The sequence below is a fragment of the Nocardia sp. NPDC055002 genome, assembly GCF_053608825.1.
This window is the reverse complement of the sequence record NZ_JBSGWE010000002.1, coordinates 196,873-254,543: the sequence shown is the minus strand read 5'-3', so window position 1 is coordinate 254,543 and position 57,671 is coordinate 196,873. Positions and strand designations below refer to the sequence as shown.

Genomic DNA, 57,671 nt, shown 5'->3' with positions numbered 1-57,671 from the left:
GAAGGGATGGTCGCCGGAGTCGAGGTGACATCGGACGATGTCTCCGCACAGCTCGCCCGCCGCCGGCTCGGTTACGGGCGCGGCGCCCGGATGAAATTCGAGGCCGACAAGGTCACCCTGGTCGGTGGCGTTCGCCACGGCCGCACCATGGGTGGACCGATCGCGATCGAGATCGCCAACTCCGAGTGGCCCAAGTGGACCGAAGTGATGTCGGCCGATCCGATCGACGAGACCGAACTCGCGGGAATGGCGCGTAACGCGCCGCTCACCCGCCCGCGCCCCGGTCACGCCGATTACTCCGGGATGCTCAAGTACGGCTTCGACGATGCCCGTCCGGTGCTCGAGCGGGCCAGCGCCCGGGAGACCGCGGCTCGGGTCGCAGCCGGCACACTCGCGCGCAACTTCCTGCGTCAGGCCTTCGGTGTCGAGGTCATCTCGCATGTGGTGTCGATCGGCACCGCTGCCAACACCACCGGTGTCACGCCGGGCCCGGCCGATCTCGACGCGATCGACGCCAGCCCCGTGCGGGCGTTCGACGCCGACGCCGAGGCGGCCATGATCGCCGAGATCGAAGCGGCCAAGAAGGACGGCGACACCCTCGGCGGCGTCGTCGAGGTGATCGTGGACGGCCTGCCCATCGGGCTCGGCTCGTTCGTCAGCGGTGAGCAGCGTCTGGATTCGCGCCTGGCCGCCGCCCTCATGGGTATCCAGGCGATCAAGGGTGTCGAGGTGGGCGACGGGTTCGAGACCGCGCGCCGACGCGGCAGCCAGGCCCACGACGAGATGCGTCCCGGCCCCGACGGCGTCCTGCGCTCGACCAACCGCGCGGGTGGCCTCGAAGGCGGCATGACCAACGGCGAGGCACTGCGGGTGCGCGCCGCCATGAAACCGATCTCGACCGTGCCGCGCGCGCTGTCGACGGTCGACATGTCCAGCGGTGAGGAAGCCGTCGCCATCCACCAGCGCTCGGACGTGTGCGCGGTGCCCGCGGCGGCCGTGGTCGCGGAGTCGATGGTGGCCCTGGTGCTGGCGCAGGCCGCGCTGGAGAAGTTCGGCGGCGACTCGCTGGCCGAGACCGTCGACAACATCACCAGTTACGTCAAGCGGATCGGTAGCCGCCCACACGTGCCCGCGGACAGCCGTATCCCGTGACCGAGCAGGGGCAGGAGGGGACCGCGCCGGAGAGCGACGCGGGCCCCTCACCGGCGATCGTCGAGCCCGGAGCTCCTGACACCGGCGGTGACGACCGGACCGCGCCGGCGGCACGCGTGGTACTGGTCGGGTTGCCCGGCTCGGGGAAGTCGACCATCGGGCGCAAGCTGGCCAGGGAACTCGGGGTGGAGCTCTACGACACCGACGCGGGCATCGAGGCCGATACCGGCCGCACGATTCCCGATATCTTCGCCACCGACGGTGAGACGGAGTTCCGCCGGATCGAGGAACAGGTGGTGCGCCGCGCCGTGCTCGAGCACGACGGCGTGGTTTCCCTCGGCGGCGGTTCGGTGCTGTCCGAACGGACCAGGGACCTGCTGCGGGACGCTCTCGTGGTCTACCTGGAAATCAGTGTGTCCGAAGGGGTTCGGCGCACCGGCGCCAGCAGTACCCGTCCACTGCTCAACGGAGTCGACCCCGCAGCCAAGTATCGGGATCTGATGCGCGAGCGTCGCCCGCTCTACCGCGAGATCGCCTCCGTGCGTGTGCGGACCGACGGGCGGAGTCCTGGTCGGGTGGTGCGGATGATCCTGACCAAGCTCGGTCTCGAATCGGTGCGCACCGATCTGCCGTCTCCCCGTGTGAACGCCGGAAACACCTCGCCCGCTTCGGGTTCGGTCACCGGCAGGCCCGGAACGGGCAGCAATCGGTCCAAGAACCGGCGACGTGCCAGGGCGCGCGCCGCCGCCGCGCGCCGAAGCGGTGCCGACCAGACGGGTGTGGCGGCCGTCGAACGCCGCGACGCCCCGGATGATCGGAACCGTTCGGGGGCAACACAATCCGCGACCGATCGGATGGCAGTCGACGACACCACCGGCGCCACCCGCACAGCGGGTGCGGCGCAGAGTGAGTCACGCACGACCGCCGGTCGACGGTCCCGGCGTAGCAGGTCGCGCCGGGGCGGTGCGCGGATCCGGCCGGCAACCACCGTTGCCACCCGGGAAACCGGCGGCACGGTGGCCGAGGGCCCGGAGAGCCGCGCGAGCTCGAAATCAGAGGGCCGCGCGGGTACAGCCGAAAATCCGCCGGGCAACCGCACTACCGACGCAAGCCAGCCAGGCAACCGCGCTGCCGGCGCCGGGGGTCGGGCGGGCAACCGCAGCACGCCGGGTAGTCGAGTAGGCGGCCGCAGCCCGGTCGCGGGAAGCCAGGCGGCCGGTCGCAATGCCGGTCGCGGCAGGCGGGCGGCGAGCCGCGAGGCAGGTGCCCCGACGCGGGCCGGCCAGCGCGGTGGCGAGTCGGCCGGACCGTCGAGTACGACCACCGCAGATCCTTCGGCGGAAAGCCGGACCGGGGCACCACAACAGGTGCAGCGGGCCGGACCATCCGGTGACGCGGATCGTGGGACCGCCGCCAACGAACGTCGACGACGCGGGCAACCGCGACGACGCGGCGGGCGACGCAATAACAATGACCAGAAAGAATCGGAGCAGCGCACGTGACAGAGCCGAACATCATCCAGGTTCGCACCGCCGACCCGTACCCGGTGATCATCGGCCGCGGGCTGCTCGGCGATCTCGTCGAAGCGGTCAACGCGGGCAACGCGGTGCGGACCGTGGCGATCTTCCATCAGCCGCCGCTGGCCGAAACCGCCGAGGCGGTGCGTAAAGCACTGGCCGACACCGGGATCGACGCGCATCGCATCGAGATCCCCGACGCCGAGGACGGCAAGGAACTGGCCGTGGCCGGGTTCTGCTGGGAGGTGCTCGGCCGGATCGGCCTGACCCGTAACGACGCCATCGTGAGTCTCGGTGGCGGCGCCGCCACCGACCTGGCAGGCTTCGTCGCCGCCACCTGGATGCGCGGAGTGCGCATCGTGCACGTGCCGACCACGCTGCTGGCGATGGTCGACGCCGCGGTCGGCGGCAAGACCGGCATCAACACCGAGGCGGGCAAGAACCTCGTGGGCAGCTTCCACGAGCCCAGCGCCGTGCTGGTCGACCTCGCGACCCTGGAAACGGTGCCGCGCAACGAGATCGTGGCGGGCATGGCCGAGATCATCAAGGCCGGTTTCATCGCCGACCCGGTGATCCTCGATCTCATCGAGGCCGATCCCGAGGCTGCCCTCGACCCCACCGGCGATGTGCTGCCCGAACTGATCCGCCGCGCCATCCAGGTCAAGGCCGACGTGGTCGCCGCCGACCTCAAGGAATCGAGCCTGCGCGAGATCCTGAACTACGGCCACACCCTCGGCCACGCTGTGGAGCGCCGCGAGCGCTACCGCTGGCGTCACGGCGCCGCGGTGTCCGTCGGCTTGGTCTTCGCCGCCGAGCTCGGCCGACTGGCCGGCCGTCTCGACGACGCCACCGCCGATCGGCACCGCACCATCCTGGAAAGCGTCGGCCTGCCCGTCTCCTACGACGGCGATGCGCTCCCCCACCTGATGGACGCGATGCAAACCGACAAGAAGACCCGATCCGGTGTGCTGCGTTTCGTGATCCTGGACGGTCTGGCCAAGCCCGGCCGACTCGAGGGCCCTGATCCGTCGCTGCTGGCCGCCGCCTACTCGGCCATCGCCCGCGACACCACCCCGGGCACGTCGCCGATCATGCTCTGAGATCCGAACTCTGGCCCCTGTTCGCGCCCCGACACCATGGTGGGGCGCGAACAGGGGCGGAGGGTCTGCCTCCCGGCCGGTGCCGTTCCGGAGAGAACGACTCCGATCAGTTCGCGGTGGCGAATTCGGGTTCCGCGGCGCCGGTGGCGGATTCGCTCGAACGGCGCGACCGTGCGTAGCCGAAGGCGATACCCGCCAGCGCGGGCAGGAAGATCAGCAGCAGGATGAACGAGGCCGCGGAGGTCAGTTCGTAGAGGATCCCGGCGTCGCCGAGTTCGATTCCGGGCACCTGATCGAGGACCCAGCACACGGCCGAGCTGGCCAGGCCCGCGCCGAACCCGGCAGCCAACCAGCGGACGGTGAGGCCGTCGGCGCGCGTGCGGCCGTCGCGCACGCCCCAGACGACAACCACGGCGACGATGGCGAGCAGGCAGGCCGCGCGCCAGAAGGTCCCGTACGTGGGCCAGGAGGCCATGGCGAGGCCGAGCAAAACGCGCAGGGCGACGACCAGCGCGCCGAGGACGGTGGCTCGTAACACCCAAGCGGTCATGAAGAACACCTTAGCGGGCCAAAACTAGAACCGGTGTCAATTCGACGGATCGGTCGGTGACGTCGAGGATCCAGCACGCACTCGGCGCCAGCCACCGGAGTCGTCGCCTACTGCTGGGGAAGGGACGCTTCCAGCGCCGCGGCCATCGCCGCGCGCGGCGCAGGCTGACCGGTGAACAGTTCGACCTGTCCATATGCCTGATTCAGCAACATCTGCAGGCCGCTGACCACCGTGTGCCCGGCGGCCTCGACCGCCGTTGCGAGGGGGGTCGGCCACGGGTTGTAGATCGCGTCGAGCACGACCGGTGCCACGGCTACATCTGATGCGATCACTGCGGCCGCCTCGGCGGGCACCGTGCTCACCACCGCTCCGGCCGCCGCGCACGCCGCGCGCACCTGCTCCCCGTCCAGCGGCACGACCGTGGCCCGCAGGCCGAGACGGTCCGCCAATTCCAGTGCGCTGCGCGCCCGTCCGGCATCACGGGCGATCACCGTGACCTTCTTCGCCCCGAGTTCGGACAGGGCAAGCAACGCGGGCCTGGCCGTTCCGCCGGCACCGAGCACGACAGCCTCGTCGATCGTCGAGACACCACCACCGCGCAGCGCACCGAGTACGCCGTCGACATCGGTGCAGTCCGCCGACCACCCGGCATCGACGCGCACGAGGGTATTGGCCGAGCCGACCAGCACCGCGCGCTCGGTGCGCTCGGCGGCCACCGCCAGCGCCGCTTCCTTGCCCGGCATCGTCACCGACAGCCCGACCCATTCCGGGCCCAGCTCACCGACGAGCCCGGGCAGCCGCGCGGCGTCGCATTCGATCCGCTCGTAACTCCAGTCGAGGCCCAGCGCGCGGTAAGCGGCCAGGTGCAGCTGGGGCGAGCGCGAATGCGCGATCGGCTGACCGAGGACAGCGGCCTTGCGACCCATCTCAGCGCCCACTGTCGAGAATGCCGCTCTGCTCGGCCTTCACGATATTGCGCAGGTGCTCGGAGTAGCTCTCGGTGAACAGGGTGGTGCCCTTCTTGTCGATCGTGACGAAGTACAGCCACTTCCCCGGCTCCGGATTCTCCATCGCCTGCAGGGCTTTGAGCGAGGGTGCGGAGATCGGATTGGCGGGCAGGCCCGACATCGCGTAGGTGTTCCACGGCGTGACGGTGTTGCGGTCGGAGTCGGTGGTGGCGACCTCGGTCTCCTCCAGCGAATAGTTCACCGTCGAGTCGAACTGCAACGGCTGGTCGATCCGCAACCGGTTGACGATGACCCGCGCGACCTTCGGCATGTCCGGCGCCAGCGCTTCGCGTTCGACCAACGACGCCGCGATCAACGTCTGATAAGGATTGAGCTGGGTTTCGGCGCCCGAACGCAACAACCCGGTGGATTCGTAGAGCGCCGCGCTCGCGGTGATCAGCTGACGCAGGATCTGCACCGCCCCGCCGCTGGGATCGAAATCGAGGGTGCCCGCGGAGATCAGCCCGTCGAGCTGCCTGCGCCGATCGGGGGCCGCCGCGACCGACGCCTTGGCCCAGTCGGGCACGCCGAGAGCGGCCAGGTCGGCACTGGCGCCGGCGGCATCGAGTTGCTCGTAGGTGACGCACTTGGCGGCGGAACCGGCGCCGAGGCAACTGGCGGCGGCGATCTTGGTGTAGATGCCTTCCGTGGGGGCGCCGGTGTGGACGTCGCGCCGGTTGTGCAGCTGACGCCCCTCCGAGATCACGACGTTGCCGACGCGCGAGCCCTTCGACACCAGCGAGGTCACCGCGTGTGCGGCGGGGCTGTTCTTCTGGACCGCGTAATACCCGGGCTGCACGCTGTTCATGTTCGAATTGCGCACGGCCGCTTCGTAGAACGCTTCCGAACTGGCGACGACACCCTTTTCCTTCATGGTGTCGGCGATCTGAGTGGCGGTGTCACCGGAATGCACCTGGACCACCACGAGTTCGCCGGGCGGGCCCGCGAAATCCTCGGCGGGCGCGAGACTGCCCATCAGTTTGTACCCGGCGAAACCGGCGGCGGAGACGACCAGCACGACGAACACGGCCGCGATCACCCACATATTGCGGCGGCGCTTCTTGCGCTCGGCCGCCTTCCGCGAGGCGATCCGTGATTTGGCGCGTCCCGACGGCTTGTTCCGGCCGGGCGGCTTGTTCCGGCCGGACCCCGCGCGAGGACGGCCACGCTCGGCCGTCGGGGCGCGCTGCCCGACGCGACGCGGCGCAACGACCGGCTCCGGCTCGGGTTCCGGTTCGAGAACGTCGTCCAGGATCTGGTCGTCGTAGACCTCGTCCTCGTAGCGCGGGATGACGTCGGTGCCGTCCTCGTCCCACTCGCCGCGATCCGGCGCCGGGTCCTCGCGCACGGTGCGGGGATCGAGCCCCCAGTCGTCGCGGCGGGGGTAGCGCCGATCAGCTTCCCGTGCCCGGTAGCGTTCCTCGGCTCTGGTCCATCGGTCGGTCATGCATCGTCTCCGACCCTCGCCGTATCTGCTGCGTCCTTCAACACCGAACTCCGCTCGTCCAACCATCCTTGCAGAATCGACACGGCTGCCGCCTGATCGATCATCTGCCGCTGGCCACGTGCGCGAACTCCACTGTCGCGCAGCGCACGTGCAGCAGACACCGTAGTCAAACGTTCGTCGGAAAGGCGTATCGGAATCGGGTCGATCACCCGGCGCAACTGCTTGGCAAACTTACGCGCGATGGCGGCGGCGGTGCCGTTTTCGCCGCGCAACGTGCGTGGCAGACCGATGATCACCTCGACCGCTTCGTATTCCCGCACAATGTCGGCAATTCTTGCGATATCGGCGGGTGGGCCCGCTCGCCCACCGGATTTGGCGCGCGCGACGGTCTCGACGGGGGTGGCGAGGATGCCGTCCGGGTCGCTCGAGGCGACGCCGATGCGCACGCTACCGACGTCGATCGCGATCCGGCGGCCCCGGCCCGGGTCGGTCTCCGGGTCGGGGCGGTCGGCGGATTCCTCGCTGGACGAACCAGGGGTGGTCATCAGCCGGCGAGTTCGGCCACCCGGGCACGGACCGCGGTCAAACCGGCCGGGATGCCCGACGGATCCGAGCCCGCGCCCTGCGCCATCTCCGGCTTGCCGCCACCACGCCCGGCGATACTCGGCCCGAAGGCCGCGACCAGATCGCCGGACTTGAAGCCGAGATCCTGGGCGGCCTTGTTCACGGTCACCACGAACGGCGCCTTGCCCTCGACGTTGCCGAGCAGCACGACCACGGCGGCCTCGCTGCCGAGACGGCCACGGATATCGGTTGCCAGCGTCCGCAGGTCACCGGCCGACACGCCCTCGGGCGCCGCGGCGGCCACCAGACGCACCGACCCGACCCGCTCGGCCTGCTCGGCGAATGTGCCCGCCGACGACAGCACCGCGGCGATCTTGGTGCGCTCCAGTTCCTTCTCGGCCACCTTGAGCCGCTCCACGAGCTGCTCCACGCGCCCTGGCACCTCGTCGGAGGGCACCTTCAGCGACGACGCGACACCGGCCAGCAGCGCCCGCTCCTTGGCCAGGTACCTGTAGGAGTCGAGGCCGACGAAGGCCTCGATGCGACGCACCCCGGAACCGACCGAGGCCTCACCCAGCAGGGTGATCGGGCCGATCTGCGAGGAGTGCTCCACGTGGGTGCCGCCGCACAGCTCCATCGAGAACGGCCCGCCGATCTCCACGACGCGCACCTCGTCGCCGTAGTTCTCGCCGAACAGCGCCATCGCGCCCATCTTCTTGGCGTTGGGCAGATCGGTGACGAAGGTGTTCACCGGGAAGTTCGCGCCGACAGCGTCATTGGAGACGGCCTCGATATCGGCCTTCTGCTGCTCCGACAGCGCGCCCTGCCAGTTGAAGTCGAACCGCAGGTAGCCCGGCTTGTTCAGCGAACCCGCCTGCACGGCGTTGGGGCCGAGGATCTGGCGCAGCGCGGCGTGCACCATGTGCGTGCCGGAGTGGCCCTGGGTGGCGCCGCGACGCCAGGCCGGATCCGCTTGCGCGAGCACGACATCGCCCTCGGTGAGCTGGCCCGACTCGACGGTGGCCTTGTGCACCCAGACCTTCTTGGCGATCTTCTGCACGTCGTTGACCTGCAGCTTCACACCCGAAGCGGTGATGGTGCCGCGGTCGGCGATCTGACCGCCGGACTCGGCGTACATCGGGCTGCGATCGAGGATGACCTCGATGTCCTGGCCTGCCGTGGCCACCGGGACGCGCACGCCGTCGGCGATCAGGGCCAGCACAGTGGCCTCGGAGGTCAGCTCGTCGAACCCGGTGAACTCGGTGGCGCCACGGTCGACCAGTTCCTTGTAGACGGTGAGGTCGGCGTGGGCGTGCTTGCGAGCCTGGGCGTCGTCCTTGGCGCGCTTGCGCTGCTCGGCCATGAGCGAGCGGAAACCGTCCTCGTCCACGGACAGGCCCGCCTCGGCGGCCATTTCGAGAGTGAGGTCGATCGGGAAGCCGTAGGTGTCGTGCAGGGCGAACGCGTCGGAGCCGGTGATCTGCTTGCCGCCCTTGGACTTCACCGCGGTGGCGGCGTTGTCGAACAGGGTCTCGCCGGTGTTGAGGGTCTTGAGGAACGCCATCTCCTCGCCGACCGACACGGTCTCGATGCGCGAGAAGTCGGTGGCCAGCTCGGGGTAGGACGGCGCCATCAGGTCGGTGACGACCTTGATCAGCTCGGCCATCACCGGCTTCTCGGCGCCGAGCAGGCGTGCCGAACGCACGATGCGGCGCAGCAGGCGGCGCAGCACATACCCGCGGCCGTCGTTGCCGGGGTTCACGCCGTCGGCGATGAGCATCGCGGCGGTACGGGCGTGGTCGGCGATCACACGGAAGCGCACGTCGTCGGTGTGGTCGACGCCGTAGGAGCGGCCGGTGAGTTCCTCGGCCTTGTCGATGATCGGGCGCATCAGGTCGGTCTCGTAGACGTTGTCCACGCCCTGGAGCAGGAACGCGACCCGCTCGACGCCCATGCCGGTGTCGATGTTCTGCTTGGGCAGCGGGCCGAGGATCTCGAAGTTGTCCTTGGAGATGCCGGCGCCGCGCTCGTTCTGCATGAACACGAGATTCCAGATCTCGATGTAGCGGTCCTCGTCGGCCTCGGGGCCGCCCTCGACGCCGTATTCGGGGCCGCGGTCGTAGTAGATCTCCGAACACGGGCCACACGGGCCGGGGATGCCCATCGACCAGTAGTTGTCGGCCATGCCGCGACGCTGGATGCGGTCGGCGGGCACGCCCATCTCGAGCCACATCCGCTCGGCCTCGTCGTCGTCGAGGTAGACGGTGACCCATAGACGCTCGGGATCGAAACCGTAGCCGCCGTCCTCGACGCTGTCGGTGAGCAACGTCCAGGCCAGCGTGATGGCTTCACGCTTGAAGTAGTCGCCGAAGCTGAAGTTGCCCGCCATCTGGAAGAACGTGTTGTGGCGGGTGGTGATGCCGACGTTCTCGATGTCGAGGGTGCGCACGCACTTCTGCACGCTGGTCGCGGTGGCGTACGGCGGGGTCTGCTGACCGAGGAAATACGGAACGAACTGGACCATGCCTGCGTTGACGAACAACAGGTTGGGGTCGGCCAGGATCAGCGAAGCACTGGGGACCTCGGTGTGTCCGGCACGGACGAAATGGTCCAGGAACCGTCGTCGAATCTCGTGGGTCTGCACAAATACCCAGCCTACCGGGCCGGTGCGCGTTGTTTTGAATCGACCGGGGTGGTCCACGCCACGCCGCTGAGACGGCGGATCGACGACAATCGCGCCGTGACGAAAACCGAGCGGCTCTACGCACTCGCCGAGGAACTGCGGGCCTACAGCCCGCGGCCGCGGACCGCCCGGCAACTCGCGGCCCGCTTCGAGGTGTCGACCCGCACGATCGAACGCGATCTTGCCGCATTGGCCCAGGCCGGGGTGCCGATCATGACCGTGCCCGGGCGCGCGGGCGGGTACGCGCTCGATCGGCATCGGACGCTCGCTCCGGTGAGTCTGACGACGGCCGAGGCCACTGCCCTCGCGGTGGCGTTACCACGGTTGGCCGGTACGCCGTTCGCCGCGGCGGCGGCTTCGGCGGTACACAAGATCGTGGCGGTGCTGCCCGAACAGGACCGGGTGCGCGCTACCGCACTGGTGGAGCGGATCCGGTTGCTGCCGGTGGATCCGGCGAGAGCGGTCTCGCCCGCGATTCTCGACGCGGTGCTCCGGCGGCGGGTGCTGCGCTTGGACTACGCCGACCGCGAGGGCGTGACCACTTCGCGGGAAGTGGAACCGCTGGCCTTCCTGGCGGGCGACGAGTGGTTTCTGTACGCCTGGTGCCGGATGCGGACGGGACTGCGGGGATTTCGACTCGATCGGGTGCTCGCCGCGCACGTACTGGACGAGGCGAGTCCCGAACGCGAGGTGGACCTGTCGACGATCCCGACGGGCTTCGGCACGCTCATCGATGTGACCGCGATCACCGACACACCGTTGTCGCGCAACGACTGAATTCTGGATGGCGCAGGCCGCCGCACCCGCCGCGGCCCGACTCGAAGGAGCAGTCCATGACAACCACGACCGTCACCGCCGATCAGCTCGCCGCGACCTGGACCGAGCTGTGGAACGGCAGCACCGAACTCGCGACGGCGTTGCTCACCGACGACTTCGGCATCCGGTTCGCCTCGCCGACCCGCGACATCACCGACGCGCTGCGCGGGCCCGCGACGTTCGCCTCGTTCGTCACCGAATATCGGGCACAGCGACCGGACGTCGGGTTCGTCGTCGATTCCGACGCGGTCGGCGGTCTCGATGCCACCGGCACCGGAACATTCGCTGTCCGTTGGCATTCAGCGCACGACGACATTCCCGCGCACGGCGGGATCGACATCTTCGAAGCGGTCGGCGGGCGACTGCGCAGGGTGTGGTCGGTCGGTGGCGCCGCTCCGTTCACGCTCGACTGACCGCACCCCGCCTCACTTGCCGCGGATGATGCGGCGCAGCTTTTCCAGACGCGGGGCGATCGTGCGTTCGTTGCCGTGGTCGGTGGGCAGGTAGTAGTCGGTGCCGACCAGTTCGTCGGGTGGGTACTGCTGGGCAACGACGCCCTCGCGGTACTTGTGCGGGAACTTGTAGCCCTGGGCGTTGCCCAGCAGGGCGGCGCCCGCGTAGTGACCGTCGCGCAGGTACGGCGGCACGGCACCGGCCTTGCCGCGCGAGACATCGGCCATCGCCGTGCCGATCGCGGTGGTCACCGCACCGGATTTCGGGGCGGTCGCGAGATGGATGGTGGCCTGCGCCAGGGCGAGTTTGCATTCGGGGAGGCCGACCTGCTGGACGACCTGGGCTGCCGCGGTCGCGGTCTGCAGGGCCATCGGGTCGGCCATGCCGATGTCCTCGCTCGCGTGGATCATCAAGCGGCGCGCGATGAAGCGGGGGTCCTCGCCCGCGGCGAGCATGCGCGCCAGATAGTGCACGGCGGCGTCGACATCGGAGCCGCGAATGGACTTGATGAACGCGCTGATCACGTCGTAGTGCTGGTCGCCCGCGCGGTCGTAGCGGACGGCGGCCTTGTCGACGGTCGCCTCGACCGTTTCCAGGTCGACGGCGCCCTCGGTCGCCGACTCGGCCGACGCCTCCAAGGCGGTGAGCGCGCGGCGAGCATCGCCGCCCGCGATCCGCACGATGTGCTCGATCGCCTCGTCGCTGACGGTGTAGGCGTTGGCGAGACCCCGCGGGTCGCTGATCGCGCGGGCGAGGACCGCGCGGATGTCGTCGGGAGTGAGCGGTTGCAGTTGCAGGACGAGCGAGCGCGACAGCAACGGGGACACGACGGAGAACGAGGGGTTCTCGGTGGTCGCGCCGACCAGCAACACGACCCGGTTCTCGACGGCGGCCAGCAGCGCGTCCTGCTGGGTCTTGGAGAAGCGATGGATCTCGTCGATGAACAGCACGGTCTGCTCGCCCGCGGCGAGCCTGCGCCGGGCGAGGTCGATCACCGCCCGCACCTCCTTCACGCCGGCTGACAGCGCCGACAGCGCTTCGAACCGACGGCCGGTGGCTTGCGAGAGCAACGAGGCCAGCGTGGTCTTTCCGGTGCCGGGCGGCCCGTAGAGCAGCACCGATGCCGCACCGGACCCTTCGACGAGCCGGCGCAGCGGAGACCCGGGACCGAGCAGATGCGTCTGGCCGATCACCTCGTCCAGGTTCGCCGGGCGCATGCGAACGGCGAGCGGCGCGCCGGAGTCGCGCCGGAACGCCGCGTCGGCGCCGGAGTCGGCGGACGCGTGTTCGCCACCGGGCACGTCGAAAAGGCTGTCGCTCACGTTGTGCAGGGTACCGAGGCCCTCGGACATGTACTGCGAAGCGCACCAACCGACCCCCGCAGATCGACCAGGACCTTCCACGCAGATGGACAGTTGACCAACAATCCTCGGGTCGACTTGCGCCGGAGCGTTTCGTGGGCTGTGATCGCTGATCGTGGTCGAAAACAACAGCGCCGTAACCTCCCAGCCGGTCGGGTTCGCCCGCCGCACCCTGTTCGCCGGTTCCACGGCGGTCGCGGCGGTCGCGGTGCTGGGCACCGCGGCGCCCGCGCACGCCGCGGGTGCTGTCTTCCGGCACGGCGTCGCGTCCGGCGATCCGCTACCGAGCGCGGTCATCCTGTGGACCCGGGTCACGGTCGCCGAGGACGCCGCTCCCGGTTCCGGCCTCGGCGACGCGGCAGCGGTGCGCTGGGAGATCGCCACCGACGCCGGCTTCGGCACGCTCGCCGCATCCGGCACCGTCACCGCCTCGGCCGGCACCGACCACACCGTCAAGGTCGACGCGACCGGCCTCACCCCCGGTCAGGACTACTTCTACCGTTTCACCGCGCTCGGCGAGACCTCACCCGTCGGCCGCACCAGAACAGCGCCCGCACCGGACAGCGAGGTCGACCGCCTCCGCCTCGGCCTGGTCTCCTGCGCCAACTGGGAAGCAGGCTGGTTCGGCTCCTACCGGCACCTGGCCGCGCGCACCGATCTCGACGCGATCGTGCACCTCGGCGACTACATCTACGAGTACGGCCGTGGCAAGTACACCGGCCGCAACGGCGCGGTCCGCGCACACGACCCGGCGAACGAGATCGTCACCCTCACCGACTACCGCACCCGCCACGGCCAGTACAAGACCGATCCCGACCTGATGGCCCTGCACGCGGGAGCGCCGTTCATCTGCACCTGGGACGACCACGAGTCGGCCGACAACTCCTGGCGCGAGGGCGCGGAGAACCACGACCCCGCCACCGAAGGCCCCTGGGCCGACCGTAAGGCCGCGTCCACCCGCGCCTACCTGGAGTGGATGCCGGTGCGCGCCACGCGCGCCGACGGCCAGGTGCAGATCTACCGCCGCCTGCGATTCGGCACGCTGGCGGAACTGTCGATGCTGGATCTGCGCACCTACCGTGACGAGGAGGCGGGGCCGGGCGGGGGCTGGCGGCATGCCGACGACCCGTCGCGCACCATCACCGGCCGCGCCCAGATGGAGTGGCTCACCGCGGGGCTCACCTCCTCCCCCACCCGCTGGAAGCTGGTCGGCAATTCGGTGATGGTCGCGCCGCTGGTGTTCCCGCCACTGGAAGCGGCCACGACCCAGGCGATCACCGAGGCACTCGGCATTCCGCAGGGCGGCATCACCGTCAACGGCGACCAGTGGGACGGCTACACCGCCGACCGCACCACGCTGTTCCGGGCGATCGCCGACAACGAAGTGGGCGACGTCGTGTTCCTCACCGGCGACATCCACACCTCCTGGGCCGCCGACCTGCCGGTGAACGCCGCGAACTACCCGGGCGGACCGACTGTCGGCGCGGAGTTCGTGATCCCGTCGGTCACCTCCTCGAGTGTCGGCGACCTGCTGAAGATGCCCGCCCGCACCACGTCGGTACCGGCGGAAGAGGCCATCAAGGCGGCCAACCACCACCTGCGTTACGTCGAGCTCGACTCACACGGTTTCGGCGTGCTCGAGGTGACCGCGACGCAGACGCAGATGGACTGGTTCCACGTCGCCGATGTCACCGATCCCGCGACGGGCGTGCGCCACGGCGCGTCGTTCGCCGTTCCGGCGGGCGGTCGGCTCGAACCGCGGCCGGCTCCGATGCCCTGACCGGGGTTCGCCGCGACGCCGCGGAAATCGGCGCAGAATTCTTCGGACAGGGTTGTCGATTACACCCGTGGCCGCTCGTCGAGTGAGTACGGCACCCGACGAGCGGGCAGCCCACACCCGAAGGAGCACATCATGAGCCAGTACCTGGTCCTGATCTACGGCGACGAAGCCGCCTACGCCGCGTACTCCCCCGCCGAGTTCGACGACATGCTCGCCGCGCATCGCACCTTCCAGCAGATCGCCGGTGACGCCAATCTCGGTGGGCAGGCGTTGCAGCCCACCGCGACCGCCACCACGATCCGCCACGACGCCAACGGCGAAGTCGTCATCACCGACGGGCCGTTCGCCGAGGCGAAGGAAGCGCTCGGCGGCTACTACTTGCTGGAGGCGCCCGACCTGGATGCCGCGATCGCGATCGCCGCGCAGGTGCCCGCCCCCACCGGTGGCGTCGAGGTTCGCCCGATCCAGGTCTACTCACAGTCGTGACCACGGTGGCGGCCGCGGCCGTCGAGCAGGCGCACCGTCGTGAATGGGCCTTCGTGCTCGCCGCGACGGTGCGGCTGGTCCGCGATTTCGACCTCGCCGAAGAATGCGTCCAGGATGCCTACGCGACGGCCCTCACCGTGTGGGCGAGCGACGGTGTCCCGGCCAAGCCCGGCGCCTGGCTGACGACGGTGGCGCGACGCCGGGGCCTCGACCTGCTACGCCGCGACAGCACGTTCCGGCGGGCGCTGCCCCAGCTCGTCGTCGACGAGCCGGTCGCCGACACCGCCGATCTGGCGCTGGCCGACCTGGACGACCCGGCGATCCCCGACGACCGGTTGCGGCTGATCAGCACCTGCTGTCACCCCGCACTCGCACCACAGGCCCAGGTCGCGCTGACCCTGCGGCTGGTCTGCGGTGTCACCACCGCCGAGGTGGCTCGCGCGTTCCTGGTGAGCGAGTCGACGATGGCCGCGCGCATCACCCGAGCCAAGAAGAAGATCGCGGTCGCGGCCATCCCGTATCGGGTGCCTTCGGTGCGGGAACTGCCGCAGCGCCTCGATTCCATCTGCGCGGTGATCCATCTGCTGTTCACCACCGGCCATACCGCGCCGGCGGGTGAGGTGCTGGTCCGTGCCGATCTCGTCGACCGGTCGCTGCAGCTGGCCAGGATGATGCACGCGCTGGTCCCCGACGACCCGTCCGTGACCGGGCTGCTGGCGCTGATCCTGCTGACCGACGCCCGCCGGGCAGCGCGCGTCGACGACGACGGCAATCTGTGCACGCTCGAATACCAGGACCGCGAGCGCTGGGACCGCGCGGCCATCGTCGAGGGCATCGCGCTGGTGAAACACGCTCTGCCACATACCGACCGGTATACCTTGCAGGCCGCGATCGCCGCCGTCCACGACGAGGCGCCCACGTGGGCCGACACCGACTGGCGAGAGATCATCGGCCTGTATCGGCTGTTGCTGCGCGATTCGGCGTCGCCGGTCGCGCTGCTCAATCACGCCATCGCGGTCGGCCTCGCCGGCGATCCGGCACAGGCGCTGGCCCTACTGGATCCGCTCGGCGCGGAACCGGCGCTGGCGACCTACGGCTATCTCGACGCCGCCCGCGCCGCTTTCCTCACCGATCTCGGGCGCACCGAGGAGGCGATCGCCGCCTACGAGTCGGCGTTGCTGCTCACCGACAACGCGGTCGAACGCGCCCATCTGCGTGGCAAACTCGTCGCGCTGACGAGCTGACCGGCACAGGGCAACTCCGGGTCAGGCGCCTTCGGCCGCCAGCTCCCGCTTCCACTCGCGGAAGCCCTCCTCGGTGCGGCCGCGCCGCCAATACCCCGAGATCGAGAGCCATTTCGGCGCGACGTCACGTTCCTTGCGCAGGTAGGGGCGCAGCTGACGCATCACGGCCTCGGCCTCCCCGTGCACGAACGCCTGAACCTGACCCGGCAGCCACTCGGCCGCGCGCACCGCGGCCACCAGTGGCGAGTGCGCCCCGGCGAGGTCGTCGGTGATCCGGTCCGAGGACACCCCGCGATGCACCCAGTGCAGGCGCAGGTCGGCGGGCGAGTCGAGGGCGATCTCGTCTTCGGTGCCGCCCACCTCGACGAACACCAGGGCGGGCACACCGGCGGGTAGTGCCTCGACCGCGGCCGCGATGGCGGGCAGCGCCGACTCGTCGCCGGCGAACAGGTACCAGTCGGCCGCCGGGTCGGGCGCGAACGCACCGCCGGGTCCGTTCAACCAGAACCGCGCGCCCGGCTCCACCGAGCGCGCCCAAGGCCCGGCGATGCCTTCGTCGCCGTGCACCACGAAGTCGATGCTGATCTCGCGCCGTTGCGGATCGAAGGACCGCACGGTGTAGGTGCGCAGCACGGGCTGGCTCTCCGGGCCCAGCGTCGCGCGCACGGTGTCGAGATCGAACGGCTCGGGGTAGTCGACGCCCGGCGCCGGAAAGATCAACTTCACGTAGGCATCGGTGAACCCGTTAGGGCTGAATCCGTCCGAGACCGTGCCGACCACCCGCACCAGGTGCGGGGTCAACCACTGCTTGCGGACGACTGTGACGGTGACCGGTATCGGCACGGCTGCTCCCAACTCCTCAGATCCCTGCCGACGGTACCCGTGTCGCGCCGGGAAATGGGGAGCCCGCTCGGCGGCGCTACTCCGACCAGCGCTCTTCGAGCATCGCCGAGACCTGTTCGGCGAAGTCGCCGACCGCGTCGTCGCCGGTCATCCTCGCGTCCTCGGCCAGCGCCGACCACCGGTTGATCAGTGCCTCCGAGCGCGGCACCGACAGCCCGTGCTCACGCGCGGTGGCGATGCGGGCGTGGTCGGCGGGCAGGAACCAGTACGTCGACAGCCAGACCCAGATCAGCCGGGCCTCGAGGATTCGTTCGGCCAGAACGGTGTCGTCGGCCAGCGACGGCCACACACCGACCACGGCCGAACGCCAGGCCTCGACCATCTCCTTGGCACGGCTGCGCGAGAGTTCGAAGTCGCACAGGCAGCCGGGGAAGGAGACCAGCGCGTAGGCGATGTCGAGGGTGGCGTCGCGGAAACCGCCCCATTCGTAGTCGAGGAACCGCGCGCCTTCCTCGTTCATGATCACGTTGTCGGGGCACAGGTCCGACGGGCTGAACGCGCGATAGCGGCCGCCGGTGAACAGGCGGTTGCCGTGCACGATGCGTTCGGCGATCTCCCCGGGCACCTCGATGCCGAACTCGGCTTCGAGCAGACCCGGGACCTCGGCGATGGCGGCCTGCGCCTGCTGGGCGATCCCGTCGACACGATGCGCCGAGTCGACCCGGCGCATCAGGGCGACGAAGTCGGGTTCGCGGCCGACGGTCGCGGCGTGCATCCGGCCGAGCGCCTGCGCGAACGCCATCAGCGAGTTGCGGGTGCCCGGCTCGACACGTGCCTGCAGCACCGAGGTGAGCAAGGCGTTCTCGCCGAGGTCCGACAGCACGAGGAGCCGGTCGGGAACGCTGTGGGCGATCAGGAAGGCTCCGGGGCGCTGTTCGCGACTCAGCGCGGTGGTGAACTGGTAGGACACCGCCTCGCGCAGGAACGCGGCGTCGATGCTGGCGACGCCGGGCGCCAGACCACCGGTGCGGCGGTCAGGACTGGAACCGCGCACCTGCTTCACGATCAGGGTGCGCGGCAACGAAAATGCGTTTTCCGCAACACGCACGCGTAGGACTGTCGTCCTACCACTGCCGCTGAGCTCCATCGGATCACTCAGCTTTACCGGAGCACCCATTCGCTTTGTGAGCAACTGTTGTGCTGCGGACACGACGTCGGCGGCGCGTTCGGCCAATAGTGCGGTCATCGCCTCTCAAGCTACTCGTACCCGGTCACTTCTAGCGAGCGGTTGGACAACCTTTCCGCGTCGCTCGGCGTGTTGGCGCCGAGGTTGCGCGTGTGTGCCTGTTCGCTTGACACATCAGCCGGTCTTCGGGTTTTCTCATCGTGAACTGCTGTGCGCCACACCGCAAACCGGTTGAGTCGAAAGGTCTATCACAGTGACCGACACTCCGTACGCCGCATCGAGCGATTCGCCGGGCGGGTCGCCTGTTCCGGGCGGTGGCGGACAGTTCGCCGGCCCGACGGGCCGACATGAGGGCACCGGGCAGCCACCGGCTCCCGGTCCGGGGCCGAGCAGGCACGGAATGGCCGGTGGCGCAGGCTATCCGCAATTCGAGGGGCCCGGCGCCGCCCAGTACGGGCAGGAGCCGGTCGAGCCGCCGCCACCGATTGCCGGACGCGGCGGGCCCACACCGCAGTACGGGCCCGCGGGCACGGGCTCCGGTTACGCGGTCCCCCAGGCGAAACCGGAGAATCCGGTATACCCCGCATCCGGCGTGTCGCAGGGCGGTGGCGGGCAGACGCCCGGTTACTACCATTCGGGAGCACAAGCCCTCGATATCGGCCGTTCGCTGAGCTACGGCTGGGAACGATTCCGGGCCAATCCGGGTCCGTGGCTCGGCGTCACCGCGGTGGGCGTGCTGATCTATCTCGGCTTCGTCGCCGTGGTCCAGATCGTCGAACCGACATCGCCGTTCAGCGTGCTGTTGCTGTTCCTGATGGTGATCGTCGCACTGTGGCTGCTGCAGGCGGCGATGGTGCGCGGCGCGCTCTACGAAACCGACGGATACCCACCGGCTTTCGGATCGTACTTCCGGTTCGTGAACGCGGGCAATGTCCTGCTCACCTCGCTGCTCGCTTTCACCGTCACGCTGCTCGCGTCGACGCTGTGTCTGCTGCCCGGCATCGTCGCCGGGTTCCTGTGCATGTTCTCGATGCACTTCGTGATCGATCAGGACTACGGACCGGTGGAAGCGATCAAGGCGAGCGCGCAACTGGTGCTGGCGAACCTGTGGGCGGCGCTGCTGCTGGCGCTCACCATCACGCTGGTCACCCTCGTCGGCGCGATACTGTGCGGGCTCGGCCTGTTCGTCGCGGGACCGGTGTGCGTCATCGCGGTCACCTACTCCTACCGGATGCTGACGGCGGGACCGGTCGCCCGCGTCTGAGGTCAGCGGTCGAGCGCGGACCGCATGCCGATGGCCCGCTTGAATCGCCCGACCGGACCGTCGGTGTCCCCCGCCCGGGGTCGCAACTCGAGGACGATCACCCCGGCCACGACGATGCCGAGCAGGTTCACCGCGAGCTGACCGACCGATTCGAACGCGCGATGCCACTGACCGATCGTCGCCGCCACCACCGCGTAGCCCGCGGCAGGCACGGTGGTGACCGAGATGAACACCCCGATCAGGGCCGCCGACTTCGCGGTGACCAGCGACAGCATGCCTGCCGCACCGGCGAGCAGCGCCACGACCAGCGAGAACGGCCCCACCTCGTAGATGAAGTCGACATTGTGCGCGTCGATGACACCCTTGGTGGTGATCCAGCCCAGCTGCTGCCACACCACGGTCGCGCCGAGCGTGATCACCATCGCCACCGGGAAGGCCACGGCGAGCGCGAGTACCGAACGCCGGGCCAGCCGCCAGTTACGGCGTACCAGCGCGACCGACAGCGCTGCCAGCGGCCCGAACTCCGGACCCACCACCATCGCGCCGACAATGGTGACCGGCGAGTTGGTCGCCACACCGATCGAGGCCAGCAGACAGGCGATCGTCAGAAACGCGACAAAGGTGGCGTTGAGCGAGGACTCCTCGTGCGTCTCCTTGAGCAGCTGCTCCCAGACGACCGCGTCGCTCGGGTCGCCCGGCGCGGCGTGGACCGCGCGATCGGCGGCGTCGGACAGCACCGCCGTGATCGGTTCCAGCGTGATCCCGCCGGTGTGAACGATGCCGAGCGCCTTCACATCGGCGAGGACCTTGTTGCCCGCCTCGCGCGCCACATCGGCCTGGACCAGATCGCCCGGCGGGTCGAGGGCGATCCCGCGCGCCACCGTCAGATGAGTGACACCGGCGTCCTGTTCGAGCACCCGCACCAGGGCGTCGGTCTGCTCGGGCGGGCTGATCACTCGCAGATGTAGCACCCGGTGTCCTCCTGATCGGTCCCGCCGTCGCGATCGGGAACTGACCAGAAGGTACCGGGCTACCTCCGATGGCCGCTATTTCTCGGCCGCAACAACTTTCGGCGCGTCGGCGGCGTCGCCCTTGCCCTTGGCCTCGGGCTTGGCGTCGATGCCCGCTTCCTTGCGCTGCTGCGCGGTGATCTGCGCGGGTGCGTCGGTGAGCGGGTCGACGCCGCCACCGGTCTTCGGGAACGCGATCACCTCGCGGATCGAGTCCTCGCCCGCCAGCAGCGCGGTGATGCGGTCCCAGCCGAAGGCGATGCCGCCCATGGGCGGGGCGCCGAAGGAGAAGGCATCGAGCAGGAAGCCGAACTTCTCCTGGGCCTCGTCGTGGTCGATGCCCATCACCTTGAACACGCGTTCCTGCACGTCGCGGCGGTGGATACGGATGGAACCGCCGCCGATCTCGTTGCCGTTGCAGACGATGTCGTAGGCGTAGGCCAGCGCCGCACCGGGGTCGGTGTCGAAGGTGTCGATCGACTCCGGCTTCGGCGAGGTGAAGGCGTGGTGCACCGCGGTCCAGGCCGAGTAGCCGAGGGCCACGTCGCCGCTGGCGGTGGCGTCGGCGGTGGGCTCGAACATCGGGGCGTCGACGATCCAGACGAAGGCCCAGGCGTTCGGGTCGATGAGGTCGCACTTGCGGGCGATCTCGCCGCGGGCGGCACCGAGCAAGGCACGGCTCGACTTCACCGCACCGGCCGCGAAGAACACGCAGTCACCCGGCTCGGCGCCGACCTGCTTGGCCAAGCCGTCGCGCTCGGCGTCGGTCAGGTTCTTGGCGACCGGGCCACCCAGGGTGCCGTCTTCGTTGATCAGGATGTAGGCCAGGCCCTTGGCGCCGCGCTGCTTGGCCCAGTCCTGCCAGGCGTCGAGCTGACGTCGCGGCTGGCTCGCGCCACCGGGCATCACGACCGCGCCGACGTACTCCGACTGGAACACGCGGAATGTGGTGTCCTTGAAGTAGTCGGTGAGCTCGGTGATCTCCACGCCGAAGCGCAGGTCGGGCTTGTCGGAGCCGTAGCGCCGCATCGCCTCGGCGTAGGTCATGTGCGGGATCGGGGTGACGATCTCGTGGCCGACCAGCTTCCACAGCGAGGTCAGGATGTCCTCGGCCAGCAGGATCACGTCTTCCTGGCGCACGAAGCTCATCTCGATGTCGAGCTGGGTGAACTCGGGCTGACGGTCGGCGCGGAAGTCCTCGTCGCGGTAGCAGCGCGCGATCTGGTAGTACCGCTCGATGCCGCCGACCATCAGCAGCTGCTTGAACAGCTGCGGGCTCTGCGGCAGGGCGTAGAAGCTACCCGGCTGCAAGCGCGCGGGAACCAGGAAGTCGCGGGCGCCCTCGGGAGTCGAGCGGGTGAGCGTCGGGGTCTCGACCTCGACGAAGTCATGGTTGGCCAGCACGTCGCGAGCCGCGGCGTTGACCTTGGAGCGCAGGCGGATGGCGTGGCCGGGGCCTTCGCGGCGCAGGTCCAGGTAGCGGTACTTGAGGCGGGCCTCGTCGCCGGGGGTCTCGTCGAGCTGGAACGGCAGCGGCGCGCTCTCGTTGAGCACGACCAGTTCCTTGGCGTCGACCTCGATCTGCCCGGTCGGCAGCTCCGGGTTTTCGTTGCCGTCGGGACGCCGTTCCACCACACCGGTGACCTGCACACAGTATTCCGCGCGCAGCTTGTGGGCCTGCTCGGCCGCCTCGCCCTCGCGGAAGACCACCTGCGAGACGCCCGAGGCGTCGCGCAGATCGATGAAGGTCACACCACCGTGGTCACGACGCCTCGCCACCCAGCCGGTGAGGGTGACGGTCTGACCGGCGTGCTCGCCTCGCAGCGAACCAGCCAAGTGGGTGCGCAGCACGGTATTCCTTTCGACAGACTTTCACGGACTTGTCGCACCGGCGCAGATGACCGCGTGCACTGCCATCGTAGTGAGACACGGTGCCCGGATGAAAACCGATATCTTCCTCACCGTGTCAAGCTTGTGACACCTGTCCGCCGTCGCCGCTCCCGCCGACGGTGAATCGCGCTGTGAGACAGCTGGACAACCGAGCGAAGGCGAGTACCGCGATGACCTTCAACGAAGGTATGCAGATCGATCCCGGCCGGGCTTCGTCGGGCGGCGGACCCGGCATGGGCGGCAAACTCGCCCTCGGCGGCGGCGCGGGCGGTCTGATCCTGCTGGTGATCACGTTGCTCCTCGGCGGCGATCCGGGGACGGTGCTCGGCAACTTCACCGGCGCGCAGAGCGGGCAGCAGGCACAGCCGGGGACCGCGGGAACGCCGACCCACTGCAAGACCGGCGCCGATGCGAACAAGTACGTCGACTGCCGGGTGGTGGCCACCGCGCAGAGCCTGGACGCGGTGTGGTCGGTGCAGCTGCCCAAGCAGACCGGCAAGCAGTACGTGGAGCCCGAGCTGGTGCTGTTCACCGGCGGCGTGAGCACCGGCTGCGGCAACGCCACCAGTGATGTCGGCCCGTTCTACTGCCCCGCCGACCAGACCGCCTATTTCGACACCGCCTTCTTCCAGGAACTCACCGACCGCTTCGGCGCGAGCGCGGGACCGCTGGCGCAGGAGTACGTGGTCGCGCACGAGGTCGGCCACCACATCCAGAACCAGCTCGGCGATATCGGCAAGGCTCAGCGCGATCCGCAGGGTGCGACCTCGGGCGCGGTCCGCACCGAGCTGCAGGCCGACTGCTACGCCGGTATCTGGGCCAACTTCGCCGACAAGCAGCCCTCGCCGGGCGGCGGACAGCCCTTCCTGAAGCCCCTGTCCGACAACGACATTCGCGACGCGCTGTCGGCGGCCAATGCCGTGGGTGACGACCGTATCCAGCGCTCGGCCGGTCGCGGCGTCAATCCCGAGTCGTGGACCCACGGATCCTCCGAACAGCGGCAGAAGTGGTTCCTCGTCGGCTACCGGACCGGGTCGGTGCAGGCGTGCGACACCTATTCCGCGCGTGACCTCGACAACCCGCCCGGGATACGCTGACGCCTCGAACGCGATACCAGGCACTGTCTTTCGATCGAGGGGAACCCATGCGCCCGACCATGACCGGACTGCTCGTCTGCGCTCTCGCCCTGAGCGGCGCGAGCGCACTCGCCCATGCCGATCCGGCGCCACTACCGTTGGTGAGCCTGACCACGATCCCCGACGGCTGGTCACAGCGCACCGACCTGCGTCCGGTCCTGCAGGTGTTCGCCGACGGCAAGGCCGTGCACATGCCTGACGCGGTGAGCAAGGACCGTAAACCCGAGACCGCGCCCAAGCAGGTGACCGGAAAGGTTGCCGCCGACGTGATCTCGGCCGCGCGCGAGGAGATCAACGCGCTGAAGGACACCGACTTCGGGATGCCGGCGGGCGACAACCGCGGCACCCAGATCATCGACCTGATGCCCGACGATCCGACCGATGAGGCCCACCTGGTGATCTACTCCCCCGAGGCGTCCGATGGCCTCAACCCGGAGCAGAAGGCCGCGCGCAAGCGCTTCACCGACCTCTACAAGAAGCTGGTCGACGCCTTCAAGAGCTGATCGTTCGACACCGAACCGACAGGGGCTCGCCGGTTTTCACCGGCGAGCCCCTTCTCGGTCAGAACCGATCCGCGGTCGCGTCCGCTTCGCGTTCGTCCTCGTGGACGGCACCGATCACGTCGGGCGTGGATTCGCCCAGCGGACCGGTGAGATCGTCGTTGCCGGTGCGGCTCTGGTAGGGCTGCACGGTACGACCGTGTTCTTCCTCGTTGTTGCCACGGCCGGCACCGGCACCCGCGCCACCGCCGCCCATCATGCCGGAGGTACCGCCGGTACTCGCGGCCGTGGTGGTGCCGGAGCCCATCACCGTGCTGATCGGTCGGCCCGACGCCGGAACCGCCGCACCCGGCACGGCCGCGGTGGACTTCGGGGTGCCCGAGCTCGGGGTGCCGCCGGTACTGCCGGCCGCGCCACCGGCGCTGCCGCGCGCGGTACCGAGCGCACCGAGCGAGGAGCCGGAACCACCGCCACTGCCACCGGTGCCGACACTCGACGGTGAAGTAGAGCCGGGAGTGGTGGTACCCGCGGTGGTGCTCGCGGCGGTGGTGGACGAATCGCCGCCGCCGGTCAGAGCCTCCTCCGCCTGGGTGAGCAGCGGTTCGCCGATGTTCTCCGAGGCCGCGGAGAGAACTTCCTCGGGCGAGGGCAGGCCGCTCTGGCTGGCCAGCTGCCCGACGACGCCGCTGAGCTCGCCGGTGTACCCCATCAACTGCCCACGGGTGACGTTGACGACCGACACCGCCTCACCGAGATGCGAAGTGGCCAAGCCGATCAGTGTGGCCTGGGTCGGGGGCAGCATGATCGTCGGCGCGAGCGCGGTGGCCTGGGCCGCGAAGGTGGTGGCGATCGTGGTGAGCTGGGCGTTGCCGGTCTGGACGACAGCAGCGGCCTGCTGAGTGAGCGCGGAGATATCGATGCCGCGCTGGCTGGTGTCCTGCCCCTGCGTCTGCGCCTGCTGGCTGGCGGTGGTCGCCGCGTCGGCGGACTGCCCCTCCCACACCTGCTGAACGGTCTTCACGCCGCCTTGGGCGAGAGTCATCGCCTGCTCGATGACCGCCGAGGAATTGCTCAGGATCGAGGTCGGGTCCAGCGAGCCGAAAACGCCGGTACCGAAGCTGCTGAGCAGGTCGAGGAACGGCTGGAACAGGGTGTCGATGCCGGGCAGCGCGGGCAGCGACAGGCCGCTCATCAGTGCGGCGACCGGATCTTCGGTCAGTGTCGTCGCGGCGGCTGACGTGCTCGCGCCGGAGGTGCTCGACGCGCCCGCACCGGAAGTGCCGGTGAGTGCGGACTTGGCCTGGTCGAACGCGGTCAGCGCGGCGGCCGACGCGGGTGCGGCGACCTGAGCCACCGTCCCCTGCAGGCCACTCAGCGCGGACGACGCGTCGTCCGCGACGCCGGACAGGATGTCCTGGGGCTCCACGCCGGTGCCGAGGCCGCCGAGCCCACCCAACCCGGCGGGCGACGTGCTGACGTTCTGAGCTTCGTCGGTGATCTTCTGCGCGAGTGTGAAGACCGCTTCCTCGTCGGTCGCCAAATCCTCGGGCACCTGCATCAGCGGGACGTCCAGGATCGCTTGCGCCTCGACGGGCACCGCACCCATCACCGACGCCGTCGCGGCATCGGCGGCGGCCATCGCGGCATCGGGAGCGATGACGCCCGCGTCCGAGCTCAGCGGCTTCACAGGCCGGCGGCCTGACGGGCGAGTTGGGCGGCATTGTCGATATCGGTCGTCTCGAAGGTCACCGACGACTTGAAGGCCGCGTCGGAGAGCGAGCTGAACTTCGCCGACAGGTCGTTGATGTCCTTGGCCTGCAACGCTTGTGCGGCCGCGAACATCGCCAGATAGTCGGCGCCGATGAGGCCGAACACCGGCGTCGCCGCCGACACGCTGGCAACCAAGTCGAAATTGCCCGCCGCGGCGACCTGTGCCGCCACTCCGCCATTGGTCGCCGCGAACGCGGCGACTTCTTCGGTTTGCACCGAGAGATCGGTCATGCGAAATCCCCCCAACTCGTCGTGAAAAGTCTGCACTACAGAAGCGAGCGACGGACGCGAAACTCCCGACGCGACCACCCAACTGCGATTGGCGCCAAATATAGCCGAACTCCCCGGCAGTTTTCGAGTCGTGCCACCCTCGATCTGCGTGATCCACTATCAAAACTAGAACATGTTCTATATCCTCGGGCTCATGAAGGTCGCAGTGACCGGCGCAGCCGGCTACCTCGGTACCAACTTGATCCCTCTGCTCGTCGAGCGCGGCCACGAGGTCGTCGCGATCGACCGCGCCGCCCCGACCACGTCCGATCCGGCTGTCACCTGGATCGAAGGCGATGTGCTCGACCCGGCGTCGATGCGTGCGGCACTGGCGGGCGCCGAGGTGGTCTACCACCTCGTCGCGCTGATCACCCTCGCCGAACGCAACGATCTGGCGTGGCGGGTGAACACCGAGGGCGTGCGCGTCACCGCCGAGGCGGCACTGGAATCGGGCGTGCGCCGGTTCGTCCACACCAGCTCCATCCACGCTTTCGACCAGTACCGCGCGGGCGGGCACATCGACGAGACCTCCGGCCGCTCAGACGATCCCGGCTTGCCCGTGTACGACCGGTCGAAGTGGTCCGGCGAACTGGCCTTGCGCCCGGTGATCGAGCGCGGGCTCGACGCGGTGATCGTGAATCCGACCGGCGTCTACGGCCCGGTCGACCTCCCCGATCGCCTGTCCCGGCTCAACGTCATCGCCGGCCAGGCGATGCGCGGCCGGATTCCGGTGATGATCGGCGGCGGCTTCGACCTGGTCGACGTGCGCGACGTCGCCCAGGGCCTGATCCTCGCGGGCGACAAAGGCCGCACCGGCGAGAACTACCTGCTCGGCGGCGAGATGACCACGATGATGGACTTCTGCCGGATGGCGGCGGCCCGCACCGGAGCCAAGGGCCCCCGTTTCGCCATCCCGGCGAAGGTACTCGGCGCGACACTGCCGGTGATCGAGCCGATCGGCCGGCGTTTCGGCTCCGACAGCCTGTCCAAAGCCGCACTGGGCGCTCTGATCTCGGCGCCGGTCGTCGATCACGGTAAGGCCGAACGCGAACTCGGCTACCGCCCTCGCCCGACTACGGAGACCGTCAACGATCTCGTCGACTTCCTGCGGGCGTCGCGTCAGGCTTGACAGTCGTTCGAACAAATGTTCGACTCGTGGGGTGCGGTGGCAAGCTCAGACCCTGGACGCCGATGACGGCGCACTGCCCGGCCTGACCAGGGCCGGGCTGGTCCGCTCCGTCCGCACCCCCGATTTCGACGGCATCACCTTCCACGAGGTGCTGTGCAAGAGCGCGCTGAACAAGATGCCCGAGAGCTCCGCGCTGCCCTTCCGCTGGACGATCAACCCGATGCGTGGCTGCTCGCACGCCTGCCGTTATTGCTTCGCGCGCGGCAGCCACGAATATCTCGGCCTCGACGCGGGCGAGGATTTCGATTCCGAGATCGTGGTGAAGACCAATATCGCCGCGGTGCTGCGTCGCGAACTCCTGCGCCGTTCCTGGCAGCGGGAGGCGGTGGCGCTCGGCACCAACACCGATCCGTACCAACGCGCCGAGGGCCGATACCGCCTGATGCCCGGCATCATCGGCGCGCTCTCCGATTCTGGCACCCCCTTCTCCATCCTCACCAAGGGCCCGCTGCTGCGCCGCGATCTCCCGCTGCTCACCGAGGCGGCCCGGCGCGTCGAGGTGAGCGTCGCGGTGTCGATCGCCATCCTCGATCCCGACCTGCATCACAGCCTCGAACCGGGCACCCCGGAACCACGCGCCCGTCTCGACCTGGTCCGCGCGCTGGCCGACGCGGGCTTCGCCGTCCACGTCATGGCCGCGCCGATCATCCCCTGTCTCACCGACAGCCGGGCCCATCTCGAGGCCCTGTTCGCCGCGATCGCTGACGCGGGCGCGGCCAGCGCCATGGCCTTCCCGATGCACCTGCGCGGTCCCACCCGAGACTGGTTCCTCACCTGGCTCGGCACCGAACACCCCGCGCTCATGCGCCGCTACCGCCAGCTCTACGCCCGCGGCGGCAACGTCACTCCCCTCTACCGCGACTGGCTACGCGACCGGGTGAACCCCCTCCTCGACCACCACGGCCTGCGCCGAATCCAAGGCCCCACCACGCCGGCCGCTCCCCCACCCAGGCCACAGGACGCGCAGCTCGCTCTCTTCGGCTGACCGCCGGAAACGCGGTCGGGCCACGACACCATCCGGCGACGCTCAGCCGAGCGCGGCGACCTCGGAATCGGTGAGCACCACCGGCGAGACGCTGTCCTTGCTCCGCACCGACCGCACCGCGCGATACAGCGGACGTTCGTCGAGGCCGGCGTCGCGAGCCTCGGCACGCAACTGCCCCACGAGCACTTCCGAGATCGCGATGGCCGCGGCGAGTTCGCTGGCGGCGAGTGCGTCGGCCAGTTTGCGCAGGCCGAGCAGGTGCAGTTCGCGGCCGCTGCCCACGTCGGTGTACATCGCCAGCGGCACCAATTGGGTGTCGCCGCCGACGGTGACCCGCAGGACGATGCGGCTCAGGCGTGCGGGGTACACCAGCAGTTGCACCCCTGTGGCGTCGGCGAGGTCGACTGTGTGTTCGCCGACCAACCGGTGTGCGCGGATCACGGTGCCGCTCAACCACAGCCGCCGCCGCTGGAACGCGAAGACATAACCGATGGTCGGGACAGCGACGACCAGTCCGATCAGGATCGCGTACGGCCAGCTCAGCCATACCGCCGACAGCAACGCCGCACCGACACCCACGCCGAGCGCGGCCAGCGCGAGCCTGCGCAACATCGGCGCGAACACCTCGGGCGCCACCAGGTCGATTCCCACCGGTTCCGTCGCCGGCGACTGCCCGGACTGCCCGTCCACGATTGCCTCTCCGCCCCCACCGGCCCGCCCGGCATGAGGCGCGGTCAGATTACCGCGCCCCACCGACCTCAGCAGCCGAGCGCGGCGCCCAGCCGCTGTACAAGCGGACTCAGCGACCGAGCTCCTCGCGCAGCACCGCCACGAGGCCGTCGAGCGGGACGGACCGCTGTTCACCGGTCGCCATCTCCTTGACGCCGATCGTGTTCTCGGCGAGATCGCGATCGCCGAGCACCAGGGTGTACTTCGCCCCCGAACGGTCGGCGCCCTTCATCGCGCCCTTCATCCCGCGTCCGCCATAGGCCAGGTCGACGCTGATGTCGGCGGCACGCAATTCACCGGCCAGCGCGACCAGCTTCGCCTTGGCCGCGTCGCCGAGCGCGACGCCGTACACCTGGCAGCGTGCCGGATCGGCCGCCGACTTGCCCTCGGCCGCGAGAGCCAGCACCGTCCGGTCGACCCCGATGCCGAAACCGATGCCCGACAGCGGCTGACCGCCGAGTTCGGCCATCAGTCCGTCGTAGCGGCCGCCGCCACCGATGCCCGACTGCGCACCGAGCTGGTCGTGCACGAATTCGAACGTGGTCTTGGTGTAGTAGTCCAGGCCGCGCACCATGCGCGGGTTCACCACGTACGGCACGCCGAGCGCGTCGAGGTGTCCGAGCACCTGCTCGAAGTGGGCCTTCGCCGACTCCGAGAGGTGGTCGATCATCAGCGGCGCGTTCGCGGTCAGCTCGCGCACTTCGGGACGCTTGTCGTCGAGCACACGCAGCGGGTTGATCTCGGCGCGGCGCTGAGTCTCCTCGTCCAGCGGCAGCCCACGCAGGAACTCCTGCAGCAGTTCGCGGTACTGCGGGCGGCACGTCTCGTCGCCGAGCGAGGTGATCTCGAGGCGGAATCCGTCCAGGCCCAGCGAGCGGAATCCGGCGTCGGCGATCGCGATGACCTCGGCGTCGAGCGCGGGGTCGTCGATGCCGATCGCCTCGATGCCGACCTGCTGCAACTGCCGATAACGACCGGCCTGCGGGCGCTCGTACCGGAAGAACGGACCGGCGTAGCAGAGCTTCACCGGCAGCTGACCGCTCTTGTCCAGACCGTGCTGGATCACCGCGCGCATCACGCCCGCGGTGCCTTCGGGACGCAGGGTGAAGCTCTCGCCGTTGCGGTCGGCGAAGGTCCACATCTCCTTGCTGACCACGTCGGTCGACTCGCCGACACCCCGTGCGAACAGGGCGGTCTGTTCGAATACCGGCAGCTCGACATGCCCGTACCCCGCCAGTCGGGCGGCGTGGATCAAGCCGTCGCGCACGGCGACGAACTCGGCCGAACCGGGCGGCAGGTAGTCGGGGACCCCCTTCGGGGCGGTGAAGCTGCTGGTCTTGGTCACGATGGTCCAGTTTTCCCCACGGGCGCCCCCCGCGTCCAACCGGTTACCCTCTAGACGAACCTGACGACACGGGAGGAACGCGGTAGTGCCGAGTAACGAACAGCGACGGGCGGCGGCCAAGCGCAAGCTGGAGCGCCAGCTGGCACGACGGGCCGAGCAGGAGAAGAAGCGCAAGCGCTTGACGATCGCGGGCTCGGTACTGGGTGTGATAGTCGTCGCGGCCGCCGCGACCGGCGTGTATTTCCTCACCAGGGGCGACGACAGCGAGTCGGCCAACGCCGAGTCGTCCTCGGCGGTGCCGACGACCCAGTTCGTCAACACTCCCCTCGACATCCCAGGTCCGCCGCCCCCCGCGGCCAAGCCCGCGACCGTCGACTGCAGCTACCCGGCGGGCCAGGAGCCTGCGGCGAAGCCCGTCACCGCGCCCACCACGACGTCGGTCGCCACCGACGGTCCCGAGGTGAAGGTGGCGATCGATTCCACCCAGGGCCCGATCGGGTTGTCACTCAACAGCGCGCAGGCACCCTGCACGGTCAACTCGATGGTGAGCCTGGCCCAGCAGGGCTATTTCGACAAGACCAGCTGCCACCGCATCGTGGCCACGCCGGGCTTCGGCATCCTGCAATGCGGTGACCCCGCGGCCACCGGCATGGGCGGCCCCGGCTACACCTTCGACAACGAATACCCTACCGACCTGTTCCCCGCCGGTGACCCGGCGCTGCAGCAGCCGGTGAACTACAAGCGCGGCCTGGTCGCGATGGCCAACGCGGGTACCTCCCCGGAGGGCAAGGGCACCAACGGAAGCCAGTTCTTCCTGGTCTTCGGCGACACCCAGCTGCCGCCGAACTACACCATCTTCGGCACGATCGACGAGGCCGGCCTGGCCACCCTGGACAAGGTCGCGGGCGGCGGCGTCAAGGGTGGCGCGGAAGACGGCGGGCCTGCCATCCCGATCTCGTTCAACTCCGTCAAGGTGGGCTGACACCCGCTTTCCCAGTACCGAAACGGACCGAACACGCTGGCGTGTCCGGTCCGTTTCCGGTTTTCCCGCCCCGACGTGCGAAGAAGATCATCAGAGGCTAGGCAACCCTACGATTCATCCGGCTCACAGACCGCTCACCCGCATTTTCTCCGCTGTCGACCCGGCCCGCCGGACATCGCACCGTGTCCTTCACGCGGTAGGCTCAGATGTCCACTTCCACAGCAGCATCGGGGAGCAGTCATGGCGGAACTCGACGACATCGGCAGCGAAACAGCGTCCATGATGCGCACCATGCTGCAGATGGCCATCCTGGTCGCCGTCAAATCGCGGGAACACGGCCAGAAAGAGGCCGAGTCCCGGGCGAAGGCGATCGAAGCCAAGATGAAGGAAGCGCGCGAACTGCAGATCCGCGAAGCGCGTGATCTCAAGGCCAAGGATCCGCGCAATATCGAACTCGTGCAGATGATGTCGGTGGGGTCGCGCACGGTGGAGTCGCGCGGCGTGGAATCCCGCAATGTGGAATCGCGCGGCATCAACCTCAACAAGCCGCAGGGCTCCCCCTTCGCCTCGAACGCCGCGGCGACACCGAGCGTCGGCTACGACTCCGCCGAGCGGCGCTCGGCGATCGCGGCACATCTGCAGCGAGCCGGCGTCGCGCCGGAACTCACCCAGGTTCGGATGCTGGTCGAAATGGGCCAAGGCATCTCGCCGGAGGAGGCGATCCGGTCCCGGGACACCGTGATGCGCGCGACCCTCGCGCGTCAGCGTGGGGAACGCGGGATCGAACGCGGCATCGAACGCGGTCGCTGACCCGACTCCGAAGATGCTCGGATCCCCTTGCCTGGCAGGGGGATCCGAGCATCTGTTCGGTCAGTCCGGTATGCGGCCCTTCTGCCAGAGCCGGTCGATGTCCGGACTGCCGAACATCTGCGCGTCCGCGCCCTCCGGCTTCTTGAGCGGCAGCGGTTCGAGCATCCCCTTGTGACCGTTGCGCACACTGCAGTATTTGAACGGCCCTTTCGGGTCGAACAGCTTGGTCATGTGCGGGTCCGCGTGGTCGAGGAACCACACACTGATGCCGGTCCCGCCCTGCAGGCGGTGATGCTCCCAGGCCTGCCACAACGCGCTCAACCGGATCACGGCCTCGCTGTGGTGCCACCATTCCGGGCACCACACCGTGTCACTGATATCGGTGACCTGGCGCCGGTAGACCTGGCTCAAGTACTCGGTGACGAACTCGTACACCCCCTGGTAGCCGTTCGTAATCTCCCCATTGGCGACATTGTCGTAGCTCACAGCGGCTTGACCTCCTCGACTTCACCCATCTCTTCCGGCGGAACAGATTTCGCTAACGACGGAGACCCGAAAAGGTCTTCGATGCGGGTCTTGCGAGTCGGGTCGTTCTGCTCGATCGACCGCTTGACCGCGTCGGAGTACTCCGACTCCCACCACGGCACGGTCCGCACCAGGACCGCGGGCTGACCGGAGGTGAACACGACGGCACGACCGCGCGGTAGCGTCGCCAGGCCCTGCGCGGTGAAGGTCACCGAGGAGCTCAGCGAACGCGAGTAGCTCTTGCTGTTGCCCGACTGCGACATCGACGCGGAGATCGAGTCGTACTCGCCGATCGCCTCGGACCGATCGCGAAGGAAGGCCATGTCGTCGACTCCGCTGCCGAGAACCTTGATGTTGGCGGCCGACCACAGCGCGCTCATCCCGGCCTCGCCCCAGCAGCGCGCTCCCTGCGCCCACGACTGCAACACGGTCATCACCACGATGCCGCGCGACCCGAAGTGGCTGTACTGCTTGGGCAGATCCTTCCAGCGCACCACGTTGGCGGCCTCGTCGAGCACCGCGAGCAGCGGGATCGGCAACCGGCCACCCGACGAGCGCGAGGCCTTGCGCATGGCCACATCGATGACCGCCTCGGTGAGCGCGCTCACCAGCGGTGCGGCCGAACCGCGCCCCTCGAGCGACAGGCAGTACAGCGTGCCGTTGCGTTCGATGAACTCCAGTTCGTCGAACTGGGGACGGACGCCGTCGGCCGGGGTGATCCACGGGTGCACATTGGACAACTGCAAGCAGCGAATCATCTTCTTCGCAGTACCGAAGATGCCGCTCCTGGTGCGCTCGTCAGCGTTGTACTGCATGGCGAGGCCGGACGCGGTGAAGTGGTGTTCGGCGCCGCGCAGGTGCTCGATCGCCTCGGTATTCTGCGGATTCGTCACCCACTCCCACACCTGGGTGATCGGTTTGCCGGCGATCGCGGCCGCGAGGAAGAACGCGGCGAGCAGGTCCTCGGCCTCAGGATCGAAGAAGTTGTCGCCGTCGTCGGCGCTGCCGCCGGTCTCGGCGTCGGCGAAGTGTCCCGCGAGCCGAGCCGCCCGCATCTCACACCCCTCGGTGCGGAAGTTGACCCAGCTCAGCGGATCCCAGAACCAGGTCGGTCGTTCACCGGCGACGCCTTGTGGATCGAACACGAATGTGCGACTGCCCTTGGCCTCCTGCACATCACGGGTCGCGTCGACCACGTCACGCTTGTTCGACGTCGCCAGCACAGGCCCGATCGCGGAGAGGATCGCCGGGATGACCCGCGAGGTGGATTTGCCCTGCCGCGGGCCCCAGATGTCCAGATGCAGGTCTTCGTAGGAGCCGTAGAGCGGGGTGCCGTCGGCGACAGCGATGCCGATCGGCACACCGGGTGAGTCGTTGGTGCCCAGCTTCATACCCAGCGCAGCCGCCTTCTCCCTGACTCCGGCCTCGGTGATCGACGCGATCGCGCTACCGCTGCCCATGTGGTCGGCCTTGTCGTCGACCGCCAACCGACCCGCACCCGCACGCTTCTTCAACCGCTTGCGGATCACCACATACGCGATGGCCGACGCGATCACCAGCAGCACGATCACCGTCGACGCACGCGGCCAGTGCAGCTTGCCCCGCGCCAGATCGGCGACCACCGCGATCGGGTTGATCGGAATGGTCTGCGGCACAACCGCCAGCGCGTTGCCCAGGTGCAGGGCGACGGCGAGGGTGATCAGCGCCGCGAACCCGAACATGATCATGATCAGCGTCGTGTCGGGTCCGACCGCGGCCGGATCCGTCACCTTCTTCTTCGCCACGGGTGCCTCCTTGTGTGGACGTGGTGGGTGGTCAGCGGAACGCGTCGAGGCGCCAGCCCTGCGGGGTCTGCACCACCGTCGCGATGACGGTGCTCGGCGGTAGCTCTTCGGTGCGGCCGTTCGGGTAGACGACCGTTTGTTCGATGCCGATCTTGTACTGCGCCACCGTGGAATCGGCGCTCGCGGGCGCCGGCTCCCCCGAGGCGAAGGTGAACGCCTCTACACGCGCTTTCGCCTTGGCCCAGTCGGCCCACTGCAGCGACGGTTTCGGCGTCTCGGTGGCCCCGATCGAACTGTCCAGCATACGTATCATGCTGGGCCCCAGCCATTCTCGCGCGCGCTGCAGCGAGGATCCGGGTTGCTCGGTCGCGGGGTTCCAGGTGTAGACCTCGCGCAGCGCGACCACCGCGACACCGTCGGGAGTCGTCGGGTCGACCGCGGCTTCGAGCAGACGCGTGGTGGAAGTCGCCTCGGGACGCGTCGGCTCGGCGTCGCCACCGCACGCCGGAACCGAGAGCAGGACTGCCACGAGCATCACCGCCGGGGTTGTGCGGATTCGTGTTCTCTCCCACCAGGTTATCGCTGGTCGCGTGGTCACAACACCCTCCTCGCCCGTGCGTCGCCGGGCACCGCCACCTCGGCGACACCCCCACCACCGCGGTTGCTCGCCGGCGGCACCGACTGGATCAGCCGACCGTTGCCCGCGTAGATCCCGACCTGTGTCGGGCCCTGCCGCCCGAACCCGCTGAACACCAGATCGCCGGCCGCCGCCTTCGCGATCGGGACCTCCCGTCCGGCCTCCCATTGCTGTTCGGCGGTGCGTGGCAACGTGACCGCGCCCGAGGACGCGGCGAACACCGCCGCGGCGGTCAGCCCCGGCCCGTCGAATCCGCCACCGCTCGGCCCTTGCACGCCGCCACCGCCCCACACGTACGGTGTGCCGAGCCAGTCGTGGGCGGCCTCGACGATCTGCTCGCCGTCGCTGCCCTGCCCGGGGGTGAACCGGCCCTGCGCGCCGGGCGCGCGGTACTGGGGTTCCATCGACAGGATGTTGGTGACGTAGGGCCTGGTCTCGGAATAGTGCGCCGCATACTGATTGGGCATCCCCCCGGAGGCCAGCACCGCACCCTCACCGGCGTTGTACCCCGCCAGGGTGAGAGCGGCCAGGTCGCCCGAGACGCGCCCCGCGGCCATCCAGCCCGCGATCTTGTGGGCGATCGAACACATGTAGCGGGCTTGGCCGATGATCGCGTCACCGTCGTCCCACACGCTGGCGGACCCGTTGCCGTCGGCGTCGATGACATAGGGCTGACCGTCCTCGGGATTGATGCCCGCCGCCGTGCCCGGCAGGAACTGGGCCAGGCCCTGCGCGCCCGCGGGCGAGGTGAGCCCGCGCCGGAATCCCGACTCCTGCTTGGCCTGCGCGGCCAGCAGCGACGAGGAGATCTCCGGGCACACCGTCCCCGCGCGGCGATACCAGATCTCGAGTTCGGCGGGCACCTTCCCGTCGGCCAGTGCCCCACCGGCGCTGCCGAATCCACGCACACAGTTCGGATCGCTCGAAAATGCCCGCGCGCCGCCGACATCCGGGGTCGGCGCGCCGTCGAGCCACGGCATCGGGTCGATCTGGCGACCGCCGGTGAACCGGCCACCGGGCACGATCTCGAAATGCAGGTGCGGGCCACTCGATTCGCCCGCGGACCCGACCATCCCGATCGGCTGACCCACGGTCACCGTCTGGCCGGTGCGCACCTTGACGCCGGCGTCCCACATGTGGCCGTACACCGCGGAGTAGGCGCGACCGTTGGTGTCGACGGAATCGACGACGATCCAGTTGCCGAAACCCGAAGCGGGACCGGCGGCGACGACCCTGCCGTCGGACACCGAGTAGATCGTGGTGCCGTCGGTGGCGGCCATGTCGATGCCCTTGTGATCGCCGCCGCGCGAACCGAACACATCGGAGATGGTGAACGTTCCGGTCTCCAGCGGCAACGTGCGGCGCAGCGGACCGACACCAGCGGCCAGCGACGGCGTACCGGTGACCGCCGGATTCGATGTCGGCGCGGCGGCACTCGTCGCACCGGCACGGTTGTCACCACCGAGTTCGGGCAGCGTGGGCACCGACGATCCGACCAGCACATCGCCGGTCTCGCAGGTCTCGTCCGACGACGGCAGCACGATCACCAGCACCAGGGCGACCAACCCGATGACCGAGCCGAACACCGTCATCATCATCGTGCGGACGTTCACCGGCCGCCTCCCCGCGTTCCGCGCCGGGCGCCGATTCGCGCAACGTCCGCCGCGGCGGAGTTCATGTGCGGCGCCGGGACTCGTTGAGCGTGTCGGCGAGCGTGCGGTTCATTTCCGCGGCGGCGGCCAGCTGTTGCTGCAGCAGCGCCACTTTGCGGCGTAGCGCGGTGGCGTCCATGCGATCCAGGCTCGGGTCCTGGGTCGCGCGGACCCAGTTGCGCACCGAATTGGCGTGCACACCGATCTGTTCGGCCACCATGCGGCAGGCCTCCGATTCGCTGCGCAACTTGTCGGTCAGCGCGACCACCTGGGCGACGGCGGCGTTGCGGACCTCCGGCGAAACCCGGCGATAGGACCGGTGCGGCATCATTGCTCACTCCCGTTCGAATAGTCCGGCGTGCCCCTGGGGTTGTCGCCGAACTCGCTGAAGCGCTGGTTCGTGTCGTGGATTCCGCTTTCTCGCTCCGACACCGTGAACTCCATGTGGAAAGGAATGCCCGGCCGGCGATCCTCGCCGACCTTCAGCAGGAACTTGCCGGTACCGGGCGGCGACGGCCGCTGCTGGCCGGGCTTGAGCGCCTCACCGGTGAGGGCCTGCGGCGCCGACCAACTCGTCACCATCTCCTGCTCGGCCGAGGTGAACGGCACCGTGGAGTCGAGCCTGCTGATCTCCTCGGCCGGTAGCGCGCCGAAGATCTTGGCGCGCGCGCGTTCCAGGAAGCCGATGGCCTTGGCGATCGCGGCGTCCGACCCCAGCGCCTGCAGGTCCTTGATGGTGTGGCTGATCATGATCAGGGCGGTGGCCAGGCCACGCTGCAGACGGGTCAGCTCGTCGACGCGGTCGACCATGAAGTCACCGAGACCGAGCACCTGCCACAGCTCGTCCATCACCACCTGGAAGTAGCGCTGCGGGCCGAGGTCTGCGTCGGCCAGCACGTGCGCGGCCTCGACGGAGGCGAAACCGTCTGCCCAGCAGGCCAACATGACCGCGGCCTTGAGCTTCTTGTCACCGCTGGGGATGTGCGAGACGTCGATACATACCGCGACAGCGCCGGTATCGATGGGAACACTGGTCTGGCCGTTGAAGATCGCGCCGAACGGGCCCTGGGTGAGCGCGCGCAGCGAACGGCGGAGCCCCTTGATCGCGTTCTGGTATTCGTCGGTGTTGTCGGCGCCCGCGTCGAGCATCATCTCGGCGCCGCCGCCGACGATCACCTCGAGCAGGTTTTCCATGATCGGCGGTTTGTCGGGGGTGAAGCCGCCGGGCTGGTAGAGGATGCGCAGCGCGGTGGCGATCAGCGTTTCCTCGAAGTCGGCCACGCGGGCGCCGCGGACCAGTTCCACCAGGCCCGCGATCAGCGTCACCTGTCTGGCCCGCAGATCCTGCAGCACCTGACGTTGCAGTGCGGGTTTGTCCGCCAGGCGCGGCACCACCGAACCGAGCACGCCCGCGGCCAGCGGGTTCAGCTTGCCGTGCCCGTAGCCGAGGTCGATCACCTGACCGCCGACGAGTTCGACCATCTTGCGGTAGTCGGGTTTCACGTCGGCCAGGATCAGTGGGGTGATGCCCTGGGCGATACCGCCGAGCACGATCCGGCGCACGAGCGAGGACTTGCCGAAACCGTTGAGACCGAGCACGAACAGGCTGGGCGCGGTGATGAAGCTGCCGCGCATGAACCAGTTCATCGGATCGAAGCAGACCGGGGCGCCGGTGTGCAGATGCGAGCCGAGCGGGGTGCCGATCAGCGGCGCGCCCGCACCGACCGACCACGGCCACAGACCCGCGACCTGGGCGGTGGTCGCCCGATACTCCACCGGGCGACCGACGACGTTCATCTTGCCGCCGCCCGCGCCCGAGTACCCGCGGTCGGTCAATTCGGCGGTGGTGCGGTCGAATCCGTCCTTGACGACGGCCTCGCTGCGGGCGTTCGCGTTGTTGCGGCGTAGGTCGTCGGTGTGGATCCGGAAGGTCGCCCACGCCGCCCGCAGACCCGACTGCTCCCGGGCGATCATCTCGTAGCGGGCGCGGGTGGCGTCGTCGAGCAGCGTCGGGCCCGACTGCGAACGCCGGTCCGGCTTGGTCGATTTCGCGGACCGCCCCGAACCCATCGCGCGGTCGGCGGCCTCATCGGGCCGGATCGCGCGCACAGCCTTCGCGGGCCTCGGCTTCTTCTTCGTCAGCTTGGGTTCGGCCTGCTTCGGCCGTCGACGCGGATCATTCTGGGGGCGTTGGTGTTCCAGACGTGGGCCGTGGTCCTCGTCGCGCAGCCCACGTTCGGCCCGCGCCCGTGCGGCCCGCTCGGCATCGGGATGCGGGCGCCGGGTGCGGCGCTCCCCCGTACCTTCGCGGCCGGGTGCGCGTGGCCCCTCACCGCGACCGTGCATCTCGTCACCGCGGGAACGAACGCGACCGTCCTCGTCCTCCCTCGGCCTGCGTGGTTCCTCGCCACGCGGTCGGTTCGGACGGACTCGGTCGGCACGGGGTTCCTCACGCGACCTGCGCTCACCCGACGGGCGTTCTTCGGGCACGCGTGAACCCCGCGCCGAGCGTTCGCGCTCGTCGCGTTCGGTGCGCTCGTCGAGGCCGAGCACGTCGTCGCTCACGCGCGGCGCGCTCCCCGCGGGCCGTGGCTCGCGTTCGCCGCGGATGCGCGGCGGCCGGTGGACCGGGCGCAACGCGACGTCGTCGCGATCGCGCACCGGGGGTTCGTAGTCGCGTCCCATAATCGCCTCACCCCGCCAATGCCTTCGGAATGGTTGCGTGTTCGGGCAGGATCACGCCGCAACCGAGAGATGCCGCGAACGCCGCGGACTGGTAGCGGTAGCAGCGCCGGATCTTGAGCCGAGCCTGCGTGGACAGGTCGCGGGTGATGGCCTCGATACGGGGCAGGTCACCGCGCAGCGGTTCGGTGATGGTGACCAGCGCACCGAACCGGGTGACACCGTGTCCGCGGGCCTGCTCCTCGCGCGCCTGCTGGGTGGCGCCGACGCGCAGCGTCGCCGCCGCCGACACCACGCCGCGTTCGCTCTGCTGGGCCACGAGCGCGTTCTTGAAATCGTCGTCGACGATCTCGGCGGCGTCGGCGGCCGAGTGTGGCCGGTAGACGATCGCGATGCGTTTGCGTGGCACTTCGGGATTGGGCGCGAGCAGTCGCTGCAACACCCGCTCGTCCACCGCGCCCTCGGGCGCCGCGTCCATCTCCCAGGTCACCGAGCGGCCACCGTCGTGGATCAGGTGATCCCACTTCTCGTCGTAGGACACCGGACCCGCGTCGTCCCAGCCGAGACCGTGCCCGCCGGGATCGGCCGCGGCCACCTCGAGGTCGGCCTGCGAGGCCGGGTCGTAGCTGCGGCGGATGAAGGAGATGACCTCCTCCGCCGACATCGGCTGCGCCCGCACACCCGCCTCGGCCAGCGCCGCGCAGATACCGGGCAGCCTGCGCCCGATCTCCACCGCTTCCTCGGCCGGGTTCTTGCGCCGCTCGGCGGTGGTCGCCTTGAACGTGATCGCCACCCGCGGCAGCAGTTGCACACGCTCCTGCGGCAATTCGGTAGCCAGCTCGTACATCACCTGCTGGGCCAGATCGGGGGCTTCGGGGCGGGTGATCGTGGACACCTCGTTGAGCAACCGGTTTCCGGTCTCGGGCACCGTGTCGATCACCGGCACCACCGCGACGATGTCGCTGGTCTGCCCGACCGAGGCGAGGAAAGTGCCCCAGGCCGCGACCCAGCGATCGATCACCGGCTGGTCCACCGCCTCGTGCCCCTGCGGCCAGGCCCGCAACACCACCGTGTACTGCGCGAACGCGGGCAGATGGATCATCCCGAAGTGATACCCACCGGCGTCGATGCCTTCGTAGAGCTTCGACGGCGCGAGCAGCCCCGGCAGTTTCGTGACACCGCCGGGGATCCGGGAGAACCGGCCACCGCGATACACGTGCTCGCCGTTGTTGCGCGAGCGCCTCCAGTTGAACATCATCAGTCCCGTCTCATAGCCCGAGCGGCCCCCCGTCCGCCACACCAGGGGCACCATCACCAGCGCACCGAGCCCGCCGACGATGAAACCCCATTTGAATCCACCGACCATCGCGCAGATCAGTGCCGTGATCACCACGACGAAACCGATCACGGTCTCTTCCCAGCGCAGGCCGAAAAGGCCCGCGCTGCGCGGTTTCTGCCACAGCCCGTACGAGCGGCGCTCGTAGGTGTCGGTCGCCGAGGTCGTCATCGCGGAATCGTGCTCCTGCCGAGGTCGGGTGAACGATTCGCCCAGCGGTCACCGGCGACGTCGCCCATCGATTGGTCCGCGCGTGCGGTGGTGTTGGCCGCGGTCCGTGCGGCGGCCACATTGCGGGCCGCCCCCGCGGGCACCGAGCCCGAACTCGTCGTCGCGGGCGCGGGCGCACCCCCACGTGGTGGCGGCATCGGTCGTGGCGCCGCACCACCGCCGCCACTTCCCCCGCCGCCGGGCCCACCGGGCCGCGGACCCGCACCGCCACTACCGAAGTAGCCCGCGGAGCCGGGCGCCGCCACCGGCCGGGAGGCGACAGCCTTGGTGCCGATCGCGCCGAGCCCCATGGCGGCTACCGCCGCACCACCGGCCACCATCAGACCCGAACCGCCGGTGCCGACCGTGGCCACCGCGGGCGCGACCAGTCGCATCAGCGCGGGCAGCACGAACGCCACGCTGCACAGCAGCACCAGCGCGACCAGCATCCGCTGCGCGTCCTCGCCGCTGGGCAAGCCACCGGACTCCGTGGTCTCGTCGACGTGGCCCGCGGTGGTGAACGCGATCATGTACACGATCGCGGCCACCGGTTTGAACAGCATGAACGCGATGATCCAGCCGACCAGTTTCTGATACGACTGCTTACCGGTGCCGGTCGCCGAGGCGGCGGCGGCCAGCGGCAGCACGCCCGCTGCGACCACCAGCAGGCCCTGCCGAACGATGGCGAGCACGATCTGGGCGAGCGCGCCGAGCAGTCCGACAATGGCGATGATCAGCACCAGACCCGGCGAAAAGGCCTGCAATTTGCTGGTTTTCACCATCAGCTCGGCCATGTTCTTGGCGTTGCCGCCGGTGGCGTCGTCGATGATCCACTCGGAGAACTTGTCCGAGGCTCGCGTACCCGCGACGATCACCGCACCCAGCATCCACGAACTGAACACCACCCTGGCGAACAGGCGGAACGATTCGGCGGCCTCGCTCACGGCCGCCCCGCGTCTGGCCTCGGCCAATCGGCCGCCGGTGATGATCACCGAGGCGATCAACAGCAATATCTGGATCTGATAGGTGTAGTCGTTGATCTTGGTGAACAGTGCCCCCGAGTCGCTCACCGCCTCGTTGGGCACCTTCATCCAGAAGGTCAACGCCAGGATCAGCGCCTCGCCGAGGCCCTTCATCAGCGAGTCGACCACCTTGCCGAAGGTGGAATCCCACGCCTTGTCCTTGACCGCGGTGGCCGCGTCGCCGGGGTGGGAGGCGGCATTGCCCGCCTTGCACACCGCCGAGGCCGCGTCGCCGAGCGAGACTCCGGGGATCGCGACGCTGTCGAGGGTGTCGTGCAGTTCGTTGCACGCCTCGTCGAAGCCGTAGGTCTGGCCGTAGGCCACCGTCGGCGTCGCGATCATCACGGTGAAGATCACCGCGAAAATGGTGACGATCCGCCTCAGCATAGTTGGCACCCCTCGATGGTCCGCGCGGAATCGATCCGGGCTGTGCTGTACCTCGATCACCATGTCGTCCACCCCGCCAGCGATTCCACGTACTCGGTCTGGGTATTTGCTGTCGTCGACGGTTTGAGCCGCCAGTCACCGGCGTCCCACACCACGATCATCCGCATGGCGGCATACAACTGCTTGCCATCGATCACCGGACCGCGTGAGGCCAGCCGCACGATCGCCAGATCCTCGGCGAAATCGTCGATCTTGAACGCGTCGGAGGCCACGAAATACCGGGTCACCTTCTCCGGCTGCTGTTTGGGCAGCCGCTCGCCCGACAGCGCGGAGTCGTAAGCGGCCAGCTGCGCTGTGCTGACCCGCAATTGGGTCACATACAGGTCGCGGTCGGCCGGGCGGGCGTTGAGCCGGTAGGTGATCTGCGCGGCGGCCAGCGCGGCGCCCTGCGGTGTCCGCGCGTAGCCGACGGCGAGGCCGTCTTCGATTCGCGACGGCCCGTCGGAGGTGGAGAACGGCACCGACGCGCCGTAGACACGCTGCCAGCCGTGCGGTTTCGTGGTGCCCTCCGGCGCGCCGGTCAGCCAATCCGGGTCCGCGGCGGTACGTTGCGTACCCGGTTGCTGGGCCAGCGGCTGACCCGCCGGGTTGTTCGGGATGTCCACCCGCCTGCCGAGCAGGTCGACCTCGGGTTCGGCGAATCCTGTTCCGCCCGCGGCCTGGGCGGGCGGCGGCGCGTTGTCCACCTCGCTGCCGCCGTCGCGAGTGAAGTACACGACGGCGCCGACGACCATGATCAGGGCGAGCAGGGCACCGGAGGCGATCATGCCGAAGGACGCGCGGTCGCGCGTGCCCGGCTCCTTCTCGCTCACTGCGGTGCCTCCAATGTCACAATGTCCTGCGGTAATTCATCGATCGGGTCGACCGGCCGGTCGGTGGAACGGGGATCGGGTAACTGCAGTCGCCAGTCTCCGCCGTACCAGCTCACCGTGGTGTGGTTCACCGCCCGTGAGCGGTCGGAGTATTCGGTATAGACGTCGACAGTCGTTCGCTCGTCACGATATTCGGTAATTTTGTAACCCAACAATTTCGGCGCGTACTCCGCCGTGGCGGGTCCGGTGATCGACAGCTGTACTCGGTTGATCGCCCACTCGTCCCGCGCGGGCCCCGGGACGAGTTCGGTGTTCACCACCTGGGCCCACTGACTGTCCGGCGCCACCGACAACCGGATGGTGTGGGTCAGTGCCGCCAGCCCGGCCCCGCGCGGGGAATGCTCGAACCCCGTCGCGGCGCCCTGCCCCACTGTTTTCGGGCCCTGATCGGTGTGCGGCAGGGAGATGCCCTGGTAGTCCTGCCAGCCCACCCCGGTCGGCGCGGCTGTCAGGTCGGGGCCGGTATCGCCACCGCCACCACAGCCGACGGCCGCGGCGAGCAATGCGATACCGACCGCAACCGGTCGTGTCACTGTGGAATTCATGCCGGCAGGAAGGCCAGCGCGATCGCCGACGCGGTGCTGGCCACCGAGGCACCGATCAGGCTCATCAGGACGCCGTGTGAGGCGTCGTTGACCGCCAGGTCGCTGCGGAACGCGATCCACAATCGACCCGCCGACAGGATCATCCAGGCCAGGCACGACAGCAGGACGAACCAGAGCAGCCAGTTGAGCAACTGCATCATCGGCGCCAACACGTCGGCCGGGATCTGCTTGTAGGCGAGCACGGTGATCACTAACCGATGACCGCACTCATGATCGTGCCGGCGCTGGTCGCCACGACGCCACCGATCATGGCGCCCGCCACCATCTTCGGCGATTCGAGACCACCACCGGTCCAGCGCTCCCACGCGAACTTGCCGCCCGCGTAGGTGATGCCGCAGATGCCCGACAGCAGCACGAACCAGGTGAGGTAACGCACCAGCTGCAGGATCTTCTCCGAGCCGGGAGGAGCCTCCGGGGTCGGGTTACCGACCTGGGCCAGCACGGTGCCGTACGTGTCCTGCACGGCGAGGAGGAGCATGCTCATCGGGTGCCTTTCTCCCACAGTAAAGGTGTTGTGCCACAAACACTTCGACGACGACACACGTTTGTACACCACCGACCGGCGAACCGCCCGGCGTTCATGATCGACCCTCGCCCGACGTGGGCGGGCCGAGACTGGTGCGGATCGCGGCGACCACATCGGTACCGAGGTCACCGATTTCGACCGGCACGTCGTCGAGCGGGTCGGGGCGGCGTTTCTTGACCGCCACCTCGTCGCCCGGCGACCACACCGGAAGCACATCGGACTCCACCAGAGTCCATTCCTCGAACCACGGCACCTGCCAGACGTGCCCGGCCAGCGAGCCGACCACCTCCCGGTAGCGCCGGATCTCCGGCGCCATCCGGCCGGGGCGCGCGGCGACGGTGATCAGGCCGAGAACCAGTGCCGGGCCGGCCAGCCCGGCGTGGTGCTGGCGCAGCAGATCGTGCGCGCGGGTGAGTCCGGAGATGGTTTCCCTGGCGACCAGCACGACATAGGGGGATTCACGGTCGAACACCCCGGGCCAGCGCCCGCGCGCGTCGGCCGCGGGGGCCAGCACGTGCGACAGCGTGGTCGCGCCCGCGCCACCGTGCACGCCGAGCAACCACACCAGCGGCGCCCGGCCGACCCCCGGCACCGGGCGCTCCCAGATCTTGGCGCGCAGCGATTCTGGCGGCGCGACTACACCGGCGGGGGCGTCCGGTTCACGACGACGACGAAGATTCATGGCTGCCGTCATGATGCCACCCCCGCGAGCAAGCTCGCATACGCCGAACGCGTCGTCTCGGCCAGCTCGGCGTGGCGGACGAGTTCCCCGCGCGCGAGATGCGGATCGTAGGGAATCTCGACGACCTCGCGCACCCACCCCGACAGGTGTTCGCGCAAATGCTCCGCTACGCGCGAGTCGTCGTGCGAATACTGATGCGAGACAACGATAGTAGTGTCGGCGACCACACCGGCACCGTCGTCGCCGTAGTGGTCGTCGAGCCATTCCAGGGTCACGCGCAGCCGGTTGGCGGCGTCGACGCGGGCCGGGATGGCCAATACCAGTGCGATATCGGCGTCGTCGAGCAGGGGCCGCAGTTGCCGTCCGGCAATCGGGTTGCCGCCGTCGTAGACCGCGGTGTACCCGCCGGTGTCCAGCGCCCGCGCGACAGTGAGAAATGTCGCGCGACGGCGCAGCGGGGTCGCGTCCCGCCAGAGCAGTCCGAACCCGGAGGTGGAGCGGGACAGGCAGTCTTCCAGGGGTGCCGGTTCGTCGTCGCCCCGGCCGTACACCCAGGACTGCAGGTTCACCGGGTGCAGGTGCTTGTCGGCCCCGCGCAGCGCGATGTCGCTGCCCGCCGCGGTCGCGTCGACCGCCACTGTCGTCGCACCCGCGGTGACGAGCTCCGCGGCCAGTCCGAGCGCGGTCGTCGTGGTGCCCGCGCCGCCGCAGCCGCCGACCACCAGGATCGGCCTCCGGGTGCCGTCGCGGCGCTCACCGTTGCGACGCCGCAACCGCACCACCGGAGCCGGATCACGCGCCAGGTCATCGGACGGGTCCCCCTCGGGGGCCTCGTCGAGCCATCGGCTCCAATCGTCTGTCATCGCCTCTCCTTACCCTGCCGCGATGCCCGTGATGAGCGTGCGATCGCCGACCAGCGCTGTCCGCACCGATTGCTTGGTGTAGGTGGCCGGTGCGCCCGCGGGCCGGAACTCGGTGACCTCCACCGTGAACCGGTCGGCCGCGACGGTGGTGATCCGCACGCAGTGGGTGGTCCCCACCGGGATGGTGTCGATACCGCGCTGGATCACGGCGGCTGGCGAGACATCGGCGTCGGGGGTGACCACCGCTCTGGCCTGCTCCCCCGATCGGGTCACGTAGTAGGCGTACTGGAAGGCGAGAACGGCGTCGGGGCCCGAGTCGGTGCCGCCCGCTTCGGCGCTGCGCAGCACGATCTCGGTGCGTTCGGTCGGGCACGATCCCGCGGTGTCGGCGGTCAGGTTGCCCGCGGTGAAGTGCAGGGGCGGGGCGGTGTCGCGGGCGGTGTTGCTGTCGCCGCGCCCGAACAGCAGGAAGAACACCCCGGTCGCGGCGAGGACGAGGACGAGGACCGAGACCGCGAGAACCACCCACGTGCGCTGACGTTTCCGGCTCGCGCGCAAGGCGCCGGAGGGCTCGAGCACCCGGGCGTTGTCGTATTCGTCGGCGGCGGCCTCCGGCCAGGGGAACTGGACGAGTTCGGCGTCGTAGTCGTCGTCGGGGCCGGGTGCCGGTTCGGCGACCCAGTCCGACCAGCCGCCGGTGAAGTCGCTCCGGCGCCCGGCGAGTTGCGCGGGAGGCGGTGGAGCGGGCTCGGGCGCATGCTCTGGTTCGGCCTGGTACGGCCGCTTGTCGTTCTCGGGCGCGGCCCAGCTCGCGGATTCGGTTGTCGCGTCATGGAACTCGGTGGCCCGGCTGAACGGGTCGCCGACTTTCGGCTCGGACTCGACGTTCCCACCGTGCGGGTCGTCGGCAACTTTCGCCTGATGGCCGGCCTCCCGGCTGGGCGAGCCGCCGGTGGCGGTCGGCTGAAAGTCGAGGGCGAGGCTGAACGGCTCCGGCTGCCGCTCCCCTGCCGTGGCGTGATCCGGCGCCGGCTCGGCGATCGGGGCGGCGTCGGGATTCGTCGAATATCGGTCGATGCTGTCGTCGTCGCCCCCCACCGGTTCGGTGGTGTCCGGGCGCACGGGGGCGCCGGTCTCGGTCTCGGGCTCCAGCGCCGAGTACCAGCGCGACAATTCGTTGTACGACTTCAACATTCCCCCCTTTCCACGGCGCCGGGCACAGTTCGCATCGAAGACCTCTCGGTGATCAGTTCACAGAGAACGGACGGGTGGTGGGTGCGGTGGTTACGGGTGTCGCGGCAGGCGGAGTCGTCGCGCCGCCGGATGAGGCGCCATCGGCTCCTGTCCCGAACGGAAATTGTCCCCCACCGGAGGGTTTGGTTGTCGTAGACGCGCCGGTCGGGCTCTGGAATATTCCCATACCACGCGAGTCGGACCCGCCGACCGGTACCGCTCCCTTCCCGGAAACGCCTGCCGCGTCGTGGGCGAGCGCGGCGAACCACCGGCCGACGTACTCCGTCGGGGTGGCGCCGTTCGCGCCGACGCCCATGCGCGAGTAGGCGTCATGGCGTTGCAGCGTGTCCCAGTAGCGCACCCAGGTGGTGACGTCGAGGAGTTCGGCGTTGTCGGTCACATTCTGCTGGACCGCGGTGAACGCCTCGTTGACCAGCCGGACCCCGGTGGTCGGCGGCACCAGTTGCGGGACCGCGCCTGCCAGTTTCGTCCCGAGCAGCGTGAGTCCGGCCAGCGGATTCGACAATGTGGCCGTGGCCAATTCGCTGATACTCGCCGGGCTGATCACCGACTTCACCACGGTGGCGACGGCATTGAGGCCGATCATGCCGACCTTCAGCAGCGCCTGATACGCGGCGTTCATGTCGAGCTTGCTGTTCGGGTCCGAGGCATCGGACACTCGCTGTGAGATCGACTTCTTCGGCGAGATCGACACGTCGGCCAGGGTGGCGCCGGAGATGTCCTCCTCGACCACCGCGGTGGCGGTTTTGATGGAGGTGAACGCCAGCGCCTGCGCGATCGAGGTCAACGAGCCGATCGGATCGCCGCCGGAGAGTTTCGACTGGCTCATGAGGTTGGTGACGGCACGCACGATCGGCGCGCCCTGCGGTGCGTCACACGCGAGATCGCCTGTGGCACAAAAGCTTGCGACACGACCGGTGAGTTTACCGAAGTCATCGGTCTGCTCGCTCTGCGGGGCGAGCCCACCACCGGAGGCGACCCCTTGACGCACGGCACCGATGTTCGCCACCGCGTCGCCGGAGGTTCCCGGCGCCGCCAGCGGTGCGGTCCGGTCGGGCGCGCCGGGAAACAGTGGCGCGTTCTCCGCACGGGTCGGGTCGGCGAACAACGCGACCGCGGCGACCTTGTCCGCGGACAGTGCTCCGGTGCCCGCTCCGACCTCCTGGGCGAACAGCGAGGCGACGTGGGCGCCTTGGGAATAGCCGACGACCGCGAACCGGGTGTCCGGGCAGCGCTGCGCCACCTGGGTCGCCATCGCGCGAAGTCGTTCCAGGCCCCCGGCCACCGATTCGGTGTACGGCACCGCGCCGCCCTGGACCGCACCGCCGAAACCGGCCTCATAGGGCACGTACGCACGATCGACAAGTCCCGGGTCGGACGCACCGGCCAGCATCGGACGGAACACCGTCGACAGCATCCCGGTGTCGGTGCTGGGCGCCGCGTCGGGCGAGGACTCTCCCGTGCCCTGAATTCCCAAGGCATACAGTGCCGGACACGCGGCGATGGATACGTGTGTAGACGGCGTGGTGGGTGTACCGTCTTCCGCGCCGGCCACCCCCGCCGTAACCGACAGCGAAGCGACGGTGAACGCGATCAGCGTCCCCGTGAGTCGTGTCGTGCACCGAGCCATATCGATCCGCATCACAGTCCGTTTCGGCTGACCAGTGGAGCGTTGAAACGCACTAAACCGTAACAGATTCCGGGTAACCCAACCGCTGCCCTAATCGGCCCTTTCGCTGCCCCCGGCAAACCCGATGCGACCAGCAACCTTTCGGCGATCACCTGGGCAGACAGCGGCCCGGGCACCCTCGCGAGGAGAGTGCCCGGGCCGTAGTCGGGTCAGGCGGCGGAGGTCACCCGGTACACGTCGTAGACACCTTCGACGTTGCGCACCACATTCAGCAGGTGACCGAGGTGTTTGGGGTCGCCCATCTCGAAGGTGAACTTGCTGATCGCGACGCGGTCGCCATGGGTGGCCACCGAGGCGGACAGGATGTTGACCTTCTCGTCGGCCAGCACCTTGGTCACATCCGAGAGCAATCGGGTGCGGTCGAGCGCCTCGATCTGGATCGCGACCAGGAACACCGACGAGGGTGAGGGCGCCCATTCGACCTCGATGATCCGCTCCGACTGTTCCTGGAGGGAATCGGCGTTGGTGCAGTCGGTGCGGTGCACGCTCACCGCGCCACCACGGGTCACGAAGCCCATGATCTCGTCGCCCGGCACCGGCGTGCAGCACTTGGCCAGCTTCGCGACCGTTCCCGGCGCACCGGGAATGAGCACTCCCGCGTCACCGGTGACACGCTGACGGGCCGGCGTGGTCGACGGTGTCGACCGCTCGGCCAGCTCGTTCTCGACATCGCCGATGCCGCCGAGCTGGGCCATGAGCCGCTGCACCACGTGATGCGCCGACACCTGGTGCTCGCCGACCGCGGTGTAGAGGGTGGAGATGTCGCTGTAGTGCAGCTCGTGCGCGACCGCGGTCATCGCCTCGACACTCATCAACCGCTGCAGCGGCAGCCCGACGCGGCGGACCTCCTTGGAGATCTGCTCCTTGCCGCTCTCGAGCGCTTCCTCGCGCCGTTCCTTGGCAAACCATTGGCGAATCTTGGCTTTCGCACGTGGGGACACCACGAACTTCTGCCAGTCGCGACTGGGTCCCGCGTTCTGCGCCTTGGAGGTGAACACCTCCACGACTTCGCCGTTCTCCAGTTGCCGTTCCAGCGCCACCAGGCGGCCGTTCACCCGCGCGCCGATGCACTTGTGCCCCACCTCGGTGTGCACCGCGTACGCGAAGTCGACCGGAGTGGACTTCTGCGGCAGCGTGATCACATCGCCCTTGGGCGTGAACACGAAGATCTCCGGCGACTTCAGGTCGAAGCGTAGCGATTCGAGGAACTCCGCGGGATCGGCGGCCTCCCGCTGCCAGTCGAGCAGCTGACGCATCCACGCCATGTCGTCGACTTCGGCGGCGTCACCGGAGTGCTTGCCCTTGGTCTCCTTGTACCGCCAGTGCGCGGCGATGCCGAACTCGGCGGTCCGGTGCATGTCCTGCGTGCGGATCTGCACCTCGAGCGGCTTGCCGTCGGGGCCGACCACCGTCGTGTGCAGCGATTGGTAGACGCCGTAGCGCGGCTGCGCGATGTAGTCCTTGAACCGCCCCGCCATCGGCTGCCACAGCGAGTGCACGACGCCGACCGCGGCGTAGCAGTCGCGGACTTCCTCGCACAGGATCCGCATGCCGACCAGGTCATGGATATCGTCGAAGTCTTTGCCCTTGACGATCATCTTCTGATAGATCGACCAGTAGTGCTTGGGCCTGCCTTCGACGATCGCGTTGATCCGCGACGCGGCGAGGGTGTTGGTGATCTCCGCGCGCACCTTCGCCAGATAGGTGTCACGCGAGGGCGCGCGATCGGCGACCAGGCGCACGATCTCGTCGTATTTCTTGGGGTGCAGGATCGCGAAGGCGAGGTCCTCCAGCTCCCATTTGACCGTGGCCATCCCGAGGCGGTGCGCCAGCGGCGCGATCACCTCGAGGGTTTCCTTGGCCTTCTTGGCCTGCTTCTCCGGCGGCAGGAAACGCATGGTGCGCATGTTGTGCAACCGGTCGGCGACCTTGATCACCAGCACACGCGGGTCGCGGGCCATGGCGATGATCATCTTGCGGATGGTCTCGGCCTCGGCCGCCGCGCCCAGGTTCACCTTGTCGAGCTTGGTGACGCCGTCGACGAGGTGGGCGACTTCCTGCCCGAACTCTTCCTTGAGCTGTTCGAGGGAGTAGCCGGTGTCCTCGACGGTGTCGTGCAGCAGGGCCGCGACCAGGGTGGTCGTGTCCATGCCGAGCTCGGCCAGGATGTTGGCGACCGCGAGCGGGTGCGTGATGTAGGGGTCGCCGGACTTGCGGAACTGCTTGGCGTGGCGTTCGTCGGCGACGTCGAAGGCGCGCTGGAGCAGGCCGAGATTGGCCTTCGGGTACAGCTCGCGGTGGACGGTGGCCAAGGGTTCGAGCACCGGCTTGACCGCCGCGATCCCCCGTTGACCGGTCATCCGCCGAGCCAGCCGCGCACGAACCCGCCGAGACGCCGAACTGGGCACCGAGGCTGTCGGGGACTGCTTGGCGGTTTCGGGGGTCTTCGCCGGTGCACCCTGGCTCGGCGTGGCGCCGGTGGATTCCTGCCCAACCTTCGCCTCGCCCAGTTGTCGAGTCATGCCACCACCTCTCACGCTGCATTCGGACCGTGTCGGCCGAGTGCTGCAACCGCCCAGGTCCTCACTTTAGTCCTCGTACCGACCTGGTGTTCGAGTCACCGGGGTCACAGGCCTGCGGCTAATCCGCCTCTTCGCGGTTTCTGCCGGTTGTTCCCGGGCAGCGTAGTGAGTTTCCGGGCCTGCGGATAGGGCGAACCTGTCAGCGCTCATCGCCTGGCGTCGGGCGGGCGCGAAGACTGTGGCCGTCGAGACGGCCGGGCGGGGCAGCGAGGAGGTCGAGGACGGTGGGCGTGAGGTCCACCAGGGTGTGGGCGCTGGTCACGGTGCCCGGGGTGAAGTCGGGGCCGCGGGCGATGACGAAGTTGGCGGTTTCGGCGGGGGTCTGGCCACCGTGGCCACCGGTCGGGAGGTGGCCGTGGTCGGTGGTGACCAGGACGGTCCACTGTTCGTGGGGATGAGCGTGCGCGCGCTGGTCGACCGCCGCGACGATCTGGCCGACGAGCCCGTCCACCCGGCGAATCGCGGCGAGATAGGCGCGGGACGCACCGCCGTGCTGGTGGCCGGCCAGGTCGATCTGGTCGAGGTGGGTGAAGACCAGATCGGGGCCGGAACGCTCGATCGCGGACACCACTTCGGTGGCCGTCGCGGCGTCGGTGGCCGACTCGTCGGGATCGTCGGCGACGGGTGCGGTGGTGAGGGCGATGTCGGCGCGCCGGTCACCGGTGGCGGCGATCGTCGCGATCTGGTGCCAGGTGCCGATGGACACCGTGTGCCGAGTGGGGTCGGCCCGTTCGATCCGGGTGAACACGCTCGGGTGCGCCAGGAACGGACTCGCGTCGAATTCGTTGCCGGTGATCCCGTGCTCGGTGTCCCACACCCCGGTCAGCGCGCTCGCCCACGACGGCCCGGAAATCGTGATGTGCCCCGCGATGTTCCCCTGCGACAGCAGCCCTTGCGCGGCGAGGCGCCGCAATCGCGGCGCCTGTGCCGCATCGGCCTTGTCGAACATCAGCCCATCGATCCCGATGACGACGACCTTGTTCACCACCTCGCCCACCCCGCGCCGCGGAGCACCGAACGCGGCCGCCGCGTCGACCCTCGCCCCCGCGTCGTCGAACGCCGCCACCGAGCCTGCCGTCGATCCCACCAGCGGAATCGTCACCAACGCGGTGACCAGCGCCGCGAGCACTTTCGCCGGAGCCGACATCTCGCGCATGTCCTCACGATGCGGGATCGGCGCCGTCGCGGTGAGGCCGACGCGACGGTGTTCATCGACGTTTCATCGGTTTCGCACGCACCGGACGCCTCGCTGAACAACCCGCGAACCACAGGTCGACCGAACGGGCGATCGGAATTCCGCCGCCTCGGCGCGCACGCCGAAATACTGCCGCAGGCAAGCGATCTCACCGATGACAGCACCGAGCGCGAGTCGGAAATCCGTTCGCCGCGGCTCAGTTTCCGTCGACGTCGAACGCCCACACCACAGCGGGGCGCCCGGTGGCTTTCACCCGGCGACGTTCACCGGTCCGGCCGAGCCCCGGAATCGCGGCGAGCGTGCGGTTGAGGTTGGCCGGGTCGGGACGTGTGCCGTGGAGTGAGGTACTGAGATCGACCGCGCGGGTGGCGGGAAACTCGGTGCCCGCCAGTGCTCGGGTGAGCGTCGCGTCCTTCCACAGGAGTCCGGCCAGCAACGCACGGCTGGTATCGACGATGCGATTGTGGTCGAACGCCAGCGGCGGGACCTCGTCGAAGCCCACCCACTCCGCGGGTCCCTCGTGCTCGGCGACCACCGCCCACATCGCGATCGCCAGCGTCGGCCCGCGCGGGTCGCGGTGTGGTTCGTCGAACGTGACGAGCTGGCCGACCGCGCCGATCGCCGCGGCCGGCACCCCGAGTTTGGTGTGGACGGCGCGCCGGGCGGCGTCGACGAGACGTTCGCCGCGGCCGAGCAGCACACCCGGTAGCGCGAGTTCGCCGGTGAACGGCTCGAACTCACGGGGGGCGATGCCGATCCGGACGCCGCTGTCGGCATCCCAGCACCGCAAGGTCACCACATCGATCGACACAACGGATTGCTCCACGTCATCCCATCCTGCCTCGAGCTGCTCTGCTCCGGGCGCAGTGCGTTGTCACCGGCCGATACCGCGGTTCACGGTACGGATGCTCCGATTCTTCCCTGCCCACCGACATCGGCGGGCCGCTCCCTCCGGCCGGCGACGGAAGCCGCGACAGCGCGGTCGCGCCGATCCGGACCGTGCCCGGTCAGCACCACCGGTACCCGCAACCGCTCGGCCAGCCACGCTGCCGGGTCGGTGTCGATCGGCACGAGAATCGGTGTCGCAGCGAAGAGTTGGCCGGTGAGCCACTGCTGGTGATCGAGATCACGCCACCGCCCGGGGACCAGTTCGGCCGATCTGCCCGCCGGCGTCTCGTATGCCTGTGCGGCGCGGAGGGTTCCGGGCATGTCGAGGTGGTTGACGACCAGCCCGTCGATCCCGCCGCACACGTCGACGGCGTAGCGCAGCAGGATCGGATCCAGGTGTCCCTGCCGAAACGCACCCTGATAATGCCCGGTGCCGTTGTGCGGTTCGGGAAAACCGAGCGGCGCTTCGGTCGGCAGCGGACCCGCGCCGTGCCGGGTCATATAGGTGCGGGTGACGCCGAGAACCGCGGCGGTTCCGCCGATGTCGCGGATCATGGCGCGGGCGTTGCGTGGCTCGACCGTCGACCAGGTGGTGTGCGGGTGCAGGCCGCGCCACTCGTCGAGCAACACACCCTGCGCGCCCTCGAACACCAATCGCCCATCGTGCGCGGTCCGGGCGAGTTCCTCATCACCGGTGATGCGGACGGCTCGCGCGAAATCGCCGTACATCGCCACCAGGGCATCGATCGATTCGTACCCGTGCACGCTCGGGCCGATGAGGTCCTCGTAGTGCGCCGCGAGCCGATCCAGTTTGGCGCGCAGCACGGCCGGCGCCCGGCAGTCCGCCACGGTCGGCGCGTCGTTCTCCAGTGCGTACCAGGCTGTTTCACCGATACCACGGCCGCAGGAACCGTGCCGCGAAGTACCCCTCGCGTCCTCGCGCGCACGGTTCGCCGCGATGTGGATCGGTGTGGTCAGCAGGGCGCGGCCGTCGACGGCGAGCAGGCCGAGCGGGTCGTGAACACCGACCGCCGCCAACTGTTCGGACTCGGCGGCGAGCGCGATCGGCTCGACCAGCGTGTACCGCGACAGCAGCGTCGGGACCCCCGAGAAAGTCCCCGATCCGAACTGCGCGAAGGTGTGGTGGCGACCGTCGGCCACGACGTTGTGCGCGGCCTGCGCACCGCCGTTGAACCGCACCACGGCCGCCACCCCGAGATCGGCCTCGAGCGAGCACAACCAATCGACCGTGGCGCCCTTGCCCGCGTCACCGAAGCCCAGATCGACGACGACGAGGTGGCGGCCACCGAACAGCGGGCTCATCGCCCCGGCGGCAGCGCGCGCCGCGTCGGGCCGGGCTTCGAGCCGAGCGCCCGGCCGACCGCATCGGCCTCGTCACTCGATCCGACGTCGCGCAGATCGGCCAGACCGGTGTCGAGATCGACCCGGTCCTCGCCCAATCCGATGGTCAGCGCGATCAGTTCGCAGACCGCGCCGGGGTCGTCGAGTTTCAGGAAGTTCTGCCCGAGCAACGCCCGCCAGTGTTCGGCGATCTCCGGATCCCGGTAGTACGACGACTGATTCGGCAGGATGTAGTACACGTGCCAGCGCTGCTCGAGTTCGCGGTAGATCGACTCGACGGACACGTCGCGGCGCACATGATCGCCGATCACCGCCCTGATGTGCCGGGCGGCCAGGCGAGGCTTGTTCAGCTCGTCGCCGATCAGGAACAGATACCCCTTCTTGCCGCGCTTGTCCCAGGCGTCCGTCGCGACATGCTCGGCTATGAAATAGGCGGCCAGCTCATAGCTTTCGGACTTCTGTCCGCCACCGCCGCCCTCGAGCAGGATCGCCCGCAGCTGTTCGTCCATCCGGTTGTCGGATTCGAACTGCCCGACCTGCAAGGGCACCCGGTCGGTGTCGGCGTCGCCGATCGCGCCGAACAGCACCTGCGGGTCCTGCGCGTACCCCTTGTTCTTCAGCAGCCCGTGCAGTTTTCCCAGCTTGTCCTGCATGATGCGCGGCACCCGGCCCATCGACCCGGTCACATCGAACAGCACGGCCACCGGCAGCGAGTTCCCGTGCTCGGCCGAGTCCCGGCACTCGCGCTTGCCGACTCCGAAGGGGTCGAGCAGGGGATGCGCGCACCACGTGTCATACGGCTTCGCCCGCATCTCGGCCGTGTACCCGAAATCGTCCACCCCCTGCCGCGCCCGATACGTCTTGCCCGCCCGGTAGGCGGTGTCATCCCAGTTTCCGTACCCCATCCGAACCACGCCCTCTCGCCTTGATCGTTGTTTTAGTCTATTCAACCAAAACAACGATCGTCAAGGCGCTGGGGCGAATTCGTCCGAGTTGATCAGCAGGAGGCAGTGTCGTCCGGCAGCGGCGTCAAGCGCGTAGCGACGAGAACGACACCGGGACCGGACCGACCGCCCGGACCGGCATGCCAGGTGACATTGTCCGAGGTGAGCGGAGCGGCGCATGCTCGACAGACGACGACGCCCTCGGTCACCCGACCGCAGTCGCGGTGGACCACCGACAGCGGCGGCCCGTCCTCACCGGCCAGCCAGCGATCCCCCCACGCCAGCAGCATGGTCAGGATCGGGTAGAGATCGCGACCGCGGTCGGTGAGGACGTACTCGGTGCGGGTCGGGTTCTCCTGGTACACCCTGGTTTCCACGATCCCGTGGTCACACAGGGTGCGAAGACGATCGGTCAGCACATTGGACGCGATGCCGAGGTCTCGACGCAGGTCCTCGAAGCGGCTGATGCCGAGGAACAGGTCGCGCAGGATCAGGGGAGTCCACCGCTCCCCCACGATGCCGACGGTACGGGCGATCGAGCACGCGATATCGGCGAGGTCCACTTTTGCCACAGCACCGAGGGTAGTCCATTGCTTTTTGCAAGTCAGCTGTTTACGGTCGGGAGGCACCTGGAGGATTCACCACAGAGGAAGGTGTAGTTCCCATGCCCGACGCCCTTGCCGATCCGGTGTCCACCGATTCGGTCGCCCGATTCCGGCGCGCGACCACCGACAACGACATCCCCGCCCTGCTCGACACCTTGACCGACGATGCCGAACTCATCTCACCGGTGTCGGGGCGGCTCGTCTTCCGTGGCCGAACCGACCTCGCCCCTTTGCTCACCCTCGTCTATCGCGCGGTCAGCGATCTGCGATGGACCGACACACTCGGCACCGGCGACACCCGAGTCCTGTTGGGCGAAGCCAGGTTCGGGCCTTTCCGGATGACCGAGGCGATGGTGCTCGACCTCGATTCCGGCGGCCGCATCCGGCGGATGCGCCCACACTTGCGCCCCTGGCTCGCGCTCACCGCGGTGGCGGTGTGGTTGGGCCCGAATCTGCTCCGGTATCCGGGAGCGGTGCGCCGGGCCGCGAGTTCTGGGCGGTAGCCACCGGTCCGTCTTCGACCAGGCCGTCCGGGGTGAGCTCGAGCCTGCGGGTGACCCCGATGTCGTCGAGGAAGCGTTCGTCGTGACTCACCACGATCAACGCACCCTCGAAACTCGCCAGTGCCTGGGTCAGATGAGCCAGGCTGGGCAAGTCGAGGTTGTTGGTGGGCTCGTCGAGCATCAGCAGCCTGGGGGCAGGTTCGGCGAGCAGCAGGGTGGCCAGGGCGGCGCGCAGTCGTTCGCCGCCTGAGAGCGCGGCGGCCGCGATGTCGGCGTCGGCGCCGCGGAACAGGAAGCGCGCGAGCTGACCGCGGATCTGTTCCGGTGTCGCGTGCGGTGCCGCGGCGGCGACATTCTCGAACACCGTTCGCGTTTCGTCGAAGACATCGAGACGCTGCGGCAACAACCGCCACGAAACCTTCGGCCCCTCGGCGACGATCCGACGCAGCAGGGTGGTTTTGCCCGCGCCGTTACGCCCGGTCAACGCGATCCGCTCCGGTCCGCTCACGCGCAGGTCGACCACCGGGCCGTTGGCCAGCTCGACCTGCCGCAGGTCGAGCACATCCTGTCCCGGATACAGCCTGGTGCCGGGGAGCTCGACGCGGATCTCCCGGTCCGCGCGCACCAATTCCTCGGCGTGATCAAGGGTTTCGCGGGCGGAGTCGAGTTTGTCGATGTGGGAGTTGCGCAGTTTGCCCGCCGATACCTCCGCGGCGTTCTTGCGCAGTCCCGCGAC

52 protein-coding genes and 1 pseudogene (2 of these 53 only partly in view) are annotated in these 57,671 nt (G+C 69.0%); 16 read left to right on the top strand and 37 right to left on the bottom strand.

What is annotated here, in order from left to right; translation table 11 throughout:
• The 3 genes and pseudogenes from aroC to aroB all read left to right on the top strand — a co-directional run.
• Positions 1 to 1,152 carry the 3' portion of a chorismate synthase gene (gene aroC / locus ACWF99_RS08380; protein ID WP_452535504.1) on the top strand. 57 nt of this gene lie to the left of the window's left edge, so 1,152 of the gene's 1,209 nt are visible here — the last part of the coding sequence; the start codon falls outside the window, past its left edge; the stop codon is at positions 1,150 to 1,152.
• Between the two features lie 116 nt (positions 1,153 to 1,268).
• Positions 1,269 to 1,766: pseudogene (locus ACWF99_RS08375) on the top strand (shikimate kinase); the annotation flags it as partial.
• Between the two features lie 884 nt (positions 1,767 to 2,650).
• On the top strand, positions 2,651 to 3,769 hold the full coding sequence (aroB, locus tag ACWF99_RS08370; protein WP_101467074.1) for a 3-dehydroquinate synthase: 1,119 nt from the start codon (positions 2,651 to 2,653) through the stop codon (positions 3,767 to 3,769).
• 106 nt (positions 3,770 to 3,875) lie between these two features.
• Here the strand turns inward: aroB and ACWF99_RS08365 are convergent, their stop codons facing one another.
• The 5 genes from ACWF99_RS08365 to alaS all read right to left on the bottom strand — a co-directional run bounded on the left by ACWF99_RS08365 (position 3,876) and on the right by alaS (position 9,981).
• On the bottom strand, positions 3,876 to 4,319 hold the full coding sequence (locus ACWF99_RS08365; protein WP_378626976.1) for a B-4DMT family transporter: 444 nt from the start codon (positions 4,317 to 4,319) through the stop codon (positions 3,876 to 3,878).
• A 107-nt stretch (positions 4,320 to 4,426) separates the two neighbouring features.
• Complete coding sequence (locus tag ACWF99_RS08360) at positions 4,427 to 5,245, bottom strand: shikimate dehydrogenase (RefSeq protein ID WP_452535503.1); 819 nt, start codon at positions 5,243 to 5,245, stop codon at positions 4,427 to 4,429.
• 1 nt (position 5,246) lies between these two features.
• On the bottom strand, positions 5,247 to 6,773 hold the full coding sequence (locus tag ACWF99_RS08355) for an endolytic transglycosylase MltG (protein ID WP_452535502.1): 1,527 nt from the start codon (positions 6,771 to 6,773) through the stop codon (positions 5,247 to 5,249).
• Positions 6,770 to 7,318 (bottom strand): Holliday junction resolvase RuvX, encoded by a 549-nt coding sequence (gene ruvX, locus ACWF99_RS08350; protein ID WP_378626973.1) that lies wholly within the window; start codon positions 7,316 to 7,318, stop codon positions 6,770 to 6,772. The genes ACWF99_RS08355 and ruvX overlap by 4 nt, the downstream gene beginning before the upstream one ends.
• A complete protein-coding gene (gene alaS, locus ACWF99_RS08345) occupies positions 7,318 to 9,981 on the bottom strand; it encodes an alanine--tRNA ligase (protein ID WP_378662395.1) in 2,664 nt (887 codons plus the stop codon). The genes ruvX and alaS overlap by 1 nt, the downstream gene beginning before the upstream one ends.
• Before the next feature lie 96 nt (positions 9,982 to 10,077).
• Between alaS and ACWF99_RS08340 the strand changes: the two genes are divergently transcribed.
• Together ACWF99_RS08340 and ACWF99_RS08335 are read left to right on the top strand one after the other, a co-directional pair.
• On the top strand, positions 10,078 to 10,797 hold the full coding sequence (locus ACWF99_RS08340; protein WP_452535501.1) for a helix-turn-helix transcriptional regulator: 720 nt from the start codon (positions 10,078 to 10,080) through the stop codon (positions 10,795 to 10,797).
• Positions 10,798 to 10,853: 56 nt separating this feature from the next.
• A complete protein-coding gene (locus ACWF99_RS08335; RefSeq protein WP_452535500.1) occupies positions 10,854 to 11,249 on the top strand; it encodes a hypothetical protein in 396 nt (131 codons plus the stop codon).
• A 12-nt stretch (positions 11,250 to 11,261) separates the two neighbouring features.
• Here ACWF99_RS08335 and ACWF99_RS08330 read toward each other — a convergent pair whose 3' ends face one another.
• Positions 11,262 to 12,611, bottom strand: a complete 1,350-nt coding sequence (locus ACWF99_RS08330) for a replication-associated recombination protein A (RefSeq protein WP_452535499.1) — start codon at positions 12,609 to 12,611, stop codon at positions 11,262 to 11,264.
• Positions 12,612 to 12,765: 154 nt separating this feature from the next.
• On the opposite strand from ACWF99_RS08330, the gene ACWF99_RS08325 reads away from it, so the two are divergent.
• From ACWF99_RS08325 to ACWF99_RS08315, 3 genes are all read left to right on the top strand, one after another.
• Entirely contained in the window at positions 12,766 to 14,430 is a 1,665-nt protein-coding gene (locus ACWF99_RS08325; RefSeq protein ID WP_452535498.1) for an alkaline phosphatase D family protein, read from the top strand.
• Between the two features lie 132 nt (positions 14,431 to 14,562).
• On the top strand, positions 14,563 to 14,916 hold the full coding sequence (locus ACWF99_RS08320; protein ID WP_452535497.1) for a YciI family protein: 354 nt from the start codon (positions 14,563 to 14,565) through the stop codon (positions 14,914 to 14,916).
• The gene (locus ACWF99_RS08315) at positions 14,913 to 16,160 is read left to right on the top strand and encodes an RNA polymerase sigma factor (protein WP_452535496.1); all 1,248 of its coding nucleotides are present in this window, start codon (positions 14,913 to 14,915) and stop codon (positions 16,158 to 16,160) included. The genes ACWF99_RS08320 and ACWF99_RS08315 overlap by 4 nt, the downstream gene beginning before the upstream one ends.
• 21 nt (positions 16,161 to 16,181) lie before the next feature.
• On the opposite strand, the gene ACWF99_RS08310 is transcribed toward ACWF99_RS08315, so the two are convergent.
• Both ACWF99_RS08310 and ACWF99_RS08305 read right to left on the bottom strand, forming a co-directional pair.
• Positions 16,182 to 17,003, bottom strand: a complete 822-nt coding sequence (locus tag ACWF99_RS08310) for a siderophore-interacting protein (RefSeq protein ID WP_378626963.1) — start codon at positions 17,001 to 17,003, stop codon at positions 16,182 to 16,184.
• 76 nt (positions 17,004 to 17,079) lie between these two features.
• The gene (locus ACWF99_RS08305; protein WP_378626962.1) at positions 17,080 to 18,249 is read right to left on the bottom strand and encodes a phosphotransferase family protein; all 1,170 of its coding nucleotides are present in this window, start codon (positions 18,247 to 18,249) and stop codon (positions 17,080 to 17,082) included.
• 193 nt (positions 18,250 to 18,442) lie between these two features.
• Here ACWF99_RS08305 and ACWF99_RS08300 point away from each other — a divergent pair, with 193 nt between their 5' ends.
• Positions 18,443 to 19,453 (top strand): hypothetical protein, encoded by a 1,011-nt coding sequence (locus tag ACWF99_RS08300; protein ID WP_378626961.1) that lies wholly within the window; start codon positions 18,443 to 18,445, stop codon positions 19,451 to 19,453.
• A 2-nt stretch (positions 19,454 to 19,455) separates the two neighbouring features.
• Here the strand turns inward: ACWF99_RS08300 and ACWF99_RS08295 are convergent, their stop codons facing one another.
• Together ACWF99_RS08295 and aspS are read right to left on the bottom strand one after the other, a co-directional pair.
• The gene (locus tag ACWF99_RS08295) at positions 19,456 to 20,424 is read right to left on the bottom strand and encodes a DUF389 domain-containing protein (RefSeq protein WP_452535495.1); all 969 of its coding nucleotides are present in this window, start codon (positions 20,422 to 20,424) and stop codon (positions 19,456 to 19,458) included.
• A gap of 75 nt (positions 20,425 to 20,499) precedes the next feature.
• Complete coding sequence (gene aspS, locus ACWF99_RS08290) at positions 20,500 to 22,314, bottom strand: aspartate--tRNA ligase (protein WP_378989007.1); 1,815 nt, start codon at positions 22,312 to 22,314, stop codon at positions 20,500 to 20,502.
• A gap of 209 nt (positions 22,315 to 22,523) precedes the next feature.
• On the opposite strand from aspS, the gene ypfJ reads away from it, so the two are divergent.
• Entirely contained in the window at positions 22,524 to 23,450 is a 927-nt protein-coding gene (ypfJ, locus tag ACWF99_RS08285; protein ID WP_378626957.1) for a KPN_02809 family neutral zinc metallopeptidase, read from the top strand.
• A gap of 47 nt (positions 23,451 to 23,497) precedes the next feature.
• The gene (locus ACWF99_RS08280; protein ID WP_378626956.1) at positions 23,498 to 23,992 is read left to right on the top strand and encodes a hypothetical protein; all 495 of its coding nucleotides are present in this window, start codon (positions 23,498 to 23,500) and stop codon (positions 23,990 to 23,992) included.
• A 58-nt stretch (positions 23,993 to 24,050) separates the two neighbouring features.
• On the opposite strand, the gene ACWF99_RS08275 is transcribed toward ACWF99_RS08280, so the two are convergent.
• Positions 24,051 to 25,676: a hypothetical protein gene (locus ACWF99_RS08275; protein WP_452535494.1), complete on the bottom strand. Its 1,626-nt coding sequence runs from the start codon at positions 25,674 to 25,676 to the stop codon at positions 24,051 to 24,053.
• On the bottom strand, positions 25,673 to 25,990 hold the full coding sequence (locus tag ACWF99_RS08270; RefSeq protein WP_378658534.1) for a type VII secretion target: 318 nt from the start codon (positions 25,988 to 25,990) through the stop codon (positions 25,673 to 25,675). Before ACWF99_RS08270 ends, ACWF99_RS08275 begins: the two co-directional genes overlap by 4 nt.
• A gap of 193 nt (positions 25,991 to 26,183) precedes the next feature.
• On the opposite strand from ACWF99_RS08270, the gene ACWF99_RS08265 reads away from it, so the two are divergent.
• The gene (locus tag ACWF99_RS08265; RefSeq protein WP_378626952.1) at positions 26,184 to 27,158 is read left to right on the top strand and encodes an NAD-dependent epimerase/dehydratase family protein; all 975 of its coding nucleotides are present in this window, start codon (positions 26,184 to 26,186) and stop codon (positions 27,156 to 27,158) included.
• 31 nt (positions 27,159 to 27,189) lie between these two features.
• Positions 27,190 to 28,203 (top strand): Rv2578c family radical SAM protein, encoded by a 1,014-nt coding sequence (locus ACWF99_RS08260; protein ID WP_452535493.1) that lies wholly within the window; start codon positions 27,190 to 27,192, stop codon positions 28,201 to 28,203.
• Between the two features lie 42 nt (positions 28,204 to 28,245).
• On the opposite strand, the gene ACWF99_RS08255 is transcribed toward ACWF99_RS08260, so the two are convergent.
• Both ACWF99_RS08255 and hisS read right to left on the bottom strand, forming a co-directional pair.
• On the bottom strand, positions 28,246 to 28,893 hold the full coding sequence (locus tag ACWF99_RS08255) for a hypothetical protein (RefSeq protein WP_452535492.1): 648 nt from the start codon (positions 28,891 to 28,893) through the stop codon (positions 28,246 to 28,248).
• A gap of 109 nt (positions 28,894 to 29,002) precedes the next feature.
• Entirely contained in the window at positions 29,003 to 30,277 is a 1,275-nt protein-coding gene (hisS, locus tag ACWF99_RS08250; protein WP_452535491.1) for a histidine--tRNA ligase, read from the bottom strand.
• A gap of 85 nt (positions 30,278 to 30,362) precedes the next feature.
• Here hisS and ACWF99_RS08245 point away from each other — a divergent pair, with 85 nt between their 5' ends.
• The gene (locus ACWF99_RS08245; protein ID WP_378626950.1) at positions 30,363 to 31,259 is read left to right on the top strand and encodes a peptidylprolyl isomerase; all 897 of its coding nucleotides are present in this window, start codon (positions 30,363 to 30,365) and stop codon (positions 31,257 to 31,259) included.
• A gap of 240 nt (positions 31,260 to 31,499) precedes the next feature.
• Positions 31,500 to 32,069 carry a hypothetical protein gene (locus tag ACWF99_RS08240; protein ID WP_378626948.1) on the top strand — a complete coding sequence of 190 codons (570 nt, stop codon included), beginning with the start codon at positions 31,500 to 31,502 and terminating at the stop codon, positions 32,067 to 32,069.
• Positions 32,070 to 32,129: 60 nt separating this feature from the next.
• On the opposite strand, the gene ACWF99_RS08235 is transcribed toward ACWF99_RS08240, so the two are convergent.
• The 22 genes from ACWF99_RS08235 to ACWF99_RS08130 all read right to left on the bottom strand — a co-directional run bounded on the left by ACWF99_RS08235 (position 32,130) and on the right by ACWF99_RS08130 (position 56,399).
• Positions 32,130 to 32,555, bottom strand: a complete 426-nt coding sequence (locus tag ACWF99_RS08235; protein WP_378626947.1) for a DUF4913 domain-containing protein — start codon at positions 32,553 to 32,555, stop codon at positions 32,130 to 32,132.
• Positions 32,552 to 34,378, bottom strand: a complete 1,827-nt coding sequence (locus ACWF99_RS08230) for a type IV secretory system conjugative DNA transfer family protein (RefSeq protein WP_452535490.1) — start codon at positions 34,376 to 34,378, stop codon at positions 32,552 to 32,554. Before ACWF99_RS08230 ends, ACWF99_RS08235 begins: the two co-directional genes overlap by 4 nt.
• A gap of 31 nt (positions 34,379 to 34,409) precedes the next feature.
• On the bottom strand, positions 34,410 to 34,976 hold the full coding sequence (locus ACWF99_RS08225) for a hypothetical protein (RefSeq protein ID WP_452535489.1): 567 nt from the start codon (positions 34,974 to 34,976) through the stop codon (positions 34,410 to 34,412).
• Positions 34,973 to 36,628, bottom strand: coding sequence for a peptidoglycan DD-metalloendopeptidase family protein (locus tag ACWF99_RS08220; protein WP_452535488.1), 1,656 nt, complete (start codon positions 36,626 to 36,628; stop codon positions 34,973 to 34,975). The genes ACWF99_RS08225 and ACWF99_RS08220 overlap by 4 nt, the downstream gene beginning before the upstream one ends.
• A 61-nt stretch (positions 36,629 to 36,689) precedes the next feature.
• Positions 36,690 to 36,998: a transposase gene (locus ACWF99_RS08215; protein ID WP_056810706.1), complete on the bottom strand. Its 309-nt coding sequence runs from the start codon at positions 36,996 to 36,998 to the stop codon at positions 36,690 to 36,692.
• The gene (locus ACWF99_RS08210) at positions 36,995 to 39,352 is read right to left on the bottom strand and encodes a hypothetical protein (protein WP_452535487.1); all 2,358 of its coding nucleotides are present in this window, start codon (positions 39,350 to 39,352) and stop codon (positions 36,995 to 36,997) included. Before ACWF99_RS08210 ends, ACWF99_RS08215 begins: the two co-directional genes overlap by 4 nt.
• A 7-nt stretch (positions 39,353 to 39,359) precedes the next feature.
• Positions 39,360 to 40,856 (bottom strand): SCO6880 family protein, encoded by a 1,497-nt coding sequence (locus ACWF99_RS08205; RefSeq protein WP_266290614.1) that lies wholly within the window; start codon positions 40,854 to 40,856, stop codon positions 39,360 to 39,362.
• Entirely contained in the window at positions 40,853 to 42,304 is a 1,452-nt protein-coding gene (locus tag ACWF99_RS08200; protein ID WP_378626939.1) for a hypothetical protein, read from the bottom strand. The genes ACWF99_RS08205 and ACWF99_RS08200 overlap by 4 nt, the downstream gene beginning before the upstream one ends.
• A 56-nt stretch (positions 42,305 to 42,360) precedes the next feature.
• Complete coding sequence (locus ACWF99_RS08195) at positions 42,361 to 43,176, bottom strand: hypothetical protein (RefSeq protein WP_378626938.1); 816 nt, start codon at positions 43,174 to 43,176, stop codon at positions 42,361 to 42,363.
• Positions 43,173 to 43,769, bottom strand: coding sequence for a hypothetical protein (locus ACWF99_RS08190; RefSeq protein WP_378626936.1), 597 nt, complete (start codon positions 43,767 to 43,769; stop codon positions 43,173 to 43,175). Before ACWF99_RS08190 ends, ACWF99_RS08195 begins: the two co-directional genes overlap by 4 nt.
• 8 nt (positions 43,770 to 43,777) lie before the next feature.
• Complete coding sequence (locus ACWF99_RS08185) at positions 43,778 to 44,032, bottom strand: hypothetical protein (RefSeq protein ID WP_056810720.1); 255 nt, start codon at positions 44,030 to 44,032, stop codon at positions 43,778 to 43,780.
• Positions 44,032 to 44,325, bottom strand: a complete 294-nt coding sequence (locus tag ACWF99_RS08180; RefSeq protein WP_056815437.1) for a hypothetical protein — start codon at positions 44,323 to 44,325, stop codon at positions 44,032 to 44,034. The genes ACWF99_RS08185 and ACWF99_RS08180 overlap by 1 nt, the downstream gene beginning before the upstream one ends.
• Positions 44,326 to 44,419: 94 nt before the next feature.
• Positions 44,420 to 45,061, bottom strand: a complete 642-nt coding sequence (locus ACWF99_RS08175) for a hypothetical protein (protein ID WP_378626935.1) — start codon at positions 45,059 to 45,061, stop codon at positions 44,420 to 44,422.
• The gene (locus tag ACWF99_RS08170; protein WP_378626934.1) at positions 45,058 to 45,912 is read right to left on the bottom strand and encodes a MinD/ParA family ATP-binding protein; all 855 of its coding nucleotides are present in this window, start codon (positions 45,910 to 45,912) and stop codon (positions 45,058 to 45,060) included. Before ACWF99_RS08170 ends, ACWF99_RS08175 begins: the two co-directional genes overlap by 4 nt.
• 9 nt (positions 45,913 to 45,921) lie before the next feature.
• Positions 45,922 to 47,106 (bottom strand): hypothetical protein, encoded by a 1,185-nt coding sequence (locus tag ACWF99_RS08165; protein ID WP_452535486.1) that lies wholly within the window; start codon positions 47,104 to 47,106, stop codon positions 45,922 to 45,924.
• Between the two features lie 52 nt (positions 47,107 to 47,158).
• Complete coding sequence (locus tag ACWF99_RS08160; RefSeq protein ID WP_452535485.1) at positions 47,159 to 48,796, bottom strand: cutinase family protein; 1,638 nt, start codon at positions 48,794 to 48,796, stop codon at positions 47,159 to 47,161.
• A gap of 209 nt (positions 48,797 to 49,005) precedes the next feature.
• Complete coding sequence (locus tag ACWF99_RS08155; RefSeq protein WP_101467044.1) at positions 49,006 to 51,378, bottom strand: RelA/SpoT family protein; 2,373 nt, start codon at positions 51,376 to 51,378, stop codon at positions 49,006 to 49,008.
• A 199-nt stretch (positions 51,379 to 51,577) separates the two neighbouring features.
• Positions 51,578 to 52,594, bottom strand: coding sequence for an alkaline phosphatase family protein (locus ACWF99_RS08150; protein WP_452535484.1), 1,017 nt, complete (start codon positions 52,592 to 52,594; stop codon positions 51,578 to 51,580).
• Between the two features lie 235 nt (positions 52,595 to 52,829).
• The gene (locus tag ACWF99_RS08145; RefSeq protein ID WP_452535483.1) at positions 52,830 to 53,459 is read right to left on the bottom strand and encodes an NUDIX hydrolase; all 630 of its coding nucleotides are present in this window, start codon (positions 53,457 to 53,459) and stop codon (positions 52,830 to 52,832) included.
• Between the two features lie 68 nt (positions 53,460 to 53,527).
• Positions 53,528 to 54,844, bottom strand: coding sequence for an adenylosuccinate synthetase (locus ACWF99_RS08140; RefSeq protein ID WP_452535482.1), 1,317 nt, complete (start codon positions 54,842 to 54,844; stop codon positions 53,528 to 53,530).
• Positions 54,841 to 55,788: a hypothetical protein gene (locus tag ACWF99_RS08135; protein ID WP_378658554.1), complete on the bottom strand. Its 948-nt coding sequence runs from the start codon at positions 55,786 to 55,788 to the stop codon at positions 54,841 to 54,843. Before ACWF99_RS08135 ends, ACWF99_RS08140 begins: the two co-directional genes overlap by 4 nt.
• 92 nt (positions 55,789 to 55,880) lie before the next feature.
• Positions 55,881 to 56,399, bottom strand: coding sequence for a winged helix-turn-helix transcriptional regulator (locus ACWF99_RS08130; protein ID WP_452535480.1), 519 nt, complete (start codon positions 56,397 to 56,399; stop codon positions 55,881 to 55,883).
• A 92-nt stretch (positions 56,400 to 56,491) separates the two neighbouring features.
• On the opposite strand from ACWF99_RS08130, the gene ACWF99_RS08125 reads away from it, so the two are divergent.
• The gene (locus ACWF99_RS08125) at positions 56,492 to 56,935 is read left to right on the top strand and encodes a nuclear transport factor 2 family protein (protein WP_452535478.1); all 444 of its coding nucleotides are present in this window, start codon (positions 56,492 to 56,494) and stop codon (positions 56,933 to 56,935) included.
• Here the strand turns inward: ACWF99_RS08125 and ACWF99_RS08120 are convergent.
• Positions 56,853 to 57,671, bottom strand: partial view of an ABC-F family ATP-binding cassette domain-containing protein gene (locus ACWF99_RS08120; protein ID WP_452535476.1) — the final stretch only. Its footprint extends 852 nt past the window's final position; 819 of the gene's 1,671 nt are visible here — the last part of the coding sequence; the start codon falls outside the window, past its right edge; it ends in the stop codon at positions 56,853 to 56,855. The two genes, ACWF99_RS08125 and ACWF99_RS08120, sit on opposite strands and share 83 nt — an antisense overlap.

What these genes read in the sequence shown, in the direction of transcription:
- ACWF99_RS08240 (WP_378626948.1), top strand. Translation starts at nt 31,500, where the DNA reads ATGGCGGAACTCGACGACATCGGCAGCGAAACAGCGTCCATGATGCGC.
- ACWF99_RS08200 (WP_378626939.1), bottom strand. Translation starts at nt 42,304, where the DNA reads ATGCTGAGGCGGATCGTCACCATTTTCGCGGTGATCTTCACCGTGATG.
- ACWF99_RS08175 (WP_378626935.1), bottom strand. Translation starts at nt 45,061, where the DNA reads ATGACGGCAGCCATGAATCTTCGTCGTCGTCGTGAACCGGACGCCCCC.
- ACWF99_RS08150 (WP_452535484.1), bottom strand. Translation starts at nt 52,594, where the DNA reads ATGCGCGAGATGTCGGCTCCGGCGAAAGTGCTCGCGGCGCTGGTCACC.
- ACWF99_RS08270 (WP_378658534.1), bottom strand. Translation starts at nt 25,990, where the DNA reads ATGACCGATCTCTCGGTGCAAACCGAAGAAGTCGCCGCGTTCGCGGCG.
- ACWF99_RS08355 (WP_452535502.1), bottom strand. Translation starts at nt 6,773, where the DNA reads ATGACCGACCGATGGACCAGAGCCGAGGAACGCTACCGGGCACGGGAA.
- ACWF99_RS08320 (WP_452535497.1), top strand. Translation starts at nt 14,563, where the DNA reads ATGAGCCAGTACCTGGTCCTGATCTACGGCGACGAAGCCGCCTACGCC.
- ACWF99_RS08170 (WP_378626934.1), bottom strand. Translation starts at nt 45,912, where the DNA reads ATGACAGACGATTGGAGCCGATGGCTCGACGAGGCCCCCGAGGGGGAC.
- ypfJ (WP_378626957.1), top strand. Translation starts at nt 22,524, where the DNA reads ATGACCTTCAACGAAGGTATGCAGATCGATCCCGGCCGGGCTTCGTCG.
- ACWF99_RS08165 (WP_452535486.1), bottom strand. Translation starts at nt 47,106, where the DNA reads ATGTTGAAGTCGTACAACGAATTGTCGCGCTGGTACTCGGCGCTGGAG.
- ACWF99_RS08215 (WP_056810706.1), bottom strand. Translation starts at nt 36,998, where the DNA reads ATGATGCCGCACCGGTCCTATCGCCGGGTTTCGCCGGAGGTCCGCAAC.
- ACWF99_RS08180 (WP_056815437.1), bottom strand. Translation starts at nt 44,325, where the DNA reads ATGAGCATGCTCCTCCTCGCCGTGCAGGACACGTACGGCACCGTGCTG.
- ACWF99_RS08140 (WP_452535482.1), bottom strand. Translation starts at nt 54,844, where the DNA reads ATGAGCCCGCTGTTCGGTGGCCGCCACCTCGTCGTCGTCGATCTGGGC.
- ACWF99_RS08335 (WP_452535500.1), top strand. Translation starts at nt 10,854, where the DNA reads ATGACAACCACGACCGTCACCGCCGATCAGCTCGCCGCGACCTGGACC.
- ACWF99_RS08155 (WP_101467044.1), bottom strand. Translation starts at nt 51,378, where the DNA reads ATGACTCGACAACTGGGCGAGGCGAAGGTTGGGCAGGAATCCACCGGC.
- ACWF99_RS08265 (WP_378626952.1), top strand. Translation starts at nt 26,184, where the DNA reads ATGAAGGTCGCAGTGACCGGCGCAGCCGGCTACCTCGGTACCAACTTG.
- ACWF99_RS08160 (WP_452535485.1), bottom strand. Translation starts at nt 48,796, where the DNA reads ATGGCTCGGTGCACGACACGACTCACGGGGACGCTGATCGCGTTCACC.
- ACWF99_RS08360 (WP_452535503.1), bottom strand. Translation starts at nt 5,245, where the DNA reads ATGGGTCGCAAGGCCGCTGTCCTCGGTCAGCCGATCGCGCATTCGCGC.
- ACWF99_RS08305 (WP_378626962.1), bottom strand. Translation starts at nt 18,249, where the DNA reads ATGACCGCACTATTGGCCGAACGCGCCGCCGACGTCGTGTCCGCAGCA.
- ACWF99_RS08365 (WP_378626976.1), bottom strand. Translation starts at nt 4,319, where the DNA reads ATGACCGCTTGGGTGTTACGAGCCACCGTCCTCGGCGCGCTGGTCGTC.
- ACWF99_RS08135 (WP_378658554.1), bottom strand. Translation starts at nt 55,788, where the DNA reads ATGGGGTACGGAAACTGGGATGACACCGCCTACCGGGCGGGCAAGACG.
- ACWF99_RS08280 (WP_378626956.1), top strand. Translation starts at nt 23,498, where the DNA reads ATGCGCCCGACCATGACCGGACTGCTCGTCTGCGCTCTCGCCCTGAGC.
- ruvX (WP_378626973.1), bottom strand. Translation starts at nt 7,318, where the DNA reads ATGACCACCCCTGGTTCGTCCAGCGAGGAATCCGCCGACCGCCCCGAC.
- ACWF99_RS08205 (WP_266290614.1), bottom strand. Translation starts at nt 40,856, where the DNA reads ATGACGACCTCGGCGACCGACACCTACGAGCGCCGCTCGTACGGGCTG.
- ACWF99_RS08125 (WP_452535478.1), top strand. Translation starts at nt 56,492, where the DNA reads ATGCCCGACGCCCTTGCCGATCCGGTGTCCACCGATTCGGTCGCCCGA.
- ACWF99_RS08210 (WP_452535487.1), bottom strand. Translation starts at nt 39,352, where the DNA reads ATGGGACGCGACTACGAACCCCCGGTGCGCGATCGCGACGACGTCGCG.